At 72.4% G+C, this 55,958-nt stretch carries 53 protein-coding genes and 2 tRNA genes (1 of these 55 running past the window's edge); 37 read left to right on the top strand and 18 right to left on the bottom strand.

Annotated features, from left to right (window positions below):
• Positions 1-441 carry the 3' portion of a hypothetical protein gene (locus KBX06_RS00275; protein WP_210832073.1) on the top strand. It extends 279 nt beyond the left edge of the window, so the window shows 441 of its 720 coding nt (coding positions 280-720); its start codon lies off the left edge, out of view; its stop codon occupies positions 439-441.
• 149 nt (positions 442-590) lie between these two features.
• Positions 591-1,178 carry a YbjN domain-containing protein gene (locus tag KBX06_RS00270; RefSeq protein ID WP_210832071.1) on the top strand — a complete coding sequence of 196 codons (588 nt, stop codon included), beginning with the start codon at positions 591-593 and terminating at the stop codon, positions 1,176-1,178.
• A 172-nt stretch (positions 1,179-1,350) separates the two neighbouring features.
• Here KBX06_RS00270 and KBX06_RS00265 read toward each other — a convergent pair whose 3' ends face one another.
• The 3 genes from KBX06_RS00265 to KBX06_RS00255 all read right to left on the bottom strand — a co-directional run bounded on the left by KBX06_RS00265 (position 1,351) and on the right by KBX06_RS00255 (position 4,558).
• Positions 1,351-1,740, bottom strand: coding sequence for a globin (locus KBX06_RS00265; protein ID WP_210832069.1), 390 nt, complete (start codon positions 1,738-1,740; stop codon positions 1,351-1,353).
• Between the two features lie 97 nt (positions 1,741-1,837).
• The gene (locus KBX06_RS00260) at positions 1,838-3,247 is read right to left on the bottom strand and encodes an MFS transporter (RefSeq protein WP_210832068.1); all 1,410 of its coding nucleotides are present in this window, start codon (positions 3,245-3,247) and stop codon (positions 1,838-1,840) included.
• 276 nt (positions 3,248-3,523) lie between these two features.
• The gene (locus KBX06_RS00255; protein WP_210832901.1) at positions 3,524-4,558 is read right to left on the bottom strand and encodes a mechanosensitive ion channel family protein; all 1,035 of its coding nucleotides are present in this window, start codon (positions 4,556-4,558) and stop codon (positions 3,524-3,526) included.
• Between the two features lie 585 nt (positions 4,559-5,143).
• Here KBX06_RS00255 and KBX06_RS00250 point away from each other — a divergent pair.
• The 3 genes from KBX06_RS00250 to KBX06_RS00240 all read left to right on the top strand — a co-directional run bounded on the left by KBX06_RS00250 (position 5,144) and on the right by KBX06_RS00240 (position 7,667).
• On the top strand, positions 5,144-5,812 hold the full coding sequence (locus KBX06_RS00250) for a papain-like cysteine protease family protein (protein WP_210832066.1): 669 nt from the start codon (positions 5,144-5,146) through the stop codon (positions 5,810-5,812).
• Positions 5,813-5,829: 17 nt separating this feature from the next.
• Complete coding sequence (locus tag KBX06_RS00245) at positions 5,830-6,471, top strand: hypothetical protein (protein WP_210832064.1); 642 nt, start codon at positions 5,830-5,832, stop codon at positions 6,469-6,471.
• A 662-nt stretch (positions 6,472-7,133) separates the two neighbouring features.
• Positions 7,134-7,667 (top strand): HNH endonuclease, encoded by a 534-nt coding sequence (locus KBX06_RS00240; protein WP_210832062.1) that lies wholly within the window; start codon positions 7,134-7,136, stop codon positions 7,665-7,667.
• A gap of 59 nt (positions 7,668-7,726) precedes the next feature.
• Here KBX06_RS00240 and KBX06_RS00235 read toward each other — a convergent pair whose 3' ends face one another.
• The 3 genes from KBX06_RS00235 to KBX06_RS00225 all read right to left on the bottom strand — a co-directional run bounded on the left by KBX06_RS00235 (position 7,727) and on the right by KBX06_RS00225 (position 9,646).
• Positions 7,727-8,578: a class F sortase gene (locus KBX06_RS00235; protein ID WP_210832060.1), complete on the bottom strand. Its 852-nt coding sequence runs from the start codon at positions 8,576-8,578 to the stop codon at positions 7,727-7,729.
• A gap of 12 nt (positions 8,579-8,590) precedes the next feature.
• Positions 8,591-9,064 (bottom strand): hypothetical protein, encoded by a 474-nt coding sequence (locus KBX06_RS00230; protein ID WP_210832900.1) that lies wholly within the window; start codon positions 9,062-9,064, stop codon positions 8,591-8,593.
• A 126-nt stretch (positions 9,065-9,190) separates the two neighbouring features.
• Positions 9,191-9,646, bottom strand: coding sequence for an Lrp/AsnC family transcriptional regulator (locus tag KBX06_RS00225; RefSeq protein WP_210832057.1), 456 nt, complete (start codon positions 9,644-9,646; stop codon positions 9,191-9,193).
• A gap of 181 nt (positions 9,647-9,827) precedes the next feature.
• Here KBX06_RS00225 and KBX06_RS00220 point away from each other — a divergent pair, with 181 nt between their 5' ends.
• The 11 genes from KBX06_RS00220 (at position 9,828) to KBX06_RS00170 (ending at position 20,657) form a co-directional block, all read left to right on the top strand.
• Complete coding sequence (locus tag KBX06_RS00220; protein WP_210832055.1) at positions 9,828-10,727, top strand: tryptophan 2,3-dioxygenase; 900 nt, start codon at positions 9,828-9,830, stop codon at positions 10,725-10,727.
• Between the two features lie 20 nt (positions 10,728-10,747).
• Complete coding sequence (kynU, locus tag KBX06_RS00215; RefSeq protein ID WP_210832053.1) at positions 10,748-12,058, top strand: kynureninase; 1,311 nt, start codon at positions 10,748-10,750, stop codon at positions 12,056-12,058.
• Positions 12,055-13,392, top strand: coding sequence for an NAD(P)/FAD-dependent oxidoreductase (locus KBX06_RS00210; RefSeq protein WP_210832051.1), 1,338 nt, complete (start codon positions 12,055-12,057; stop codon positions 13,390-13,392). The genes kynU and KBX06_RS00210 overlap by 4 nt, the downstream gene beginning before the upstream one ends.
• Positions 13,393-13,415: 23 nt before the next feature.
• Entirely contained in the window at positions 13,416-14,897 is a 1,482-nt protein-coding gene (locus KBX06_RS00205; RefSeq protein ID WP_210832899.1) for a 2-hydroxymuconic semialdehyde dehydrogenase, read from the top strand.
• A 67-nt stretch (positions 14,898-14,964) separates the two neighbouring features.
• Positions 14,965-15,759 carry a 2-keto-4-pentenoate hydratase gene (locus KBX06_RS00200; RefSeq protein ID WP_210832049.1) on the top strand — a complete coding sequence of 265 codons (795 nt, stop codon included), beginning with the start codon at positions 14,965-14,967 and terminating at the stop codon, positions 15,757-15,759.
• Positions 15,760-15,802: 43 nt separating this feature from the next.
• Positions 15,803-16,786, top strand: a complete 984-nt coding sequence (locus tag KBX06_RS00195; RefSeq protein ID WP_307854414.1) for an acetaldehyde dehydrogenase (acetylating) — start codon at positions 15,803-15,805, stop codon at positions 16,784-16,786.
• Complete coding sequence (dmpG, locus tag KBX06_RS00190; protein ID WP_210832046.1) at positions 16,783-17,844, top strand: 4-hydroxy-2-oxovalerate aldolase; 1,062 nt, start codon at positions 16,783-16,785, stop codon at positions 17,842-17,844. Before KBX06_RS00195 ends, dmpG begins: the two co-directional genes overlap by 4 nt.
• Positions 17,841-18,614, top strand: coding sequence for a 2-keto-4-pentenoate hydratase (locus KBX06_RS00185; RefSeq protein WP_210832044.1), 774 nt, complete (start codon positions 17,841-17,843; stop codon positions 18,612-18,614). The genes dmpG and KBX06_RS00185 overlap by 4 nt, the downstream gene beginning before the upstream one ends.
• Positions 18,611-19,111 carry a RidA family protein gene (locus KBX06_RS00180; RefSeq protein ID WP_247684954.1) on the top strand — a complete coding sequence of 167 codons (501 nt, stop codon included), beginning with the start codon at positions 18,611-18,613 and terminating at the stop codon, positions 19,109-19,111. Before KBX06_RS00185 ends, KBX06_RS00180 begins: the two co-directional genes overlap by 4 nt.
• Positions 19,108-19,632: a 3-hydroxyanthranilate 3,4-dioxygenase gene (locus KBX06_RS00175; protein ID WP_210832042.1), complete on the top strand. Its 525-nt coding sequence runs from the start codon at positions 19,108-19,110 to the stop codon at positions 19,630-19,632. Before KBX06_RS00180 ends, KBX06_RS00175 begins: the two co-directional genes overlap by 4 nt.
• Entirely contained in the window at positions 19,632-20,657 is a 1,026-nt protein-coding gene (locus KBX06_RS00170) for an amidohydrolase family protein (RefSeq protein ID WP_210832040.1), read from the top strand. Before KBX06_RS00175 ends, KBX06_RS00170 begins: the two co-directional genes overlap by 1 nt.
• Before the next feature lie 138 nt (positions 20,658-20,795).
• Here KBX06_RS00170 and KBX06_RS00165 read toward each other — a convergent pair whose 3' ends face one another.
• A complete protein-coding gene (locus KBX06_RS00165) occupies positions 20,796-21,734 on the bottom strand; it encodes a dienelactone hydrolase family protein (protein ID WP_374225546.1) in 939 nt (312 codons plus the stop codon).
• Between the two features lie 211 nt (positions 21,735-21,945).
• On the opposite strand from KBX06_RS00165, the gene KBX06_RS00160 reads away from it, so the two are divergent.
• The 3 genes from KBX06_RS00160 to KBX06_RS00150 all read left to right on the top strand — a co-directional run bounded on the left by KBX06_RS00160 (position 21,946) and on the right by KBX06_RS00150 (position 24,155).
• Entirely contained in the window at positions 21,946-23,409 is a 1,464-nt protein-coding gene (locus KBX06_RS00160; RefSeq protein ID WP_210832038.1) for an amidase, read from the top strand.
• Between the two features lie 73 nt (positions 23,410-23,482).
• Positions 23,483-23,767 (top strand): hypothetical protein, encoded by a 285-nt coding sequence (locus KBX06_RS00155; RefSeq protein ID WP_210832895.1) that lies wholly within the window; start codon positions 23,483-23,485, stop codon positions 23,765-23,767.
• A complete protein-coding gene (locus KBX06_RS00150) occupies positions 23,754-24,155 on the top strand; it encodes a DUF5130 family protein (protein WP_210832036.1) in 402 nt (133 codons plus the stop codon). The genes KBX06_RS00155 and KBX06_RS00150 overlap by 14 nt, the downstream gene beginning before the upstream one ends.
• Before the next feature lie 77 nt (positions 24,156-24,232).
• Here KBX06_RS00150 and pepN read toward each other — a convergent pair whose 3' ends face one another.
• The gene (pepN, locus tag KBX06_RS00145; RefSeq protein ID WP_210832033.1) at positions 24,233-26,782 is read right to left on the bottom strand and encodes an aminopeptidase N; all 2,550 of its coding nucleotides are present in this window, start codon (positions 26,780-26,782) and stop codon (positions 24,233-24,235) included.
• A gap of 213 nt (positions 26,783-26,995) precedes the next feature.
• On the opposite strand from pepN, the gene KBX06_RS00140 reads away from it, so the two are divergent.
• The 4 genes from KBX06_RS00140 (at position 26,996) to KBX06_RS00125 (ending at position 30,001) form a co-directional block, all read left to right on the top strand.
• On the top strand, positions 26,996-27,619 hold the full coding sequence (locus KBX06_RS00140) for a DsbA family protein (RefSeq protein WP_210832031.1): 624 nt from the start codon (positions 26,996-26,998) through the stop codon (positions 27,617-27,619).
• A gap of 203 nt (positions 27,620-27,822) precedes the next feature.
• Complete coding sequence (locus KBX06_RS00135) at positions 27,823-28,170, top strand: hypothetical protein (RefSeq protein ID WP_210832973.1); 348 nt, start codon at positions 27,823-27,825, stop codon at positions 28,168-28,170.
• Positions 28,171-28,261: 91 nt separating this feature from the next.
• A complete protein-coding gene (locus KBX06_RS00130; protein ID WP_210832029.1) occupies positions 28,262-29,461 on the top strand; it encodes a DUF1015 family protein in 1,200 nt (399 codons plus the stop codon).
• Between the two features lie 72 nt (positions 29,462-29,533).
• Positions 29,534-30,001: a ribose-5-phosphate isomerase gene (locus KBX06_RS00125; protein WP_210832027.1), complete on the top strand. Its 468-nt coding sequence runs from the start codon at positions 29,534-29,536 to the stop codon at positions 29,999-30,001.
• A 194-nt stretch (positions 30,002-30,195) separates the two neighbouring features.
• On the opposite strand, the gene KBX06_RS00120 is transcribed toward KBX06_RS00125, so the two are convergent.
• Positions 30,196-30,516, bottom strand: coding sequence for a hypothetical protein (locus tag KBX06_RS00120; protein ID WP_210832026.1), 321 nt, complete (start codon positions 30,514-30,516; stop codon positions 30,196-30,198).
• Positions 30,517-30,751: 235 nt separating this feature from the next.
• Between KBX06_RS00120 and KBX06_RS00115 the strand changes: the two genes are divergently transcribed.
• Positions 30,752-31,297 (top strand): hypothetical protein, encoded by a 546-nt coding sequence (locus KBX06_RS00115; RefSeq protein ID WP_210832025.1) that lies wholly within the window; start codon positions 30,752-30,754, stop codon positions 31,295-31,297.
• Between the two features lie 144 nt (positions 31,298-31,441).
• Here the strand turns inward: KBX06_RS00115 and KBX06_RS00110 are convergent, their stop codons facing one another.
• Positions 31,442-31,708, bottom strand: coding sequence for a hypothetical protein (locus tag KBX06_RS00110; protein ID WP_210832024.1), 267 nt, complete (start codon positions 31,706-31,708; stop codon positions 31,442-31,444).
• A gap of 194 nt (positions 31,709-31,902) precedes the next feature.
• Between KBX06_RS00110 and KBX06_RS00105 the strand changes: the two genes are divergently transcribed.
• From KBX06_RS00105 to KBX06_RS00075, 7 genes are all read left to right on the top strand, one after another.
• Positions 31,903-32,700, top strand: coding sequence for a trypsin-like serine protease (locus tag KBX06_RS00105; protein ID WP_210832023.1), 798 nt, complete (start codon positions 31,903-31,905; stop codon positions 32,698-32,700).
• Positions 32,701-33,033: 333 nt separating this feature from the next.
• A complete protein-coding gene (locus KBX06_RS00100; protein WP_210832022.1) occupies positions 33,034-34,602 on the top strand; it encodes a fatty acid--CoA ligase in 1,569 nt (522 codons plus the stop codon).
• A 456-nt stretch (positions 34,603-35,058) separates the two neighbouring features.
• Positions 35,059-38,184 (top strand): amino acid adenylation domain-containing protein, encoded by a 3,126-nt coding sequence (locus KBX06_RS00095; RefSeq protein WP_210832021.1) that lies wholly within the window; start codon positions 35,059-35,061, stop codon positions 38,182-38,184.
• 44 nt (positions 38,185-38,228) lie between these two features.
• Complete coding sequence (locus KBX06_RS00090; protein WP_210832020.1) at positions 38,229-39,212, top strand: aldo/keto reductase; 984 nt, start codon at positions 38,229-38,231, stop codon at positions 39,210-39,212.
• 58 nt (positions 39,213-39,270) lie between these two features.
• Positions 39,271-40,008, top strand: coding sequence for a hypothetical protein (locus KBX06_RS00085; RefSeq protein WP_210832019.1), 738 nt, complete (start codon positions 39,271-39,273; stop codon positions 40,006-40,008).
• Positions 40,005-40,862 carry a family 3 encapsulin nanocompartment shell protein gene (locus tag KBX06_RS00080; protein ID WP_210832018.1) on the top strand — a complete coding sequence of 286 codons (858 nt, stop codon included), beginning with the start codon at positions 40,005-40,007 and terminating at the stop codon, positions 40,860-40,862. Before KBX06_RS00085 ends, KBX06_RS00080 begins: the two co-directional genes overlap by 4 nt.
• A gap of 12 nt (positions 40,863-40,874) precedes the next feature.
• Positions 40,875-42,044, top strand: coding sequence for an MFS transporter (locus tag KBX06_RS00075; protein ID WP_210832017.1), 1,170 nt, complete (start codon positions 40,875-40,877; stop codon positions 42,042-42,044).
• Between the two features lie 85 nt (positions 42,045-42,129).
• Here the strand turns inward: KBX06_RS00075 and KBX06_RS00070 are convergent, their stop codons facing one another.
• From KBX06_RS00070 to KBX06_RS00045, 6 genes are all read right to left on the bottom strand, one after another.
• A complete protein-coding gene (locus KBX06_RS00070) occupies positions 42,130-43,227 on the bottom strand; it encodes an FAD-binding oxidoreductase (RefSeq protein ID WP_210832016.1) in 1,098 nt (365 codons plus the stop codon).
• Positions 43,228-43,415: 188 nt separating this feature from the next.
• Entirely contained in the window at positions 43,416-44,639 is a 1,224-nt protein-coding gene (locus tag KBX06_RS00065; protein WP_210832015.1) for a S8 family peptidase, read from the bottom strand.
• Positions 44,640-44,755: 116 nt separating this feature from the next.
• A complete protein-coding gene (locus tag KBX06_RS00060) occupies positions 44,756-47,605 on the bottom strand; it encodes an Hsp70 family protein (protein ID WP_210832013.1) in 2,850 nt (949 codons plus the stop codon).
• Between the two features lie 183 nt (positions 47,606-47,788).
• The gene (locus KBX06_RS00055; RefSeq protein WP_210832012.1) at positions 47,789-48,208 is read right to left on the bottom strand and encodes an ASCH domain-containing protein; all 420 of its coding nucleotides are present in this window, start codon (positions 48,206-48,208) and stop codon (positions 47,789-47,791) included.
• Positions 48,209-48,457: 249 nt separating this feature from the next.
• Positions 48,458-48,901: a hypothetical protein gene (locus KBX06_RS00050; RefSeq protein WP_210832011.1), complete on the bottom strand. Its 444-nt coding sequence runs from the start codon at positions 48,899-48,901 to the stop codon at positions 48,458-48,460.
• 386 nt (positions 48,902-49,287) lie between these two features.
• Positions 49,288-49,361: transfer RNA gene (locus KBX06_RS00045), tRNA-Gly, on the bottom strand.
• A gap of 180 nt (positions 49,362-49,541) precedes the next feature.
• On the opposite strand from KBX06_RS00045, the gene KBX06_RS00040 reads away from it, so the two are divergent.
• The 6 genes from KBX06_RS00040 to KBX06_RS00015 all read left to right on the top strand — a co-directional run bounded on the left by KBX06_RS00040 (position 49,542) and on the right by KBX06_RS00015 (position 55,037).
• Positions 49,542-49,615, top strand: a tRNA-Pro gene (locus tag KBX06_RS00040).
• A gap of 136 nt (positions 49,616-49,751) precedes the next feature.
• Positions 49,752-51,092 carry a trigger factor gene (tig, locus tag KBX06_RS00035; RefSeq protein ID WP_210832010.1) on the top strand — a complete coding sequence of 447 codons (1,341 nt, stop codon included), beginning with the start codon at positions 49,752-49,754 and terminating at the stop codon, positions 51,090-51,092.
• A 169-nt stretch (positions 51,093-51,261) separates the two neighbouring features.
• Positions 51,262-51,903: an ATP-dependent Clp protease proteolytic subunit gene (locus tag KBX06_RS00030; protein ID WP_210832009.1), complete on the top strand. Its 642-nt coding sequence runs from the start codon at positions 51,262-51,264 to the stop codon at positions 51,901-51,903.
• A 10-nt stretch (positions 51,904-51,913) separates the two neighbouring features.
• A complete protein-coding gene (locus KBX06_RS00025) occupies positions 51,914-52,576 on the top strand; it encodes an ATP-dependent Clp protease proteolytic subunit (RefSeq protein ID WP_210832008.1) in 663 nt (220 codons plus the stop codon).
• A gap of 217 nt (positions 52,577-52,793) precedes the next feature.
• A complete protein-coding gene (gene clpX / locus KBX06_RS00020) occupies positions 52,794-54,089 on the top strand; it encodes an ATP-dependent Clp protease ATP-binding subunit ClpX (protein ID WP_210832007.1) in 1,296 nt (431 codons plus the stop codon).
• A 150-nt stretch (positions 54,090-54,239) separates the two neighbouring features.
• Entirely contained in the window at positions 54,240-55,037 is a 798-nt protein-coding gene (locus KBX06_RS00015) for a carbon-nitrogen hydrolase family protein (RefSeq protein WP_210832005.1), read from the top strand.
• 3 nt (positions 55,038-55,040) lie between these two features.
• Here the strand turns inward: KBX06_RS00015 and KBX06_RS00010 are convergent, their stop codons facing one another.
• Positions 55,041-55,268 (bottom strand): hypothetical protein, encoded by a 228-nt coding sequence (locus tag KBX06_RS00010; protein WP_210832002.1) that lies wholly within the window; start codon positions 55,266-55,268, stop codon positions 55,041-55,043.
• Between the two features lie 48 nt (positions 55,269-55,316).
• Positions 55,317-55,682 carry a hypothetical protein gene (locus KBX06_RS00005; RefSeq protein ID WP_210832000.1) on the bottom strand — a complete coding sequence of 122 codons (366 nt, stop codon included), beginning with the start codon at positions 55,680-55,682 and terminating at the stop codon, positions 55,317-55,319.
• Positions 55,683-55,958 lie beyond the last annotated feature (276 nt).

The raw sequence follows: 55,958 nt of genomic DNA, 5'->3' as shown, positions 1-55,958 counted from the left end.
GGCGGTGTGGCCCTGCCGACGCGGAAGGACGAGCGCTGGCGCTGGCCGCTGCCGCCCCCGGCGAGCCTCCGGGTGGAGACGCTGCCGGGCGGGGAGCTGCGGCGGATAGCGGCGGCGGCGGCGGGAGCCCTGCGCGACGCCAGCACCCACGGCGTCGGCGGCCGGGCCGTCGGGCAGCGGGCGCTGCGCGACGCGCTGCTCGACCACGTGCCGGTTGTCGTCACGCCGGACGACCCGCCCGGCGAGCCGGTGGAGGTGACCCAGCGGATGGTCCAGGGATTGGTCCGGATGGGGTTCCTGGGGTCGGCCGAGGGGTCCGCCGATCGGGGCGACGCGGGCGACGTCCAGGTGCGGACGGCGGGCCGATGGGTCGGACTGGTGGGACCGTACGGAGCGGCATGGTCGCAGAAGGCCACGGACCTTGCCGTGAGGCCGGTCTGAATTCATCCGTTCGGATGACGTGTGGTCATTCTTCTGTCCTGGTGCTGCCGTTGGGGGGGTGCTTCAACCCGGCTGTCCGGGTACCGTCCATCCTCGGATCCAACGCACCGTAGGCGAGTGGATCCGCTGGGGAGTGAGGTGCGCGAGCGATGCCGTGGTGGTCATGGCGCCCCGGTCCCGCCAACGGCGGCGGCGACCCGGAAAGGCGGAGCGGGATCACAGTGGAGAGCACCGTCCGGGTCGGACCGCCGACCCCGCGTCAGCCGGAGGACATCTGCCCGCCGACGGAGCGCGCCGTGATCGCGGACGTGCCCGCCACGGTCGAGCCGGTCACCCTGCGCCGTGTCTGTGACGCACTCGACAGGCTCGACGTGCGCTACCTGGCCGACGGCGACGGCAACCTGCTGGCCATGTGGGAGCGGCACGCCGTGCTGGTCACACTGGAGGGTCCGGAGGACGAGATCCTGGTGATGCGGGCCCGTCCACACGCGACGGTGCCGCCGGACTGGGCCGACCGTGCCTACCGGGTGGTCAACGAGTGGAACCACACCCGCCGCTTCTGCAAGGCCTACATCGGCGACCCGACCGAGCGCGGCCAACTGCCGATCTACGCGGAGTTGCAGGTGCCCTTCGGCGCCGGGGCGCACGACGCGCTGCTGGTCGAGATGCTCGACTGCGGCGCGGCGGTCGCCACCAGCTTCGTGGACTGGCTGCACGACGAGGGCGCCCTGCTCTGAGCCCGCCCGGGGCCCGCTGGGCGGCGATCCGGCGCCCGGTGGCGCCCGACGCGGACCGACGCGCCCGACGCGGACCGACGCGCCCGCCGGGGGCGCGCCGCCGTCGCGCTGGTCACTGTCTCCGCGGACGAGCCCCGGCCACCTGACGGCTGGTCCGGTCGGGCCGACCGGGTCAGGCCGGTCCCGCCGGGTCCTCCATCGCGTTGACCATGAAGTAGGCGGCCCGCTCCAGGTAGTCCCAGAGCGCGGTGGCGATCTGCGGCGGCAGGTCGAGACTCTCGACGGCGCGGCGCATGTGCAGCAGCCACGCGTCCCGCTCGGCGGCACCGATCCGGTACGGCGCGTGGCGCATCCGCAGCCGCGGATGCCCCCGTTGCGCCGAGTACGTGTTGGGGCCGCCCCAGTACTGCATGAGGAACAGGGCCAAGCGGTCCGCGGCCGGGCCCAGATCCTCCTCGGGGTACATGGGACGCAGCAGCGGGTCGGCGGCGACCCCGGCGTAGAACTCGTCCACCAGCTTGCGGAAGGTGGGCTCGCCGCCCACCGCTTCGAAGAGGGTCATCGACGCACCGGGACGGTCGGACTCACCTGCGGCATTCACCGTTCCATCCTGCCAGGTGCCGCGTCGGGCGACCGGGAGGTGCCGGCTGTGGGCCGAGTCACCGTGTGCCGCTGCTGTCCCGCCTCGCCGGGGTGACGGCCCAGCGGTCCATCGACCCGTCGGACGGTTCCTCGCCGGGCCGTCCCGGCATGCCGGGGTCGGACGCGGCGTCCGCCTGCCGGAGAGCGGCAGAGCCCGCCCGCTCGGCCGCCTCGATGGCCGCGTCGATCGTCGACCGGCTCGGCCAACGCAGGGCGGCGAGCGTCATCAGCAGCACCCCGGCCGCGCTCCACACCCCGACCACGACCGGGATGGAGAACCGCTCGGCCAGCAACCCGGTGACCAGGACGGCCAAGCCCTGGATGACCTGGACGCCGGTCGCCATCACACCGAAGGCACGGGCCCGGAAGCCGGCGGGCAGGGCCCGGACGAAGAGACCGTTGGCCACCGGCAGCATGCCGGCGACGGCGAAGCCGCAGGCCGCGGCGAGCAGCGCCACCACCAGTGGCGGCGGGTCGAGCAGGGCGGGCACGAGGGCCAGCGGGGAGAGCACCGCCAACGGCCGCATCAGGCGCAGCCGGCGGTCCGGCCCGAACGCCCGGCTGACGATCAGGCCGCCGAGGATGAAGCCGACGGGGTTCGCCGCCATGATGATGGCCTGGGCGGCGCCGGCGTCCAGCTGACTGGCGTGCTCGTTCGCCCAGGCGGCGGCGAGGCCCTCCGGCACCACCGAGAAGAGCATGGCGGCGAAGACCAGCACGGCGATGGCCCGCAGCACCGGGGTGCCGAACACGATCTGGAAGCCCTGCGCGGTCTCCCGCAGCAGGTGACTGCGGTGCGCGGCGGTCATCGCCGGCGGTCGGTCGGCCACGCCGAAGCGGACCAGCGCGGCCGACAGGGCGAAGGTCGCCGCGTTCACCAGGAGCGCGGCGGTCGGGTCGAACGCCGCGATGGCCGCACCCGCCAGGTAGCCGACGACCTGGGCGGCCTGGCCGACGCTGCTGATCATCGACAGCCCGACCACCAGGCGGTCCCCGGTGAGGACCAGGGGGATCAGCGCCGACTTGGCGGCCTGGCTCGGTGGATTGGCCAGCGTGGTGGCGAAGAGCAGGGCCAGGATCACCGGGACCGGCATGCCGGGGATGGCGATGCACACCATCAGCAGCATCCGGACGAGGTCGCAGATCACCATGACCTGCCGGTAGCGGTGCCGCTCCGCGAGCGTGGCGAGCAGGGGACCACCGACGAGCCAGGGCAGGTAGCTCACCGCGAAGGCGGCGGCGGAGAGCGCGACGGAACGGGTGGCCTCGTAGACCAGCAGGGTGACGGCGGCCTTGGCGATGTAGTCGCCGATCCAGGAGAGAGCGCTTGCGGTGAAGACGGCGCCGTACTCGCGGTTGGCGAACACCTCACGGAAGGTTGCCGGCCCTTCCGGGGATGGCCGCTCGTCGGGCACCGTCGCCTCCATCGTTCCCCTGAGCGGGCCACTCGTGATGGACGGCCCGGGAACCGTCGTCGGATCTACGGATCAGCGAGGACGTGATCACGCTCCGGGGGAGCGCGTGCACCGGATTTTGCCCGATCGTCCGACGACTGGCTAGGGCGAAGGGGTTGATCGTCGCATCCCCGACTGAACGAACGGACGATACCCGAGGGGCCGCCCGGCTCGCGACCCCCGCCGCCCGGCGTGCGGACGCCTCAGGTGGCGCCCCCCGGTGCGGTGCCGCCGGGGCGTGGAACCGGCTCAGGTGGCGCCGCCCTGCCCGGTCTCGCCGGGGGTGCGCACCGGCATGCCGGGATAGAACCGGGCGGCGGCGATCTTCGCGGTGATGCCGGAGTTCTCCAACGCCTCGGCGAGGCGGCGACGCAGCTCCCGGCCGACGGCGAACTGCCCGTTCGCGGTTGTCTTGACCACCGTACGGATGACCGCGCCGTCGACCGTCATCTGCTCGACGCCCAGCACCTCCGGGGCCTCGACGATCTCCGGTGCCAGGTCGGGGTCGATCGCCACCGAGGCGGCGGCGGTCCGCAGCACGGCCGTGGCCTCCTCCGTGCCGGCGAAGCCGATCGGCAGGTCGACCACCACCAGGGCCCAACCCTGGCTCTTGTTACCCACCCGGACAATCTCGCCGTTGCGGATGTACCAGAGCACGCCCCGCCCGTCGCGGACGGTGGTGACCCGCAGCCCGACCGACTCCACCACGCCGGTCGCCTCGCCGAGGTCGACGGTGTCGCCGACGCCGTACTGGTCCTCGATCAGCATGAACAGGCCGGCGATCAGGTCCTTGACCAGGCTCTGCGCGCCGAAGCCGAGGGCGACGCCCGCGATGCCGGCGCTGGCCAGCAGCGGGGCCAGGTCGAAGCTGAACTCCTTGAGGATCATCAGCAGCGCGATGCCGAAGATGAACGCGGTGCTCAGGCTGCGCAGCACGGAACCGATCGCCTCGGCCCGCTGCCGGCGGCGCTCCGGGACGAACTCGCCCGGCTCGACCGAGGCGGTGGGGATCCGCTCGCGAAGCGGGCGCAGCATGGTCGGCACGCCCGCGTCGGTGGTGGTGCGCACCAGCCGGCGGATCGTGCGGTGCACCAGCCACCGGGCGGCGACCGCCAGCAGCAGGATCAGTGCGATCCGCAGTGGCTTGAGCAGGATCCAGTAGCTGCCCTCGGCGAACCACACCGAGCCGGTCATGTCGTAGACGCTCTTGCAGAGGGCGTCGTCCAGGCAGGTCGGCGACGGAGCCGGGTCCGGCGCCTCGACGGCGGGCAGAGCGGGCGGCATCAGGCTGGCAGCGGTCACGCAGTCTTCGTACCGCACCCGGTGGCGCTGGATCCCGCCGACCCTCCGGCGCCGGCCTCTAGCTGCGGAGACAGTTGCGGTTGTCGGATCGCGGGCCGTCGAGGGCCGTCGAGATCGCCTGCCTCCCCAACATGATCCACCGTGGAAACGCATCGAGTTACGAGACGTCCCTCAAGCGCCACCTCAATAAGTTTGAGTACCTCACTCTCGGTTGGCGCCCACTTCGGTGCCAGCCACCATCCCCGCAGAAAGTGCACAAAGTTAACGCCGCTGCAAGGATTCTCGCCAAGGGCCTTGTCGGAGGCGGTCGCAGGTAGGCCGTGGACCTGCGGAGCCCTTCACGGGAACTGTGACAGAACCACTTCTACTTGACGCTCGACGTTGTATCGGATCTAGGACAACCACCCGACGAACTGTCCGGTGTGGGCTTCGCCCGCAAGTCGTCTACTGTCTGCGACGTATTGACTACCCTCTTTCCGGGTCTTACGGTCAGAGTCCTGAAACCCCGGCGACGGCACAACTGGCGCAGCGAAGGGACGGCGTATGCCAGAGCTAGACACGGACGTGATGGTCAAGTTCATCGGCCCCTATTCGTCTTGGATGCAATTCCAACAGAAGACCAACTGGTGCTGGAACGCGACGACGGTCAGCGTGGCAAACTACTACGCCGCCGCAGAGCGCTTTACCCAGTGCCAGCTCGCCACCCCGGTGATGGACCAGATCTTTGCTGACTGGCACGCACAACACCCTGATCAGCCGACGTACGACTGTTGTGCGCCTGGCGGTGGCCCCTGGGATTGCAACCACGGCCACTGGCCGGACGAGGCGGCGCTGCAAGTGGCCGGGCACGACGTTCCGGTTCCCGCCGGTGAAGATCCCAACAATTTCTCCCGTGACACCAACACCATCACCTGGGGTGAGCTCAGAAGGTTCAAGGCGTTGACGAAGGAACAGGTCAAGGCGGAGATAGACGCCGGACGCCCGATCGTGATGAACATCGGCTGGCGCGGTGGGCTCAGCGGCCACATCGTCAACATCTGGGGATACAGCTACCGGGCGGGCAGCAACGAACTGGTGCACGTATTCGTGCATGACCCCTGGGAGGGCACGGGAGGGCAGCACGACGGCTTGGAGGAAACCCCCATCCTCTGGGTCGAATGGGATACGCTTTTCGGCGGGTATCCAGGCGGCGTGAACGGCACATGGAACCGAACTTTCAAGACGCGGAGAAACTAGCCTAAGAGAGGTTCGCAATGCCGTTGAACATTCCTGAGCCGCCGGGTCGGATCCGGGAGGAAACACGCTCCAAGCTCGGCCGCGTCGCCAGGGCCGGCGGGGGTGGCCCGAAACTGCTGGGCGAGGTCGCCCCGGAGGACGTGGAGGTGTCCACCCCGCACCAGGTGTTCGTCCTGGCACCCGACGATATCGAGGCCGACGGCGGTCTGGAGCGGGCGCAGCCGGTGGGGTGGCGCTTCCTGCTGGAGTCCGGCGGCAACGTGATCGCCGGCGCCGAAGTCTCCGAGACGCCGGAACGTACCTTCCCGCCGAGTTTCTACAGAAGCTCATCGGTGGGAGCCACTGCCACCGCGATCAAAGCCGCGCGGGCCCTGCCGCAGCTCGAAGCCGCCGGGTTCGACCTGCGACTCCTGCGGATCCCGGAGCTCTACCAGATGGCCCTGTGGCTGCACTCACCCCACACCGACCTGCTCATACCGCTGGCACCCTCCCCAATCGGCAACGAAGGCAAGATCACACCGCCATCCGTGTTCTTCCGGGAACTCACCGCCGCGGCCCGCGAATACCGGGCCCGCCGAGTTCCCAGCCCGGGAGACGGCCCACGAACGCCACAGCCGCCGGCAGGGAGAGACAGGAACCCGGGACTACCGGGCCGTTAGCTGGAGCGTGTGTGTTCAGACTTTCTCTGCCTGGTCGACGGCGGGCCGCTTGCGGCCCGCCGTCGTGCCACGCCGGGTCGCGCGTCCGGCCTGGCGGCCGGTCACGCTCCGGTACACGGCGCACGGCGCAGCAGGGGCCGCTGTGGCGGGGTCCGCCGGGGCAGGGTCCGCGACACGGGAGCCAACTAGACGCTCACGCGCGGTAGCTCGGCCGTTCGGCGGCGCTGCCGGCTGCTGCGGATGGTGAGGATGACGGTGGCGGTGGCGATGGGCACGCCGCCTGGTCGGCCGAACCGCCGCCGTGGTGCGGCACGCGTGTCCGGGCCGAGGTCTGCACCGGGGGGGCAGCAGTGGCGCCGGAGCACCGACCCTCGCTGCCCTGCAAGACCATCGGGCGCGGTCCGGCGCAACTGAACCCAGGAGCGGGTGTGGAACGTCGACAGCGGTTGAGGCCATCTTGCTGCCCCTGACGCCGGACCTGTCGGGATTCGAGGCGATCAATAGGTCGCTTCCAGCATTAGTACGTGCAATCCGGGGGCCGATCAGGGACGATGGGCGCACGGACGTCGGTGATCCGGCCGGCGTCGGCCGTGGTGGGTCGCCGTGCCCGGTCCCGGTCGGCGGTGGCGAGCAGGAGCCGCTGAACCGGAAGGGTGAACGCGATGCCTGACATACGACCCACGGTGGGCTCCGGTGCGCTGGTCCTCAACGCCACCTACGAGCCGCTGTGCGTCGTGTCGGTGCGTCGTGCCGCGATTCTCGTGCTCTCCGCCAAGGCGGTCTGCGTCGCCGACGGCGACGGCATCCTGCACAGTGCCCGCGACGCGCTGCCGGTGCCGTCGGTCGTCCGGCTCACCCGCTTCGTACGCGTGCCCTACCGCACCCACGTCGGGCTCTCCCGCCGCGGCATCTTCGCCCGGGACGGCTGGCGTTGCGCCTACTGCCGGGGCCCCGCCGAGACCATCGACCACGTCTTCCCGCGCAGCCGGGGCGGCCGGCACGCCTGGGAGAACGTCGTGGCGGCCTGCGCCCGGTGCAACCACACCAAGGGCGACAAGACGCCGGCCGAGCTGGGCTGGCGGCTGCACGCGCTGCCGGCGGCCCCGAAGGGCACCGCCTGGCGGGTGCTCGGCCATCGGGCGCCGGATCCCCGCTGGGCCGACTGGCTCGACCTGCGCGAGCCCGAGGCTGCCTGACCGTCGGCCACGCCTGCCGCAACGCGGCGGGCCGCAACGAACCCCGGCGGCCCGGCCGGTCACGGCGTGCGCGCCCGGACCAGGGACGCGAAGACCACCACGTTGTCGGCGTACCCGGTCTCGCCGCCCACCCAGCGCCCGCCGCAGGTGATCAGGCGCAGCCGGGGGCGGCTGAAGTCCCCGTAGACCTCGTCGACCGGCAGCCGGTCCTTGTCGAAGCGCTCGACGGAGTCGACCTCGAAGACCGCCACCGAGCGGTCCTGGCGGGCCACCTCGATCCGGTCGCCGTCCCGCAGGTCGCGCAGCCTCTGGAAGACCGCCGGCCCGGTGCTGGTGTCGACGTGCCCGACGATCACCGAGGGACCGTACTGCCCCGGGGTCGGGCCCCGGTCGTACCAGCCGGCCTCCTGGGCGCGGGCGGCGTCGGGCACCGCGATGCTGCCGTCCGGGGCGATGCCGACGCCGTGCACGGGCGCCCGGACGTCGATCGGGTCGATGGCGATGCCGACGGGTCGGCTGGCGGACAGCACCGGGAACTTCTTCGGTGCGGGCCGCAGCCCCGCGAGGAACCGCTCCGGCAGCACGCTCACGCCGGTGATCCGCTCCACGCCGAGCATCGTGATGATCAGCGCCATCAGCGTTCCGATCACCAGGACCGGCAGGCCCGGCCCCCGGCCGGGGGCCACCCGTCGCCCGCCGGCCGGAATCCGGCGGTGCCGGGGTCGGGCGGGCAGCGGCCCGGCGGCCGGGTCGGTGGTGGCGACGCTCGCCGACACCGTTTCCCCGGCCACCCGGCGCAGCCGTCGGGCCGTCGCGGCCGCCGCCCGGCGGGACGCCCGCAGCGCCCGCCGGGTGGTCGCCCGGACCCGCCCCGGATCGGATCGCCTGGTACGCCTCTGGGAGCCGGCCATGGCGACGGCGGGTCAGGAACCGGTCCCGGTCCGGCGGCGGTTGCCGAGGAAGCCGAAGCCCACGGCGAGCGCCACCACCGCGAGGCCGCCGACCATCAGGATCGAACCGGTGCCCGAGGCGCCGGCGGTGCCGCCGCCCCCGGTGGCCGGGCCCTTGCTGGGCTGCTCCATGTTCAGCACCGTGAGCCTGGTGGTCGCGGTCTTCCCGTTGTCGCAGCGCAGGTCGACCGGATAGTCGCCGGGCTCCTTGCTGCCCGGGATGGTGACCTGACCGGTCAGGAAGCCGTTGTCGGGCCGCAGCATCACCCGCCCGAAGGCGTCGGAGTGCACGTCGGCCTGGCGGTCGTTCGCGTCGTGGCAGCCGGCCCGGATGCTGACCCGGGTGCCGGCCTGCGCGCTGTTGGGCACCACCTCGACGAAGGTTTCCTCTCCCGCCCACGCGGGCGCGACGGTCGTCAGGACGAACGCCCCGACCAGGCCCAACACGGTCAGGGCACGTTGGAACGCTGTGAGCACCGGCATGATCCCCCCTTCCGGTGACGAGCACCGGAATTCCTCCCCCGGGCAACAGGGCCTGCTTTCCCGCTGGCCGGGGGGCAAACCCGGGGTTGCTCAGCGGTGCCGGTCGGCGGGGGGCAGCGGGGTCACGGGCTGCCACTGGAGCGGAGTGGAGAGCACCATCGTGCTGGACGGCTGGCCGTACGGGGCGAGCCGGTCGATGACCGCCTCGAAGTCCCCGATCGAACCGGCGGCCACCTTGAGCATGCTGCACGCGTCGCCGGTGATGCGGTGGATCTCCAGGATCTCGGGCCAGTGCGCCACGTCGGGGTCGTGCAGGATGCACCGCGATCCGTAGCAGGACATCCGGATCAGCGCGACCACGGTGCGGCCGGCCCGGGTCAGGTCGACGTGGGCGTGGTAGCCGGTGATCACCCCCGACTCCTCCAGCCGGCGCACCCGTTCGGCCACGGCCGGCGGCGACAGGTGCACCCGACGGGAGAGTTCGCTGAAGGAGAGGCGCGCGTCGGCCTGCAGTTCCCGCAGCAGCGCCCAGTCCATGTCGTCCATGCGGCGACCTTACTTCCTCAAACCCGAATCCGACTCATGCCTTTCGCGCCGCAGGTCAGACGGGGCGTGCGCCGTTGATCCGGCATTCCAATCGGGGGTTCCGCCGAGAGATCATGGCGGACATCCCCAGCACGGCCGACCGTCGGTCGTCCGGGTGACGCAGAACAGAGGGAGGCCACCGGTGGAGCAGACGGAGCTGCGGGCACCCGCCCAGGCGGCGGTGCGCCCGGCGACCCCGCGGCAGCGCGCCGCCCGCGCCGCCCGCAACGGCGGCGAACCGACGCTGGAGTTCGCCGAGCGGGTGCCGTACGACGCGTACGTGCACGCCAGCACGCTGCACCGGTTGCAGCAGCCGCTGAGCGACGACCCCGGCGAGATGTCCTTCCTGATGGTCAGCCAGATCATGGAGCTGTACTTCGGGCTGACCTGTCACGAGCTGCGCGAGACACAGCGGCTGCTGCGGGCCGACCGGGTGTGGGACGCGCTGGCCCCGCTGCGCCGCGCCGCGCTGCACCTGGAGGGGCTGAACGCGGCCTGGAAGGGGCTGCGCTGGATGACCCCGGCCGACTTCAACCGGTTCCGCAACCTGCTGGGCGAGGGGTCCGGCTTCCAGTCGGCGATGTACCGCCACCTGGAGTTCCTGCTCGGCCTCCGCGACGAGACGCTGATCCGTCCGTTCCGCCGGCAGACCGACGTGCACGCCGAGCTGCGGGCCACCCTGGCGGCGCCGAGCCTCTGGGACGACGTGCTCGCCCTGCTGGCCCGGCACGGCCACGAGCTGCCGACCGGCCTGCTCGACCGGGAGTTCGCCGCCGAGCACCAGCCGCACGCGGACGTGGAGGCGGCCTGGGTGCGGATCTACGCCGAGCCGGGCCCGGAGAACCACCTGCGGATGCTGGGCGAGGCCCTGACCGAGGTGGCCGAGCAGTTCGGCGACTGGCGGCAGCACCACGTCAAGGCGGTGCAGCGCACAATGGGCGCCAAGGTCGGCAGCGGCGGCTCCGCCGGACTGGCGTGGTTGCAGCGCAGCATGGCCCGGGTGGTCTTCCCCGAGCTGTGGTCGGCCCGGACAGCGATGTGACCCGAGAGCGAGACAACCCCATGGACACCCACACACCTGAGTCGTTCGGGCTCGCCGCCGGCGAAACCGAGGCGCGTCGCCTCGACGCCGCCGATCCCGGGCACCGCCACCTGTTCCACGTACCGCCGGCCGACGGCGGACGGCACCCCGAGGCCGCCTACCTGGCCGGCAACTCCCTCGGCCTGCAACCCCGGGCCACCCACGCCGAACTCGTCGCCGACCTGGACGCGTGGAGCCGGCTCGGCGTCGAGGGCCACGTGGAGGGCGGGCGCCCCTGGCTGCCGTACCACGAACTGCTGACGGCGCCGGCCGCGCGACTGGTCGGCGCCACCCCGGCGGAGGTCGTGGTGATGAACTCCCTGACGGTCAACCTGCACCTGCTGATGGTCAGCTTCTACCGGCCGGCCGGGGCGCGGAGGAGGATCGTCATCGAGGACAGCACCTTCCCGTCGGACAGCTACGCCGTGCGCAGCCAGGCCCGCTTCCACGGCCTGGACCCGGACACCACGGTCGTCCGGCTGCGTCCGCGCGACGGCGAGGACAACCTGCGCACCGAGGACGTGACCGCCTACCTGGCCGCCGAGGGCGACACGGTGGCGCTGGTGCTGCTCGGCGGGGTCAACTACCTCACCGGCGAGCTGATGGACATCCCGACGATCACCGCCGCCGGCCGCGCGGCCGGAGCCGTGGTCGGCTGGGACCTGGCGCACGCCGCCGGCAACGTCCCGCTCGCGCTGCACGACTGGGACGTCGACTTCGCCGCCTGGTGCTCCTACAAGTACCTGAACTCCGGTCCCGGCGCGCTCGCCGGGGTCTTCGTGCACGAGCGGCACCTCGGCGACCCGGACCTGCCCCGCTTCGAGGGCTGGTGGAGCACCGAGGCGGCCACCCGTTTCGAGATGACCCCGGTCTCCCGGCCGCCGGCCACCGTCGAGGCCTGGCAGATCTCCAACCCGCCGATCTTCGCGATGGGCCCGGTGCGGACCTCGCTGGAACTCTTCGACGCCGTCGGGATGCCCGCGCTGCGCGAGCGCAGCCTCCGGCTCACCGGGTACCTGGCGGGGCTGCTCGACGAGGTGACCGCGAACCGTCCGCTGGCGGTGGTCACCCCGCGCGAGCCGGAGCGGCGCGGCTGCCAACTCTCCGTACGCATCGGCGCGGGCAGCGCGGCCGAGCTCGCCAAGCGGCTGCGGCACGAGCACGGGGTGATCGCCGACGCCCGTGAGCCGGACATCATCCGGTTCGCCCCGGTGCCGCTCTATTCCACGTTCCACGACTGCTGGCGGGCGGCCGAGGCGCTGGCAGCCACGGTGGAGGAGAACGACTCATGACGGCAGAGCGGAACGAGATCGCGGTGGTCGGCGCGGGCCTGGCCGGCTGCCTGCTGGCCTGCTTCCTGGCCCGGCGGGGCTACCCGGTGGCGCTCTACGAGCGGCGGTCCGACCCGCGTACCGGCACGGTGGAGCGGGGACGCTCGATCAACCTGGCGCTCTCCGAGCGTGGCCTGGACGCGCTGCGCCGGATCGGCCTGGACGAGCAGGTGCTGGCCGACGGGCTGCCGATGCGCGGCCGGATGATCCACCCCGTGGACGGCGAGGCGCAGTTCCAGTCGTACAGCGCCTCCGGCGACCGGGCGATCAACTCGATCAGCCGGGGCGCGCTGAACAACGCCCTGCTGGACGCGGCCACCGCCCTGCCCGGGGTGCGGGTCGCCTTCGACCACCGGCTCGTCGGGCTCGATCCGGCCAGCGGCGGCATGACCTTCGAGACCCCGCAGGGCACGGTCGCGGCCACCGCGTCGGTCGTCCTCGGCGCCGACGGCGCCGGCTCGGCGGTGCGCGGGCAGCTGCTGGCGTACGGGCTGCTGACCGAGAGCGTCGACTTCCTCGACTACGGCTACAAGGAGCTGACGATCCCGCCGCTGGGCGGGGAGTTCGCCCTCGACCCGGACGCGCTGCACATCTGGCCGCGCGGCACCTCGATGATGATCGCGCTGCCGAACCCGGACCGCTCGTTCACCTGCACCCTCTTCTGGCCCACCCACGGCACCGCCAGCTTCGCCTCGCTGGGCAGCCCGGCGGCCATCGAGCGGCACTTCGCCGAGCACTACCCGGACCTGCCGCCGCTGGCCGCGGGCCTCGTCGACGACTACCAGCACAACCCGGTGGGCGTGCTCGGCACCGTCCGCTGCTCCCCGTGGCAGGCGTACGGGAAGGTCGGCCTGCTCGGCGACGCGGCGCACGCCATCGTCCCGTTCTACGGTCAGGGCGCCAACTGCGCCTTCGAGGACGTGGTCGAGCTGGACCGCTGCCTGGACGAGTGCGCCGACGACTGGGCGGAGGCGCTGCCGCTGTTCCAGCAGCGACGGCAGGAGAACGCCGAGGCGATCGCGCAGATGGCGTTGGCGAACTTCGTGGAGATGCGGGACAAGGTGGCCTCGCCGCTGTTCCAGGCCGGCCGAAAGGTCGAGCACGCGCTGGAGCGGGTGCTGCCGGGTCGGTACGTCTCCCGGTACGAGCTGGTGTCCTTCTCGACCACCCCGTACGCGCAGGTGCGTCGCCGGGTCCGCCGGCAGCACCGGGTGCTCGGGGCGGTGGCCGCCGGGGTGACGGCGTTGCTGGCCGGGGCGGTCGGCCTCACGATCAGCAGAGGGAGGCGTCGATGACGGTGACCTGGGATCCCCGGCTGATGGCCGGGCGGGCGCCCGGCGGTCCGGGCCTGCTGCGCAACTTCGTCGGTGGTGAGTTCGTCGGGGGTGGGCGGCGGTTCGTCAAGCGCAGTCCGGTGACGGGTGAGCCGGTGTTCGAGGTCGCGGAGGCGGATCGGGGGTGTGTGGACGATGCGGTGGCGGCGGCGCGGGCGGCGTTGGGTGGGCCGTGGGGTGGGATGGGGGAGCGGGAGCGCGCGGAGGTGCTGCGTCGGGTGGCCGACGAGTTGGAGCGTCGTTTCGACGACCTGGTGACCGCTGAGGTGGCGGATACGGGTAAGTCGATTTCGCAGGCGCGGACGTTGGATGTTCCGCGTGGTGCGGCGAATTTCCGTGCGTTCGCGGAGATCGTGGCGACGGCGTCGACGGAGTCGTTCACGACGGTCACGCCGTCGGGTGGGCGGGCGTTGAACTACGCGGTGCGTAAGCCGGTGGGTGTGGTGGCGGTGATCGTGCCGTGGAATCTGCCGTTGTTGCTGTTGACGTGGAAGGTCGCTCCGGCGTTGGCGTGCGGTAACGCGGTGGTGGTGAAGCCGAGTGAGGAGACGCCGGCGTCGGCGACGTTGTTGGCGGAGGTGATGGCCGCCGCGGGCGTGCCGGATGGGGTGTTCAACCTGGTGCACGGCTTCGGTCCGGACTCGGCGGGGGAGTTTCTGACCCGGCATCCGGGGGTGGACGCGATCACCTTCACCGGCGAGTCGGCGACCGGCAGCGCCATCATGCGGGCGGCTGCCGATGGGGTGAAGCCGGTGTCGTTCGAGTTGGGCGGTAAGAACGCCGGTCTGGTGTTCGCCGATGCCGATCTGGATGCGGCGGTGGCCGGCTCGGTGCGGTCGAGTTTCACCAACGGTGGGCAGGTGTGTCTGTGCACGGAGCGGATCTTTGTGCAGCGGCCGGTGTTCGAGGAGTTCACGGCGCGGCTTGCGCGGGAGGCTGCTGGTCTGCGGTTCGGGTGGCCTGCGGACGAGGCGACGGTGAACATGCCGTTGATTTCGCGTCAGCATCGGGACAAGGTGCTCGGCTACTACGACCTGGCCCGGACCGAGGGTGCGCAGGTGTTGGCCGGGGGTGGGGTGCCGGCGTTCGGTGATGGGCGTGATGGTGGGGCGTATGTGCAGCCGACGGTGTTGACGGGGTTGGGCCCGCAGGCTCGCACCAACACTGAGGAGATCTTCGGGCCGGTGGTGCATGTGGCGCCGTTCGATGATGAGGATGAGGCGTTCGCGTTGGCGAATGGTACGGAGTACGGGTTGGCGGCGGCGGTGTGGACGCGGGATGTGGGGCGGGCGCATCGGGCGGGGGCGCGGTTGGATGCGGGGATCGTGTGGGTGAACACGTGGTTCCTGCGGGATCTGCGTACGCCGTTCGGTGGGGTGAAGGCGTCGGGTATCGGGCGTGAGGGTGGCGTGCACTCCCTCGATTTCTATTCCGAACTCACCAACGTGTGTGTGGACCTGACATGAGCGGACGTGACGAGCACATCGGTGTCGCGGAGTGTCGTGGCGGCGGCGAGTGGAGCGAGGAGCCGGCATGAGCATTGACTACGAGGCGGCGGCCCGGGAACTGGTCGACGCGCGGGAGAACGGCAAGCCCTGCCCGCCGCTGCGCGGGCGGCTGCTGCCGGAGAGCGACGTCGACACGGCGTACCAGGTGCAGCAGCTCCAGGTCCGGCGGTGGCTGGACGCCGGTCACCGGCGGGTGGGCGCGAAGGTCGGGTTGACCTCGCGGGCGGTGCAGGAGAGCTTCGGCGTCTTCCAGCCGGACTTCGGTGTGCTGCTGGACGACATGGCGGTGCCCGACGGGGCTGAGGTGCCGACGGGCCGGCTGCTCCAACCCCGCGTGGAGGCGGAGGTCGCCTTCGTGCTGGGCGCGGATCTGCCCGACGAGCGGATCACCACCGCGGACGCGATCCGGGCGGTCGACCACGTGCTGCCGGCGATCGAGATCGTGGATTCGCGGGTGGCGGGGTGGGACATCTCCATCGTGGACACGGTGGCCGACAACGCCTCCAGCGGTCTCTTCGTGCTCGGCACCGCGCCGCGTCGGTTGGCCGACGTGGACCTGCGGTTGTGCGGGATGGTCCTCGAACATGCCGGTGAGCCCGTGTCGGTGGGGGCGGGCGCGGCCTGCCTCGGCAACCCGCTGCACGCCCTGGAGTGGCTGGCGCAGACGATGGCCCGCTCGGGGGACCCGCTGCGCGCGGGCGACGTGGTGCTGTCCGGGGCGCTCGGTCCGATGGTGCCGGTGACGGCGGGTGCGGCGTACGAGGCGCGGATTTCCGGCCTGGGTTCGGTGCGCGTGTGTTTTGCGGGGGAGGGGTCGTGAGTGGGTTGGCGGGCCTTGTGGTGGTGCGTGGGGAGGGCTCGTCGTGAGTGTCGGGGTTGCGGTGATCGGGTCGGGCAACATCGGCACCGATTTGATGATCAAGGTGTTGCGGCTGAGTGACAGTCTGCGGATGGTGGCGATGGTGGGCATCGATCCGGACTCGGATGGTCTGGCGCGGGCGCGGCGGTTGGGTGTGGCGACCACGGCCGAGGGTGTGGACGGTCTCGTCGGGATGCCGGAGTTCGCGGATGTGGAGTTGGTGTTCGATGCCACGTCGGCGGGTGCGCACCGGCGCAACGATGCGGTGTTGGCGGCGCATGGTCGGCTGGTGGTGGATCTGACGCCGGCGGCGATCGGCCCGTATGCGGTGCCGCCGGTGAACCTGGATGAGCATCTGGGTGAGCGCAACGTGAACATGGTGACGTGTGGTGGGCAGGCGACGGTGCCGGTCGTGGCGGCGGTGGGTCGGGTGACGCCGGTGGTGTACGGGGAGATCGTGGCGTCGATCGCGTCGCGGTCGGCGGGTCCGGGGACGCGGGCGAACATCGACGAGTTCACCGAGACGACGGCGCGGGCGATCGAGGTCGTCGGCGGCGCGCGGCGGGGTAAGGCGATCATCGTGTTGAACCCGGCGGACCCGCCGCTGTTGATGCGCGACACCGTCTACTGCCTGTGCCCGGATGCCGACGCCGACCAAGCCGCGATCGCCGGATCGGTGGCGCAGATGGTGGCGGCGGTGCGGGAGTACGTGCCGGGGTACCGGTTGAAGCAGGACGTGCAGTTCGACCGGGTCGACACGTATGTGCCGTCGTTGGGGCGGCATCTGCGCGGGTTGCAGGTGTCGGTGTTCCTGGAGGTCTCCGGTGCGGGGCATTATCTGCCGGCGTACGCGGGGAATCTGGACATAATGACGTCGGCGGCGCTGCGTACGGCGGAGCGGCTGGTAGGGCTTCGATCGGCGGCGGGGCGCCGTGACGGCGCTGGTGGCGACGGTGCGGGTCGGGGCGTCGTGGGGGTGACCGGGTGACTGATCTGTACATCCAGGACGTGACGTTGCGCGATGGTATGCACGCTGTCGCGCACCGCTACACGGTGGATCAGGTCCGCACGATCGCGGCGGCGTTGGATGCGGCTGGGGTGGCCGCGATCGAGGTCGCGCACGGTGACGGGCTGGCGGGTTCGAGTGTGAACTACGGCCATGGTGCGGCCAGTGACGCCGAGTGGATCGCGGCGGCGGCCGAGGTGATGACGAACGCGAAGCTGACGACTCTGCTGTTGCCGGGGATCGGCACGATCGCCGACTTGAAGGCGGCGAAGGCGCTTGGCGTGTCGAGTGTGCGCATCGCGACGCACTGCACGGAGGCCGATATTTCGGCGCAGCACATCGCGTGGGCGCGGGAGAACGGCATGGACGTGTCGGGGTTCCTGATGATGTCGCACATGAACGACCCGGCCGGGTTGGCGGGGCAGGCGAAGTTGATGGAGTCGTACGGGGCGCACTGCGTCTACGTCACCGACTCCGGCGGTCGGCTGCTCATGTCGGACGTGGCCGAACGGGTGGACGCGTACCGGCAGGTGTTGGCGCCGGAGACGCAGATCGGTATCCACGCCCACCACAACCTGTCGCTGGGTGTGGCCAACAGTGTGGTCGCGGTGGAGCACGGCCGCGTCGCCGGTGACGCCGCCGTAGGCGCCCAGGCGAGCCATGGGCGCACGGTGCGGGTGGACGCGTCACTGGCGGGGCAGGGTGCCGGGGCGGGTAACGCGCCGTTGGAGGTGTTCGTGGCCGTGGCGGAGTTGCACGGGTGGGAGCACGGTTGTGACGTGTTCGCGTTGATGGACGCCGCGGACGACATCGTGCGCCCGTTGCAGGACCGGCCGGTGCAGGTCGACCGGGAGACCCTGTCGCTGGGTTACGCGGGGGTGTATTCGAGTTTCCTGCGGCATGCGGAGCGGGCCTCGGACAGGTACGGGGTGGACGTGCGCTCGATCCTGGTCGAGTTGGGTCGCCGTCGGATGGTCGGCGGTCAGGAGGACATGATCGTGGACGTGGCACTGGACCTCGCCGGCAAGGAGAAGTCATGATCGGGCCGGACACCGCGGGTATCGCCGAGCGGTTGGGCGTGGCGGCGGACACCGCCACCGCGATCGCGCAGTTGGCGGCGGAGACGGGGCTGGACGTGGCTGCGGCGTACGCGGTGCAGACCGCGTTGGTCCAGCGTCGCCTCGACCGGGGCGAGCGCCTGGTCGGGTTGAAGATGGGCCTGACCAGCAGGGCGAAGATGGCGCAGGTCGGCGTGGACGAGGTGATCTGGGGCCGGCTCACCGACACGATGCGCGTGCCCGACGGCGGCAGCGTCGACGTCGCCAGCTTCATCCACCCTCGGGTGGAGCCGGAGATGGCGTTCCTGCTGGACCGCCTGCCCGAGCCGGGCGAGCCGGTGGGTGACTTCACCGACGCCGTCCGGGCGGTCGCCCCGGCGATCGAGGTGATCGACTCGCGGTACGCGAACTTCAGCTTCTCGCTGCCGGACGTGATCGCCGACAACACCTCCGCCGCCGCGTTCGTCGTCGGCGCGTGGTCGCCGGTGCCGGACGGCCTGGAGAACCTGGGTGTGCTGTTGGAGATCGACGGGCGTGTCGCGCAGGTCGGCTCGACCGCGGCGATCCTCGGCGATCCCCGCCGTGCGTTGGACGAGGGCATCCGCCTCGCGGGGCGTCATGGCGTGCGGCTGCGTGAGGGCTGGGTGTTCCTCGCCGGCGCCGCCACCGCCGCCGTCCCCCTGAAGCCCGGCGCCCACGTGCGCGCCGTGGTCGAGAAGCTCGGCACCGCCTCCCTGCGAGCCACGGCATGACCACGAACCACGACACGACAGCAGGCCACGACACGACAGCGGGCCACGACACGACAGCCGGCCACGGCGGGAGCGCGCAGGCGCACGTCGTCGAGGGCAAGGCCGTGCCCCGTGGGGCGTTCCCGCACGTCAAGGTCGCCGGCGGGTTCGTCTTCGTCTCCGGCACCTCCAGCCGCCGGCCGGACAACACCTTCGCCGGTGTGCAGGTCGACGAGTTCGGCACCACGAACCTCGACATCCGTGCCCAGACCAGGGCCGTGATCGACAACATCGGCGACCTGCTGCGCTCCGTCGGCGCCGACCTGAGCGACCTCGTGCAGGTCACCACCTACCTGGTCAACATGAACGACTTCGGCGGCTACAACCAGGTCTGGGCCGAGCACTTCGACGCCACCGGCCCCACCCGCACCACCGTCGCCGTGCACCAGCTACCCCACCCGCACCTGCTCATCGAAATACAGGCCGTGGCCCTTCTTCCGTCAGGAGGTCAGTCGTGAGTGAGATCGCGGAGCCGTTCAGCTTCCCGGGCTGGATCGCGGACAACCAGCATCTGCTCAAGCCGCCGGTCGGCAACAAGGAGATGTTCCCGGGCGGGGACGACTTCATCGTGATGGTGGTGGGCGGGCCCAACCAGCGCACCGACTTCCACGTCGACCCGTACGAGGAGTTCTTCTACCAGGTCAAGGGCAACATGCACATCAACCTGATGCTCCCGGAGGGGCCGCGTACGGTGCACGTGCGCGAGGGGCAGATGTGGATGCTGCCGCGCGACACCCCGCACTCGCCGCAGCGGCCCGAGGCCGGCTCGATCGGGGTGGTCGTGGAGCGGGTCCGCGAGGAGGGCACGCTGGAAAAGTTCCAGTGGTACTGCGCGGAGTGCGGGCACAAGGTGCACGAGGTGGAGTTGCAGGTCAGGGACATCGCCGCCGACCTGCCCCCGGTCTTCGCGGCGTTCTACGCCGACGAGGCCGCGCGAACCTGCGCGAACTGCGGCGCGCTGCACCCGGGCAGGGGCTGATGCGCGATCCCGGGCAGGCGCGGCCTCCGGTGGTCGACGTGCACACGCACGTCGTACCGAAGGGGTGGCCGGACCTCGGCGCGGCGTGCGGCGGGTCCGGCTGGCCCTGGCTGCGGGTCGACTCCGAACGGGCCGCCATGATCATGGTGGGGGAGACGGAGTTCCGCCCCGTCGGGGCGGAGTGCTGGGACGCGCCGACCAGGCTCGGCGACATGGCCGCCGACGGCGTGGACGTGCAGGTCGTCTCGCCCACCCCGGTCTTCTTCAGCTACGACCGTCCCGCCGACCAGGCGGTGAAGGTCGCGCGGATCTTCAACGACCTGACCCTGGAGGTCACCGCCGCCGGCGGCGACCGGCTGGTGCCGTTCTGCCAGGTGCCGTTGCAGGACCCGGAGGCGGCCTGCACCGAGCTGGACCGTTGCCTCGCGGCCGGGCACGCCGGGGTGGAGATCGGCAACCACGTCGGGGACCGCGACCTCGACGACGCCGGGATCGTGGAGTTCCTGACGCACTGCGCCGAGGTGGGCGCCCCGGTCTTCGTGCATCCGTGGGACATGCCGGGCGGCCCCCGGCTGGACCGGTGGATGGCCCGCTGGCTCGCCGGGATGCCGGCCGAGACGCACCTGTCGGTGCTGGCGCTGATCCTCGGCGGTGTCTTCGACCGGGTGCCCGACACGCTGCGGATCTGCTTCGCGCACGGCGGCGGCAGCTTCCCGTTCTGGCTGGGCCGGGCCGACAACGCCTGGCACCGCCGGGGCGACCTGGTACGCGGTGCCTCCACCGCCCCGCCCAGCTCGTACGTCGACCGGTTCTGCGTCGACTCGGTGGTCTTCTCCGCACCCGCGCTGCGGCTGCTGGTCGACACGATGGGCGCCGAGCGGGTGCTCGTCGGCAGCGACTACCCGTACCCGCTGGGGGAGCGGCCGGTCGGCCGGGTGGTGCGCGAGGCGGACTTCCTCACCGGGGAGCAGCGTGGTCTGCTGCTCGGCGGCAACGCGCTGCGGTTCCTCGGCACCCGTACCTGAGGCCCGCTGCGGCGCGCGGCAGGGCTGCGGCGGCTCAGCCGGGACCCGCCGGCCGGCGGCGCTCCGGGTGCGGCTCGCGGGGGTGGATCCGGAGCCGTCGCGGCCCCCAGTGCGCGCGACGGCTCCGGAGCGTGCGGTTCAGGAGTGCGGGCAGGTGTCCCGGTACTCCTCGATCGTTGAGCCCCGGGGGGCCGGGCAGAGGAACTGCTCGTAGCGGGTGTCGTCGTCGACGAACCGCTTGAGCCAGGAGATGCTGTACTTCGCCACCGTGACGTTCGACGAGGTGGGCGCGGAGTGGCTGGCCGCGTTCAGCTCCAGGTACGCCTTGTCGAGGGTGGTCGGCATGCTGGTGTAGAACGGCTCAGAGTGCGACGAGACGGGGGCGACGGTGTCGTTCTCGGCCCCGATGACCAGGGTCGGTACGCGCACCGACGACCAGCTCTTCTGGGTGTGCCAGCCGGTCAGCGGGATCGCCGCCTGCAACGCGGGCCTGGTGCTGGCCGCCGACAGGCTGCCCCCGCCGCCCATCGAGTGCCCCATCACCGCGAGCCGGTCGCGGTCGATGCGGGTGCGTACGGTGCTGGTGTTGGTCAGGTAGTCCAGGGCGGCCAGCAGTTGGGTGCCCCGGCTGACCGGCTGGTCCCACACCGAACGGGTGTCGATGGTGATGACGACGAAGCCCTGCGAGGCCAGGCGGGGGCCGAGCCACGCGACCGAGGTCTGGCGAGCGGTGAAGCCGGGTGAGATGGCGACCGCGCCGAAGGTGCCCTCGGCGGTGCTGGTCGGGTAGTAGATCGTTCCGCCGCCGAAGCCGCTGACGCTGCTGGCGGAGACGGTGGTCTGCGCGGTGGCGAACGGACCGCGGGTGGCCTCGATGCTGGCCACGGTGGGAGCGGGGCCCCGCTCGTACGGGTTGGCGGCGAGCGGCGCGGCCCGAGACACGTCCTGGGCACCGGCCGGTGCGGCGGGAGTGGCGGTCAGGCTCGCGCCGACCAGGACGAGGGCCAGCAGCGGCCGGGTGGCGCGCGCCGACCAGCGACGGCCGGGGACGGGGTGCAGAGCAGGTACAGGTTGCACGGCGACGCTCCCTGCGGGGGTGGGGGTCGGTGGCGTGACTGCGGGGCCACCGGTGGACAGTGATCGCCATCGATCGATGTCCATCCTCCGTCCCGGGCGCCGGTGGGCGGTCATCCCTAAGTGGTCATGTCAGGGGGATATGGCGCGCGGCGCACGCACCGGCCGGTCGTGTCGTGCGGCGGAGCGGGGGACGGGCGGGCAGGATGAGGGGATGGCCGAGCCGCACGACCTGACCGCGCTGGAGCAGGCCGCCGCCGTCGCCGGCGGCGAACTGTCCAGCCTGGAGCTGGTCGAGCACCACCTGACCCGGATCGACGCGCTCGGCGACACCGTCGGCGCGTTCGTCACGGTCACCGGCGATCGGGCCCGCGCGGCGGCCCGCGCCGCCGATGCCGTCCCCGCCGACGAGCGCGGCCCGTTGCACGGCGTGCCGACCGCGATCAAGGACCTCACCCTCACCGCCGGGGTGCGCACCACCTTCGGTTCGGCGGCGTTCGCCGACTTCGTGCCGCCGGTGGACGCCGACGTGGTCCGGTTCATGGCGACGGCCGGGCTGGTGAGCCTTGGTAAGACCACCACCTCCGAGCTGGGCTGTTCGCTCTACTCGGAGGGGCTGGTCGCGCCGCCGGCCCGCAATCCGTGGGACCTGGCGTACACCGCCGGTGGCTCCAGCGGAGGGGCGGCGGCGGCCGTCGCCGCCGGGCTGGTGCCGGTCGCCCAGGGCTCCGACGGCGGCGGCTCGCTGCGCATCCCCGCGTCGCTGTGCGGCCTGGTCGGCTACAAGCCGAGCCGGGGCCTGGTCTCCGGCGGGCCGGTCGGCTCCGGCGCCTTCGGCCTGCCGACCAACGGGCCGATCGGGCGTACGGTCGCCGACGTGGCGGCGCTGCTCGACGTGCTGGCCCGGCCGGTGCCCGGCGAGCCCTACCTGGCGCCCGCCGCGCCCGCCGGCGGCTGGCTCGGCGCGGCCCGGGCGGCCGACCCGGGGCGGCTGCGGGTCGGGCGGTTCACCGCCCCGATGCTCGCCGACGAGCCGGTGCACCCCGACTGCCTCGCCGCCGTGGAACGGGCCGCGGCGCTGCTCACCGCCGCCGGCCACGAGGTGGTCGACGTCCCCGCGCCCCTCGGGCCCGCCGTGTGGCCACTGTTCGAGATCGTCTGGTACGTGCTCGCGCTCGCGCCCGTGCCGCCCGGGCAGGAGAGCGCACTGCTGCCGCTGACCCGCCACCTGCGCGCCCGGGGCGCGGAGATCTCCGCCGGCACCCTCACCGCCACGCTCGGCGAACTCCAGGCGCAGGTACGCCTCGGCGTGCGCCGCACCGCCGGCTGCGACCTGCTGCTCTGCCCCACCCTCGCCGCGCCGCAGGCGCCGCTGGGCTGGTTCGCCGCAGGCGGCGACCCGGCCGAGGACTTCGACCGGCAACGCCGGTTCTCGCCGTACTGCGCCGTCTTCAACGTCACGGGCGATCCGTCCGTGTCGCTGCCGGTGGGCGTCACCGCCGAGGGGCTGCCGGTGGGGGTCCTGCTGACCGGCCGGTACGGCGACGACGCGAGGTTGATCGCCACCGCTGCGCAACTGGAGCACTCCAGTGGCGGATGGGATCGCCACCCCGCAATCTGGCGGGCCGTGGGCTCCGCTAACGTGAATGGCAGCGGTGTCGGGCGGTCGGCGCCATGATCGTCCACCCGACCCGGATCCTTGAGGTCTCTTCTTCCGCCTGGGGGCGTTGGGATTGTCTGTAACCGAGACGTTGCTGGTCTTCGTCGGCATCCCGGCGGCCGCGGTGCTGGTGATCGCCGGTCTGGCGTACGCCGGTAGCCGTGGCGGCGGTGGCGGCGCAAAGCGCTACCGACCGGGCCGGCCCTTCGACTTCACTCCGGTCTGGTTCCTGGGCCGGCCGGAGCAGCTGGCCGACTCGGCCGGCACCGCCCTGGCAGCGGGCGCGCAGGCGCCGGCGCTGACCAGCCACAAGCTCGAGCGGGCCGGCGTCGAGCCGCCGGCCGGTGGAACCGGAGGCGCAAGTGACCGTTGGTGAGAAGCAGGCGGGAAACCCGCCCGAGGTGCTGGACGGGCCGTTCTCGACCCGCCAGCTGCTGCGCATCGACGAGGCCCTGCGCCTGGCCGACCAGGGCACCGGCCTGGTCTTCTCGGTCTTCGTCGGCGGCCTCGACGAGCCGATCCGGGAGCACGCCGAGCGACTGCACCGCCAGCTCGCCGAGCCCGACCTGTCGGTCCTGATCGCGGTGTCGCCCAACCAGCGGCAGCTGGAGATCGTCACCGGTCGGCAGGCCCGCAAGCGCATCCCCGACACGTACGCCCGGCTCGCCGCGCTCTCCATGGTGGCGGCGTTCGGCGGCGGCGACCTGGCCGGCGGCATCATCAACGGCCTCGACCAGCTCGCCAGCCACGCCGGCAAGGGCTGACCGACCCGAGCCCACCCGCACCTGACGGTGAAGCCCGGCCCGCACAGCGGGCCGGGCTTCACCGTGTGACGCGTACGTCAGGCGCTGCGGGCGTCCCGCTCGCGGGCCCGCAGGGCGCGCACGACGCCGTCGCGGCCCTCCGCCACCAGCCGCCGCAGCGACGCCGGGTGGCCGTCGCCGGCCAGCCACTCGTCGGTGGCCGCCACGGTGTCGTCGTCCACCAGGAACGCCGGGTACGCCAGCTGCGCGAACTCCTGCGCCGGCTCGCTGTCCCGGCTGCCCCACACCTGGGCCACCGTGGCGAAGTACTTCTCCCGGTAGGGCGCCGCCAGCTCGATCTGCGCCGGGTGGGTGAGGCCCTGCAACAGGGCCCGGTTACGCCAGTTCGGCAGCGGCTCCGGGCCGGTCAGCTGGGCCCACACGGCGGCCTTGTTCTCCGCCGTCGGCACCAGCGCGTGCGCGTACGCGGCCTCCCGCTCGCCACTGGACGTGCGGTCCCCGGCCAGCTCGGCCTCGATGTCGGCGGGACCGGCCGCGCCGTTGGCGACCAGCGCGTCCAGCACGGCCCAGCGCAGCTCGGTGTCGATGGACAGGCCGGCCGGGACGTCGGCGCCGGCCAGCCAGCCACGCAGGATGGCCAGGTCCTCGGCCGAGCGGGCCGCCGTGGCGTACGCGCGGGCCCAGGTCAGCTGGAAGCCGCTACCCGGCTCCGCCGCCGCCAGCGTCGTCCGCGCGGTGCGGGCCAGCTCCGCCCAGCCGGTCGGCGCCCAAACCGGGTCGACGTAGAAGGTGAGCGTCGACTTGGTCTGCCGCAGGGCGGCGTTGACCAGGTTGATGTCGGTCTCCGCGGGCAGCCCCGCCAGCACCAGCGCCACGTAGTCGCGGGCGGCCAGCTCGGCGTCGCGGGTCATGTCCCACGCGGCGGTCCAGCACAGCGCGCGGGCCAGCGACGACTCGAAGCCGGCGATGTGCTGCACCACGGTGGCCATCGACCGCTCGTCGAGGCGCAGCTTCGTGTAGGTGAGGTCGTCGTCGTTGAGCAGCAGCACGTCGGCGGCGGGCACGCCGCGCAGCGCGGGCAGCTCGGTGCGCTCGCCGGCGACGTCGACCTCGTAGCGCTCGCGGCGGACCAGCCGGCCGTCGGTCAGGTCGTAGAGGCCCACCCCGATCCGGTGGGTACGCAGCGTCGGGTGCCCGACCGGCGCCTCCTGGCGCACGGACACCTGCTCGTACGTGCCGTCCGCACCGATCGTCAGCTCCGGCCGCAGGGTGTTGACCTGCGCCGTCTCCAGCCACTGGGCGGCGAACTTGCGCAGTTCCCGGCCGGAGGCCGCCTCCAGCTCGGAGAGCAGGTCGTCGAAGGTGGCGTTGCCCCAGGCGTGCTTGGCGAAGTAGGCCCGCAGCCCGGCCAGGAACGGCTCCTCGCCGACGTACGCGACCAGCTGCTTGAGCACGCTCGCGCCCTTGGCGTAGGTGATGCCGTCGAAGTTGACCTCGACCGCCTCCAGGTCCGGCATCTCGCAGTAGACCGGGTGGGTGGAGGAGAGCTGGTCCTGGCGGTAGCCCCAGTTCTTCCGGATGGACAGGAACGTCGTCCAGGCCTCGGTGAAGCGGGTGGCGTGGGTGTTGCACCAGTGGCTGGCCCACTCGGCGAACGACTCGTTGAGCCACAGGTCGTTCCACCAGCGCATGGTGACCAGGTCACCGAACCACATGTGCGCCAGCTCGTGCAGGATCGTGTTGGCCCGCTGCTCGTACTCGTAGTCGGTGACCTGTGAGCGGAAGAGGTAGTGCGCCTCGGCGTGCGTGACGCAGCCGAAGTTCTCCATCGCGCCGGCGTTGAAGTCGGGCACCCACAGCTGGTCGTACTTGGGCAGCGGGTAGCGCACGCCGAACTGCTCGTGGAAGAAGTCGAAGCCCTGCTTGGTGACCAGGAAGAGGTCGTCCGAGTCGAGGTGCGGCGCCATCGAGGCCCGGCAGAACGCGCCCAGGTCGATGCCGTCGTGGCTGTCGCGCACCTCGTGGTACGGCCCGGCGCAGAGGGCGGTGATGTAGGTGCTCATCCGCACCGAGGTGGCGAGGTGGACCGTCTTCAGCCCGTCGCCCGCCGCCTCCTCCCGCTGCACGGGCATGTTGGAGACCACCTTCCAGTGCTCCGGGACGGTGGCGTGCCAGGTGTAGACGCTCTTCAGGTCGGGCTGGTCGAAGCAGGCGAAGACCCGCTGGGCGTCGGCCGTCTCGAACTGGCTGTAGAGGTAGGTCTCGCCGTCGACCGGGTCGACGGCGCGGTGCAGGCCCTGCCCGCTGTTCGAGTACGCGAAGTCCGCCTCGACGACCAGCGTGTTGTCGCTGTCCAGTCCCGACAGGGTCAGGCCCTTCTCGGCCGACCAGTCGCCCAGGTCCACCGGGGCGCCGTTCAGCGTGGCGGAACGCACGGAGTCGGCGGCCAGCTCGATGAAGGTGCTCGCGCCGGGTTCCGCGCAGCGGAACCGGACCTCGGTCCGCGAGTGGAAGGTGCGAGCCTCGGCCGCCCGTACGGCGGACGAGAGGTCCAGACTGATGTCGTATCCGGTCACGTCGAGCAGGCGGGCCCGCTCCGTGGCCTCGACCTGCGTCAGGTTGCGCACTCCCGGCACTTTTCGTCTCCATCCCGTCTCGCCGCACGCCCTGTTGGCGCCGTCATCGGCCGCTCGTGACGGCCGGATTCGAGTCTTCCATGCAGGAACACCCCGTGGTGGGCGAGGTCACGCTCTCATTCCGCTGTCGGTCGATACCCGCGGGGGTGAGGATCGCAACAGGCGCCGGGAGGCCGGCGCACCCCCGTTCGAAGGGAACCAGCCGTGAGTGACCGTGCCGCCGTCGACATGTGGTTCGACCCCCTCTGCCCGTGGGCGTGGATCACCTCCCGCTGGCTGTTGGAGGTGGAGCAGGTCCGGGACGTGGACGTCCGGTTCCGGGTGATGAGCCTGTCGGTGCTCAACGAGGGCCGGGAGCTGCCCGAGCAGTACCAGGAGCTGATGCGGGCCGGCTGGGGTCCGGTGCGGGTCTGCGTCGCGGTGGAGCAGCGGCACGGCCCGGACGCCGTCCGGAAGCTCTACACCGCGATGGGCACCCGGATCCACCTCGGGCAGGAGAAGCTCACGCGGGAGCTGTTCGTGGCCGCGCTGACCGACGTCGGGCTCGACCCGGCGCTGGCCGACGCCGCCGAGGGCACCGGCCACGACGAGGCGCTGCGCGCCAGCCACGAGGCCGGCATGCGTCCGGTCGGCACCGACGTCGGCACCCCGGTGATCCACGCGCCCGGTGCCGACGGCGGCACGGTCGCCTTCTTCGGCCCGGTGGTCACCCCGGCACCGAGGGGCGAGGCCGCCGGCCGGCTCTGGGACGGCGTACTGCTGGTCGCCGGCACCCCGGGCTTCTACGAGCTGAAGCGCTCCCGCGACCTCGACCCGATGTTCGACTGATCCGCCCTCCCGGATCGCAGGGCTCGCGCCTCCCGCTGATCGAGGGGCTCGCGTCGGGTTTCCGGCGCGGGCCCCCGCCCCGCCCGGGGACGAGGCGGGGAGGGAGTGCGGGGCGTCACCGCGACGGTGGCGGGATCGTTGGCCCCGGTGTCCGCCGCAGCGACCCGCAGGGCCGCACCCCGCAGCTCGTGGAGGCAGTTCCGATGGCCAAGCACCGTGTGCCCGGTGACGTTCCGTCGACCCGGGAGGGGGTGACCGAGCGCCCGGACGCGGCGTACTGGTCGGTCGACGACTTCCGCTGGCCGACGGTCCGTCCCGACCTTCCCGCCCACCTGGTGGACCTGCTCGCCCCGCCGATCGTGGTCGGCGTCGCCCGCGTGCCGGCCACCTCCCGGCTCACCCCGCCGGCGGAGCACCGGCCGGTCGTGCCGTCGTCGTCGGCGGGACCGCGGAGGATCGTCCCCGCCGGGCCGGGCCGGCGACCGCCGGTCGGCCCCGCGCCGGACGGCCGGCACCGTCGGGTGGCGGGACGGCCCGACCGCACCGCCTGAACCCGGCGCCCGCCCGGTGGCCCTTTCATCTGGTGGACCCCGCGCGGGTCCCGCGTCGGTGGGACACGCGCCGCCGGTAGCGTCTTCGCACATGACGGTCGTGCATCCGATCGCCCGGGCCTGGATCACCACTGGCGGCACCGGCGCGCAGAACTACGACGAGTTCGCAGACGACGCGGAGATCACCGCGATCATCGAGGCGAACCCGCACAGTGCCCTCGGCATCGAGATGCCGCACCGGGCGCCGGAGAGCCTGGGGAGGTCCTTCCTCGACGCCCTGCCGGACGCGGTGACCCGGCTCGCCGAGGCCAAGGCCGACGGCAGCTACACCCCGGCGGAGCAGGTCGTGGTCCTCTACCGGATCAGCGCGCCGGGGGAGGAGAACGCGTACGGGATCTTCGCCATGGTCGACACCGACCAGATCTCCACCCGCGCCGACGAGCCCGGTCTGGTCATCCGCAACGAGGACGTCTTCATCGCCAAGGTGCGCGAGCGGGTGGCCCTCGCCGAGGCGCTGGGGCACCTGCTGTCGCCCGTACTCCTGCTCCAGACCGGGCGCGGTGACGAGCTGCACGCCGCCCTCGCGGCGGCGACCGACGTGGCCGGGGCGCCGGCGGCGACCGACACCGACCAGGCCGGGCGCACGCACGCCATCTGGCTGCTCGGGCCGGGCCCGCGCCAGGACGAGCTGACGGCCCTGGCGGGCGGCGGCGAGCTGGTCGTGGCCGACGGCAACCACCGCAGCCTGGCCGCGCAGACCGGCGGGCTGCCGCGCTTCCTGTCGGTGGTCACGACCCCGGCGTCGGTGGCGATCCAGCCCTACAACCGGCTGGTCAGCGAGTTGACCACCACCGCCGACGACCTGCTCGCCCGGCTGCGCGCCGCCGGCGCGGAGATCAGCCCGATCGACGGCCCGGTCGAGGTCCCGGCGACCGGCGGCACCGTCCACCTTCGCCTCACCGGCCGGGGGTACGCGGTCACCCTGCCGCACGTCGGCGACAACCGGCTGGAGAACCTGGACCACGCCCTGGTCGAGCGGCTGCTGCTGCGTGACGCGCTCGGGCTCGACCCGGGCGACAAGCGGATCACCTACGTCGGCGGCGACTATCCGGCGAGCTGGTTGACCGGCGAGGTCGACGCGGGGCGGGCCGAGCTGGCGGTGCTGGTCGCCCCGGTGACGGTGGACGACTTCGTCGCCGTGAACCTGGCGCGGGAGAAGATGCCGCGCAAGAGCACCTGGTTCACCCCGAAGGCGCGCGGCGGCTTGGTGGTCGCCGAGCTGTCCCGCTGACCCTGTGACGAATCCGCCTCCGGGGCGCCGCCCGCGCGTCGCCCCGGAGGGGCGCCTGACAGACTGCGCGGTATGCGCGTCTACCTGGGATCCGACCACGCCGGCTTCGAGTTGAAGGTGCACCTGGTCAACCACCTGACCAAGGAGGGGTACGACGTGGTCGACGTCGGCCCGCACGCCTACGACCCGGACGACGACTACCCGGCCTTCTGCCTGCACACCGGGGACCGGGTGGTGGCTGACGACGGCAGCCTCGGGGTGGTCATCGGCGGTTCGGGCAACGGCGAGCAGATCGCCGCGAACAAGGTGGCCGGCGTCCGGGCGGCCCTCGCCTGGAGCATCGACACCGCCCAGCTGGCCCGCGAGCACAACGACGCGAACGTCGTCGCGGTCGGCGCCCGCCAGCACACGCTGGACGAGGCGACCGCCATCGTCGAGGCGTTCCTGACCACCCCGTTCTCGGGCAACGAGCGGCACGCCCGCCGGATCGCCCAGGTGGCCCACTACGAGGGCACCCGCCAGCTCCCCGCGCTGCCCTGACCGCCCCAGCGCTCGCGGAGCTGCGCCGACCTGACCGCCCCAGCGCTCGCGGAGCTGCCCCGACCGCCCGGCTCTGCGGCCCTGACCGCCCGACCGGCCGTCCTGGCGGCGGGGTGACGTCCGCACCTGCCGGGGTGGTGTGGTTCCCGGACGGACAGCGACCCCGGCAGGGCCCTTCCCGCCAGGATCCGGGGTCAGCGGCGGGGAAGGTCCTCGCGGGGCGTCCAGTTGCGGCGGATGATCACGACGCGTTCCTCGGCCGCGGCCAGGTCCTCGTCGGTGGGGCGGGCCGCGTCGCGGGCCCGCATCGCAGCGGTCACGCTCACCTGGGAGGTGCCGGGGCCGACGAGACCACGCAGCCCGCGATCGCCCTCGTCACCCGGGCCGCCCCGGCGGGCACGCGGTGGCTCGGGGGCGTCGTGCACCCCGGCGGTCGTCGCGTTCGGGCCCTCGGCCCCGCCCGTGTCACCGCTCGGGTGCCGTAGCCGACGCCGGCGGCGCTCCGTGTCCCCCATCAGCCGACCGTACCGCCCCGGCCCGGTCGGCGCCGGCTCGTGTGTCCCCCGTCTGCCGAGCGACCCGGTCGGGCGCGGCAGGCCCGCGCAGACGCGGTGCTGGCGTGTCGGCCCCGCCGGGGCGGACGGATCGGCTCCCACGTCCGGGTGCGGCCTCGGCGACCGGTTTGCCGGCTGGCTACCCTCGGAACGGACGGCGGCCGGTGGTCGCCGTCGGGTCCAGGGGAGGGACGAGATGGTCGACCAGACGCAGCCGTGGGCCGAGCGGACCGTCGAGGTGCCGCCGCAGCCCGGTGTCGGGGTGCCGCCGCAGCGCGACGCGTTCCAGCGGGGGGTGGCCTCGGTCGGGCAGTCCCGTACGTCGCGTACCGAGCCGTTTCCCGTCGTCGAGCACGAGCCGACGGGCACGGGGTGGCCGCACGCGTCGGCCCCGCGCCGGCCGCTGAGCTGGCACGTCGAGCAGTTGAAGCGCGGCGGCGAGTGGAGTGCCGCCGGGGCGCTCTTCGCCTTCGTCTGCTGGGGGATCTGGGCCATCTCGGGCGGCGGGAACCTGGGCGGCCCGTTCCTGATCTTCCTGCTGAGCCTGCTGGTGGCCGCCGGCCTCTTCGCGTTGGCCCGGTTGCTCGGCCGCGTGGTGCTGGAGCGGCAGCTCGGCCGGGTACGTCGCAGCGCGCGCGGGGCGCATCTGGTGACGGCGGTCTTCCTGACCGGTCTCGGGATCGCCTATCTCCAGCAGACCGAGTGGGTCGTGTCGGCCTGGAACTGGATCACCAACAACTGACCGTACGCCCGGGCGGGTCGGTCTGTGCCGCCCGCCCGCGCGTCCGGTCGCGGGGTCTCGCGACCTCCGGTCGTTCCACCAGGTCGCGGCTGCTTACCCGGCCGGGCGCGGTTCATCCGTGCCCGGCCGGGGCCGATCCGCAGGTCAGTGCTTCCCGCCATGGCCCTCCGCGTCCGCCTTCGGGGAGGCCACCCGGGCCGCCGGGTCCTCGACGCCGCGCTCTCCGCCGTCGGGGGCCGCCACTCCGTCGTAGTTGTAGACCGTGCCGTCCTCGCCGTGCTGCTTCGTGGTCCGGATGTAGCGGTGCATCATCCCGTCGATCTCCACCTCCACGAGGGCGTCTCCGCCCGTGTCGATGGTGCTGCCGTCGCGGGGCCCGCCAACGAGGTGTGCCTTCGTGTTCGTGTCCATGTGGAGGCCCTACCCGGACGGTCCCGGTGCAAAACGGGCGGGGTCCGGCCGGGCGGGTCGGCTCCTGTCCGGCCGCGGTATGACCGACGCGGGATGGGGTTGGCCATTGCCAGTCATCGATACATATCCATAGGCTCCCGCCATCGGTTTCCGGCGCACCGCCTCGGCGCGCCGCGAGGGTTCGGGAGGCTCCCATGGTCCGTTGGCGCACACTCGTCGGCCGGTTGGCCGCCGCGTTGGTGGCGGTCACCGCCGGCTCGCTCGTCGTGGCCGCTCCGGCCGCCGCCAAGCCCGGGCCCGACGTGACCCCGTACGTCGTGGGCGGCACGCTGGCCGCGCAGGGGGAGTTCCCCTTCATGGTGCGGCTCTCCATGGGCTGCGGCGGTTCGCTCTACAGCCCGCGCCTGGTGCTGACGGCCGCGCACTGCGTCGGCAGGACCGGTACGAACACCAGCATCACCGCCACCCTCGGCGTGGTGGACCTCCAGTCGTCGAGCCGGATCCAGGTGCGCTCGAACTACGTCTACCGGGCACCCGGCTACAACGGCAACGGCAAGGACTGGGCCCTCATCCGGCTGGCCACGCCCGTCACCACGCTCCCGACGCTGAAGATCGCCACCAGCACCGCGTACGACAACGGCACCTTCACGGTCGCCGGCTGGGGTGCCACCCGCGAGGGCGGCGCGCAGCAGCGCTACCTGCGCAAGGCCACCGTGCCGTTCGTCAGTGACTCGACCTGCAACTCCTACTACGGCGGCCAGATCATCGCGAGCGAGGAGATCTGCGCCGGCTACGCCAGCGGTGGCATCGACACCTGCCAGGGGGACTCGGGCGGCCCGATGTTCCGCCGCGACGCGAGCAACGCCTGGATCCAGGTCGGCATCGTGAGCTGGGGCAACGGCTGCGCCCGGCCCTCCTACCCCGGCGTCTACACCCAGGTGAGCACCTTCGCCCCGGCGATCGCCTCCGCGGCGGCCAGCCTCGGCGGCTGAACGAACCGCCCTCGGGGGCCCGACCGGCTCGTCCGGTCGGGCCCCGCGCGCGTGTGCTCCGGCTGGCCCCGCCTGTGCGCCCGCCCGCTCGCCGGGCGTGCTGCTGGAACATGCTCGCCCGGGCCCGCGGGGGCGGTTCTTCCCCTGTTACCGGGCGATGGACGCGCGCTGATTACGTTCAGTTCGCGCTCGTGCACCAAGCGCGAGCGGCGATGACGACATCGCCGAGGGCTGAGGTGCTGCTGATTGGCCCTGGTCGATCCGTCCGGCGTGCGTCTCGCGGCCGACGTGGCGTGCGTCGCCCCCGCCCGTACGCCCACTGAGGAGGACCCGGTGACCGTTCAGTTGCGCACGCTCGTCGACGTGGCGCGCAGGCACGCGGCCCAGCAGCCGGACGCCGTCGCGATCGTCTGCGAGGGTCGGCGCGTCGATTACGTCACCCTGCACCGCGTCAGCAACCAGGTGGCGCGCGGCCTCCAGGCGGCGGGGTTGCGCCCAGGTGACCGCATCGCCTGGCTGGGCAGGGAGTCCGAGCACTTCTACGACCTATTCTTCGGGGCGGCGAAGGCCGGCGTGGTGCTGGTGCCGATCAACTGGCGGTTGGCCGCCGGCGAGGTCGAGCACATCCTGCGCGACTCGGGTGCCGCCCTGCTGTTCGTCGACGCCGACTCGGCTGCGGTGGCCGACAAGCTGGCGCCGGAGCTGCCGATGCTCAAGCAGGTGGTCGCGCTGGACTCCGGCGGCGTGGCCCGGGCCGGCTTCGCGGCCTGGGTGTCGGCCCAGCCCGACGCGAACGTGCTGACCAAGGTCACCCCCGACACGCCGCTGGCCCAGATGTACACCAGCGGGACGACGGGCCTGCCGAAGGGCGTCGTCCTCGCGCACCGCAGCTTCTTCTGTGTCCGTGACGGGCTCGCCTCGGCGGCCCTGGACTGGCTCGACCTGCGTGCGGGCGACGTCAGCCTGCTCTGCAACGGCGGCTTCCACATCGGCGGCCTGTCGTGGGCGGCGATGGGTTTCGCCTCGGGCGCCACGAACGTGGTGATGCGCGAGTTCACCACCGCCGGCGCGGTGGAGCTGATCAGGACGCTGCGCGTCACCACCATCCTCGCGGTGCCCTCGATGCTGCGGCTGCTACTCGCGGAGCCCGGCGTCACCAAGGCGGACTTCGCCTCCCTGCGGAAGATCGTCTATGGCAGCGCGCCCATCTCGGCCGCGCTGCTGGCCCGCTGCGTCGAGGGCTTCGGCTGCGAGTTCGCCCAGATCTACGGCCTGACCGAGACCGGCAACTCCGCCGTCTGCCTGCCTCCGGCCGACCACACGCCGGACAGCGGCAGGATGCGGTCGGCGGGGTTGCCGTACCCGGGCTTCGAGGTCAAGGTCGCCGACGACAAGGGCAACCCGCTGCCAACGGGCGAGGTGGGCGAGGTCTGGCTGCGTTCCCCGGGCGTGATGGTGGAGTACTGGAACCTGCCGGAGGCCACCGCGAGGACGCTGGTCGACGGGTGGGTCGTGACCGGCGACGCGGGCGTGCTGGACGAGGACGGCTACCTGTTCATCCGCGACCGGATCAAGGACATGATCATCGTGGCGGGGGAGAACGTCTACCCGGCGGAGGTCGAGAACGTGATCGGCCGTCATCCGCTGGTCGCCGAGTCGGCGGTCGTCGGGGTGCCGGACGAGCGCTGGGGCGAGGCGGTGTACGCGTTCGTGGTGCCGGTGGAGGGTCAGCAGCTCACCGAGCGCGACCTGGCGTTGCACCTGCGCGGGCAGTTGGCCGGCTTCAAGCAGCCGTTGCACTACGAGTTCATCGATCGGGTGCCGCGCAACCCCAGTGGGAAGATCCTGCGCCGCGAGCTGCGGGAGCGGTTCTGGCAGGGCCACGAGCGCAGGGTGAGCTGATCGCGACGACGGTGGCGGCCAGGGCGAGGTGGCGGCGTACGGCCTCGGCCGGTCCAGGGGTCCGGGCATCGCCGGCTACCGCCCGTCATCGTCCCTGCTCGTCCGCATGGCGGGGACGGTCCGGCCCCGTCGGCCCGCCTCCGCACGCGGCCGCCGGTCCAGCGTGGAATGTCCGCGTACACCTTTGTGCGGGCGAAGGATCACCTGGTGGGAGGCGTGTCCGCCGGACGGGCGGCGCGCAGGGGGCGCCCGGAGTCGCGGTCGCCACTTGCTAGTGACGGGAGTCGATGTAGCAGAAAGTTGCATATTCCCTCCCCTCGATCGGCCCTCTAATGTCCTTGACCAGCAGCCAGGGCATCGACCGGTGACGATAACTTCCCTTGCTGTGCGTCGGGTCGGATTCGTCCCGTCCATGGCGTGACGACAGGCCGGGCGGGCTCGGGGACAGGAGGCGTGATGAGGGCGGGCGACACCGGAACCACGGCAGCGGTTCCCGTCATCGACGGGCCCACCTGCCGGTGCACCGCCACCCGTGCGGCGGCTGCCGCCGGGTCGCGCGGCGACGGGCCCTTCCAGGCGGTGCCCCGCATGGTCGAGGACCGCGTCGACCGGCACCCGCACCGCCGGGCGGTGTCGTTCCGGGGCCGCTCGCTGACCTACCGGGAACTCGACGAGCTGGCCAACGGCGTCGCCGCCATGCTCGCCGGGCGAGGCGTCCGGCGGGGCGACGTGGTGCCCGTCCTGCTCGCCGACGGACTCGAACTGCCCGTCGTCGACCTGGCGTTGATGAAGCTCGGCGCGGCCTTCGTACCCGTCGATCCCGGCTGGCCGGCGGACCGGCTGCACGCCTCGCTGCGGGTGGTCCGGCCCCGGCTCGCGGTGGTACGCGGCACCGGCCCGCGTCCCGACACCGGCGATGTCCCCTGCCTGCCCGTCGACCTCGACGAGATCGTCCCGACCCGTCGCCGGCCCGGCGTGCCGATCGGCCCGGCCGACCTGATCTACGGCATCTTCACCTCCGGCACCACCGGCACGCCGAAGTGCGCGCTGAACCGGCACGACGGGATCGCCAACCGGCTGCGCTTCATGACCCGCCACTTCGCCGCGACGGGTGCCGAGGTGGTGCTCCAGAACAGCCGGCACACCTTCGACTCGTCGGTGTGGCAGATGTTCTGGCCGCTGACCACCGGCGGCCGCACGGTCGTGCCGGTCGAGGGCGGGTTCCTCGACGTCGAGCGGACCGTCCGGACCATCGCCGACGAGACCGTCACGATGACCGACTTCGTGCCGAGCGTGCTCGGCGCGCTCGTCTCGGTCCTGGACCGGGACCCGGCCGCCCGCCGCGCCGTCGCGTCGCTGCGCGACGTGATCGTCGGCGGCGAGGAGATCGACCCGTGGGCGGTGCACCGGCTGGTCGAGATGGTGCCGGGGGTCGCGGTCACCAACGGCTACGGCCCCACCGAGGCGTCGATCGGCATGATCTTCCACACCGTCGCCCACTCCGACGGCGACGTCATCCCCATCGGCCGGCCCATCGACAACTGCCACGCCGCAGTGGTGGACGCCGAACTGCGCCCCCTGCCGCCCGGCGAGACCGGCGAGATCGTCATCGGCGGCGTGTGCCTCGGCGAGGGGTACCTCGCCGACCCCGCCCGCACCGCCGAGGTGTTCGTGCCCAACCCGCTGCCCGGCATCCCGGGCCCACGGCTCTACCGCACCGGCGACCTCGGCCGCGTCGCCGCCGACGGCCGGCTGCACTTCGCCGGCCGGCGTGACCACCAGCTCAAGGTCAACGGCGTGCGGATCGAGGCCGGCGAGATCGAGACCGCCGCCACCCGGCTGCCCGGCGTACGGCAGGCGAAGGTCCTGCTGGCCCGCGAGCACCGGGGCAGATCGCTGGCCCTCTTCCTCGCCGCCGACCCCGAGGTGACCGAGCCGCTGGTGCGGGCGCACCTGCGGCGGCTGCTGCCCCGCACCCACGTGCCCCGGCACGTCGTCGTGCGCGACGCGCTGCCGTTGACCGGCAACGGCAAGGTCGACCGGCGGGCGCTGGAGGCCTGGCTGGACCGTACGTTCGCCGACCGGACGCGCCCGTCGGCCGCACCCGCCGAGGCGCGGACGCTGCCCGAGCGGGTGCTGGGGGTGTTCCGGACGGTCCTCGGCCGGCCCGACCTCGACCCCGACACCGACTTCCTCGACGCCGGGGGCGACTCGTTGCAGGCCCTCGACGTGGTCAACGCCCTCGGCACGGACCAGAGCCTCCGCGTCGGCGTGCAGGACCTGTTCACCCACCGCAGCGCCAGCCGGCTCGCCCGGGCGCTCGAGGTGCGGCTGCGCGCGGCCGACCCCGCCGAGACCGAGGACGAGCTGGTGGAGCGGGACGCGAAGGTCCCGGCCGACCTGCCCGTACGCCCCGTCGGTCGGCGCCGGGCGCCGCGTACCGTCCTGGTCACCGGCGCCACCGGCTTCGTCGGCGCGCGACTGGTGCACGAGCTGCTCGCCACCACCGACGTCCGGGTGCTGTGCCTGGCCCGGGCGGCCGACGACGCCGAGGCCACCGCCCGCGTCGTCCGCGCGCTGGCGGAGCGGGGCCTGTGGCGGCCCGGGCACGGCCTGCGCCTGCACGGGTACGCGGCCGACCTCGGCCGCCCGGCGCTCGGCCTGACATCCGAGGCATGGGACCGGCTGGCCCACGACTGCGACCTCGTGCTGCACGCCGGGGCGCTGGTCAACTTCCTGTTCGACTACCGGGCCCACCGCGCCGCGAACGTCCTCGGCTCCGCCGAGCTGCTCCGGCTGTGCTTGACCGGCCGGCCGAAGCCACTGCACCACGTCTCCACCCTCGGCGTCCTCGACAGCGAGGCCGCCCGCCACGCGGAGCCGCTGCCCGAGACGTACGACCCGGCCCTCGCCGTCCCGCCGACCAGTGGCTACAGCCGGTCGAAGTGGGTGGCGGAGCGGTACCTCGACGCCGCCCGGCGGCGGGGCGCGACCGTCACGGTGCTGCGCCTCGGCGAGGTGATGCCCGCGGCCGACGACGGGCATCCCAACCCCCGGGCCCTGACCCATCTGCTGCTGGCGGCCTGCCACCGGCTACGGATGCGGCCCGACGCGCCGGTGCGCTCCGACTGGACGCCGGTGGACTGGGCCGCCCGGCGGATCGTCGCCACGGTGGTCGACCCGCGCCAGTGGGGCGGCACGCTGCACGTCCTGCACCCGGTGAGCGTCGACTTCACCGACCTGCCGCTGGCCGGCGCGGACGCCCTGCCCCGGGTGAGCTGCGGGCGGTTCCTGGCGGGGCTGCGCGAGGCGGCGGGCGAGGGCGACCGCGACGCCGCCGTGCTGCTGGCCCTCTTCCCGCCCGACGCGGGCGCCGACGAGGAGCGGCTGCGCGCGGTCTTCGCGACGCTGCTCACCGACAACCCCCGGCTGTTCCGGCGCGACGGCTGCGCCGAGCTGGAACGGCGCCGGGGCTTCACCGACCACCGGCTCGGGCCGTCCGTCGGCGCCTACCGCGCCTGGCTGGGCGAGCACGTGCGGCGGGCGGCCGACCGGCTGCTGCTGCCGGCGGGACCAGGGTGAACGGCCGCGCGCGACGCGGTGACCGGCACGGATGAGGGAGTGGAATGCGATACCGCAGGATGGGTCGGCTCGGCTGGCAGGTCAGCGAGGTCGGGTACGGGATGTGGGGCATCGGCGGGGGGCCCGGCGGCTTCACCGGCTGGGACTACGACACCGCGCCGGCCTGCCTGGACGAGGCGGTGGAACGGGGCTGCAACTTCTTCGACACCGCCTGGGTCTACGGGCGGGGCGTCAGTGAGCAGCTCCTCGGCGGGCTGGTGCGCCGGCACCCGGACCGCCGGCTCCACCTGGCCACCAAGATCCCGCCGAAGAACCGGGAGTGGCCGCCCGGCCCGCAGGACACCCTGGACGACGTCTTCCCGGCCGAGCACATCCGCGAGTTCACCCACCGCAGCCTCGAGAACCTCGGCGTGGACCGGATCGACCTGCTCCAGTTCCACGTCTGGGAGGACCGGTGGGCCGCCGACGGCCGCTGGCAGGAGGCCGTCGCGGACCTCAAGCGGGAGGGCGTGGTCGACGGGGTGGGGATCAGCGTCAACCGCTGGGAGCCGACGAACTGCCACGCCGCCCTCGACACCGGCCTGATCGACGTCGTGCAGGTCATCTACAACGTCTTCGACCAGGCGCCGGAGGACGAGCTGTTCCCGCGCGCCCAGCGTGACGACATCGCGATCATCGCCCGGGTCCCGTTCGACGAGGGGACGCTGACCGGCACGTTGACCGCCGACAGCACCTGGCCGGAGGAGGACTGGCGCAGCACGTACTTCGGGCCGGAGAACCTGCTGCCCAGCGTGGAGCGCGCCGAGCGGCTGGCCGCCGACGTGCCGGCGGGGATGTCCATGCCGGAACTGGCGCTGCGCTTCATCCTGCACCACCCGGCGGTCAGCACGGTGATCCCCGGCATGCGCCGCGTCGAGCACGTGCGCGCCAACCTGGCCGTCAGCGACGGCGTACCGCTGGACGCCGGGCTGCTGGACACGCTGCGCGGCCACCGGTGGGACCGCAAGCCCACGGCGTGGTCGCAGTGAGCGCCGCCCGCCGCGGGGCCGCGCTCAGGCGGCGGGAGACGCGGTACGGGGGGCCGGCATGCCGGTGATCGCCATGTGGGCGCATCCCCGGGCGCTCTCCACCGCGTTCCTGCGCATGATGATCGCCCGCGGTGACGTCACCGTCGTGCACGAACCCCTGGTCACCCTCGTCGACGAGGGGCACGTCGAGCTGCCCGACGCCGACGGCGGCACCGTCACCGTGACCGACGCGCCCGAGGTCCTCGCCCACCTGACGGCGCTGGGCCGGAACCGGACCGTCTTCGTCAAGGACACCCTGGAGTACCGCTACCGGCACCTGTTCGACGATCCCGGGGCGATCGCGGACGTCGCGCACACCTTCATCGTCCGGGACCCGGCCCGCACGATCAGCTCGCACTACGCGATCAAGCCGACGGTGACCTGCCCGGAGATCGGCTACGAGCACCAGTGGGAGCTGTTCGACCTGGTCAGCCGGACCGCGCGCCGGCCGCCCGTGGTGATCCGGGCCGAGGACCTGCTGCGGCACCCCGGGGAGACGGTGGCCGCCTGGTGCGCCGCCGTGGGGCTGCCGTTCCGGCCGGAGGCGCTCAACTGGGCGCCCGGCGAGCGCGCCGAGTGGCGGCGCACCCGCAAGTGGCACCTCGACGTCGAACGCACCTCGGGCTTCGCACCGGTCGAGAAGTCCTTCGAGGTGACCGTCGCGAACAACGACACCCTGCGGTCGTACCACGACCACCACCAGCCCTTCTACCAGCGGCTGATCCGGCACGCCATCTGCATCGGGGAGGACTCATGACCACCACCGCCGCGCCGCCCGTGACCGCCTCGGCGACCCTGTCGCCCGGTGAGCTGTTCGCCCGCGCGTACGCCGACGATCCCGCCGGCGCCGAGGTGCGCTTCGACTACACCATCACGGACGCCTTCCAGCCGACCAAGGAACGGCCCCGGGTGACCGTCCGCAACCTGTTCCGCAAGCGGTCGGTCGGCATGGACCCGGTCCGGTTCTGGTGCGAGGGCCGGCCCGACGCGGGCGAGGCCGCGGCGGTGCACGAGTCGGGCCTGCGCCGGGAGGCCGCGTTCCGGTTCGGCACCGCCTCCGCCGGGGTGCACCCGATCCGCGCCTGGGTACGCATCCCCGAGGAGCTCGCCGACGACCCGGAGGCGCTGGCCGTCTTCATCGACTACCGGCTGCTGGTCCGCCTCGCCACGGCCGAGAACCAGGCGCTGACCATCGGCGAGGGCGGCCTGCTGCGGCACCCGGAGATCGGGCGGCTGCCGTACCGGCACGACTGGCTCAGCGGTCTGCTCGCCGCCTGCGACGAGATCGAGCAGACCGGCGCCACCCCGCACGCGATGATCGTCAACCCGAGGGACTACTACACCCACCTGCTCGGGCGGGGCGCCTTCCTGGCCGACCTGACCCGCAACGGCGTGCAGATCAGCCGTACCCGGATGGTGGCGCCGGGCGAGGCGGTGGTGGGCGACTTCGCGATGGCGGCCCGCCTGCTCGACGCCGGGCGCTCGGCGATCCGCGTCGGCACCCCGCCGCCGGGTACCTTCGCCACCGACGGCCCGGCCGTCTGCGCCGAGATCCACGAGGGCCTGGCCGTGCACCTGCCGACCCACTTCTTCCACGTCGTACCGGCCTAGGAGCAGCACCGCATGACCACGACCGGCGGGAAACTCTCGTTCTACCGGCCCATCGTGCCGCTCTTCGCCGCCATCTTCCTGTGCCTGCTCGGCGTGGGCGCGTCCCTGGCCGTGCTGCCGTTCTACGTGCTCGACGAGCTGGACGGCAACCGGGTCGAGGTGGGGGTGGTGATCGCCGCGATCGCGGTCTCCGCCGTGATCGCCCGGCCCGTCGCCGGCCGGATCGGCGACCGGCACGGGTACCGGACGGTGATGCTGGGCGGGGCGGTGGTGTGCGCCGCCGCCGGGGCGGCCTACCTGGTGGCCGGCAACGTCGGCGTGCTGGTGGGTGTCCGGGTCCTGCACGGGGTGGGTGAGGCGGCCGTCTACACCGCCGGCGCGGCCTGGCTGGTGGCGCTCGCGCCGGCCGACCGGCGGGGGCGGGTCGTCGGCCTGTACGGCATCCACATGTGGCTCGGCATCACGCTGGGCGCCCTGCTCGGCGCGGTGCTGCTGCGTACCTCCGGCTATCCCGCGGTGTGGCTGTTCGCGATCGTGGCGGCGGTCGCCGGGGCCGTGCTCGTCGCGGCCCGGCCCGGCCCGCGGCAGGCGAGTGCGGCGGGCCGGGCCGGCATCCTGCCACGCAGCGCGGTGGCCCCCGGCGTCGCGCTCTCCCTGGCCGGGTTCGGCTACGCCGCGCTGGCCGCGTTCGTGGCGCTGCACATGGCCGAGCGGGGCGTCGAGAACGGCATCGCCGCGTTCAACGCGTTCGGCTTCACCTACGTCGGGGTCCGGCTCTTCGTGGGCGGGCTGCCCGACAAGCTCGGCGCCGGCCGGGTGGCCGTCGGCTCGGCCCTGGTGGAGGCGGTGGGGCTGCTCCTCGTCGCGTTCGCGCCGAACCTGCTGGTCGCGGTGCTCGGCGGGCTGGTGATCGGCGCCGGGCTCTCGCTGCTCTTCCCGGCGCTGGCCCTGCTGGTGATCAACCGGACGGACCCGGCCTACCAGGGGGCGGCGCTCGGCGCGTTCACCTCGTTCTGGGACATCGGCCTGGTGGCCGGGGCACCGCTGGCCGGCCTGGTCGCCAGCGTGGCCGGCTACCCGGCGGTCTTCCAGGTGATGCTGGTGGCGGCGTTGGTGTCGGCCGCCATCTCGGCGTTGACGATGCTGCCGCGCCGCTCACTGGTGGACCAGCACCCCGGCTGACCCCGTCGATCGTGAGGTTGGCGGCGGAGTCGATCTCCTCGACGGCCGCCAACCTCATCATCGACGCCGGCCCACGCAGGGCCGGTCAGGGGAAGCGGGCGGGGGAGAGGGCGGTGGGGTCGACCGGTGGCGGGGCGTCGACCGCCAGCGCGGCGAGCAGGGCGCCCGCCGCGGGCGCGGTCTGTACGCCGTAGCCGCCCAGCCCGGCCATCCACAGGAAGCCCGGCGCGTCGGTCGACGGGCCGATCACGGGCACGTCGTCCGGGGCGGCGGTCCGCAGCCCGGCCCAGGGCTGGTGGACGCGGCGGATCTCCAGCGTGGTCGCCGCCTGCACCCGGTCGGCGCCGATCGCCACGTCGAGGTCGTCGGGGCGGGCGTCGCCGGGCGGTACGGGGGTGGTGTCGCACGGGGAGACCAGCAGGCGTCCCGACTCCGGCTTGAAGTAGAAGCTGCCGTCGACGTCGTTGACCATCGGCCAGTCCGCCGCCGGGACGCCGGTCGGCGCGTCCACCAGGAAGGCGGTGCGCCGCAGCGGCGTCAACCCCATCGGTCGTACGCCCGCCGCCGTCGCGACCTCGTCGGCCCAGGCGCCCGCCGCGTTGACGACGACCCGGGCGGTGAGGTCGCCGGTGTCCGTGGTGACCTGCCATCCGTCGCCGCTCCGCCGCAGCCGGCGGACCCGCGCGTCGCACCCGACCCGACCGCCGGCCGCCCGGATGCCGCGCAGGTAGCCCTGGTGCAGCGCGGCGACGTCGAGGTCCTGCACGGCCGGCTTCACCATCGCCCGCCGGCACCACTGCGGCCGCACGACGGGGCAGTGTCGGGGCAGCTCGGCGACGTCGATCTCGCGGGCCGGCGGGTCCACCTCGGCCCCGTCGCGCAGCGCCGCCTCGAAGGCCTCGTCGCTGCCGGGCGGGCAGAGACTCAGCACGCCCCGCGGGGTGAGCAGCGGGTGTTCGGTGAACCCCGGCGGCGGCGCGGTGAGGAAGCCCCGGCTGGCCCGGGTCAGCGCGCGCACCGCCGGCCCGCCGTAGTACTCGGAGAACACCGCGGCCGAGCGGCCGGTGGAGTGCTGGCCGGGAACCTGCTCCATCTCCAGCAGCACCACGGTCCCGTACGCGGCGAGGTGGTGCCCGGCGCTGGCGCCCGCGATGCCTCCGCCGATGACCAGATAGTCGATCATCGATCGAACGGTAGTCGGCGGACCGCGCCGGGACAAGGGTCGACGAGTGTCGATCATCATCGCCGATCGGGACGCCGTCCGGAGGGCGGGCCGCGCGGCCCGCCGGTACGACGGGCCGCGCGGACGGACGCCGGGATCCGCTGCTCGGAGGCCTGGAGGGGCACCGGCGTCCGATGCTCCCGGGTGGGTCAGGGGCCGCAGTAGAGCAGGCGGTTCGGCGTGCCGCTGACCACGCCCGTGACCACGCTGGTCGTCGCCCTGCCGTTCAGGTACGCCGCCACCTGCGCGGGACTCCAGGTGGGGTTGGCCGAGAGCGCGAGCGCGGCGCACCCGGCGACGTGCGCGGCGGCCATGGAGGTGCCGCTGATGGTGGTCACCGCCGTGTCGCTCGTGTGCCAGGTGGACCTGATGTTGGCGCCGGGAGCGAACAGGTCGATGCAGGGGCCGTGGTTGCCGCTCGGCATCCGGGCGTCGGTGCTGGTGGTGCCGGCCACGGTGAGCGCCGCCGCCACCCGCGCGGGCGAGTAGTTGCACGCGCTGCCGTTCGAGCTGCCCGCCGAGACGACGTAGGTCACCCCGGAGGAGATCGAGCGGTTCACCGCGGCGTCCAGTGTCGTGCTGGCGCCGCCGCCGAGCGCCATGAGCGCCACCGCGGGCCGCACCGCGTTCGCGGTGACCCAGTCCACCCCGGCGATCACCTGGGAGATGCTGCCGCTGCCCGAGCAGTTGAGCACCCGTACCGGTCGCAGCCGGACCTCCTTCGCCACCCCGTGCAGGGTGCCGCCGACGGTGCCGGCGAGGTGGGTGCCGTGGCCGTTGCAGTCGTCCGCCGGGCCGCCGTCGACCAGGTCGACGCCGCCGCCGGCCCGGACCCCGAAGTCGCCGTGCGTGCTGCGGATGCCGGTGTCGACGACGTACGCGTGCACGTTGTGCGCGGTGTTCGGGTAGGCGTACCGGCCGTCGAGCGGCAGGCGGCGCTGGTCGATGCGGTCCAGGCCCCACGACGGCGGGTTGGGCTGCACGCCCGGCCCGACGAGGGTCACCACCCGGTCCCGTTCCACGGACGCCACGCTCGGATCGGCGGCGAGCCGGCGGGCCGCCCGCTCCGGCAGGTGCGCCACGAATCCGGTGAGCGCGTGCCCGTAGACGCGGCCGACGGTGGCCCCGTAGCGGTCGGCCAGCCGGTCGGCGGCGTCCGTGACGGCGGCCCGCCGGTCGCCGGCGCGTCCGAGTGCGTCGTCCCTGAGCACCACCACGTATGCGTCGGTCACGGCGTTCGGGGCGTCGGCGTGCAGGATCTCGCCGGTGGCCGGGGCTGCCGCCGCGGGGGTGCCCAGCGCGGCGACGACCGTGGCGACGGCGAGTACGCCCACCGCGCGGGCCCGCCATCGCCGGGTACGGGGAAGTGTCATCTGCCGGTCCTCCTCCTGTCGGCCCCGCGTCGGCTCGTGACCGGACGCGGGGCAGCTGGCCGTTGGAAGGAGGCTATCGGCTATATCGACAGTTCTGAATGGCTGTCGGGTATCGGCTACTCGGCGAAGCGATAGAGCACGAAGCCGTACGGGGACCGGGCCCCGGCGTCCCCGCTCTGCCTGCCGGCGCCGCAGGCGATCACGCTGGTGTTCCACGAGCAGGTGTCGCTGCGGACGTCCTCCAACTGGCCCAGCTCGTCCACCTCGCCCGAGCCCACCGACATGCCGGCGACGCTGCGGTCGTCCTCGATCGAGCTGGGCGGGTCGGCGAGGAGCAGCAGGTTGCCCGCGTCGAGCCGGACCGCCACCCCGCCGCGCTCGGACAGCACGGCGCGACCGTCGGGGTCGAACAGCGTGCCGGCCGACTTCGGAGACGTCCGCCGGGCGAGCAGGTGCTCGCCGAGCGGCACCAGCACGGTCGCCTTCGGCGCCTTCCAGCGGATCCACTTCTCCTCGGTCGCCGCCACGACCTCGGCGGTGTCGTCGGCACCGCCGGCGACCTCCAGCAGGCACGCCCGCCGCTCGCCGCACGGCACCAGCGACTTCGGCCGGCGCCGGTCGTCCTCCGCGGTGTACAGCACCTTCGGCTGGGCATCGCTCGTCAGGTCGTACGCGAGCAGCTGGAAGCCGGCGTCGTCGCGCGCCACGTAGAGCCGGTCCTCGTGCGCCACCACCAGGTCGTCGTGGTCGGCCACCCCGGCGCGGGCGCGGACCACCCGGCCGCTGCCCATGTCGATCAGCCGGACGGACCGGTCCGCGCCCACCTGCACGATCCGGCTGACGTCGCCGCGCCACGCGTCACGCGGGGAGCCGTCGAGGAAGGCCGGGCCGCCCAGCGCCTTGTCGGTGGTGACGAGGTGGACGCTGGTGCGGGTGTTGTCGTACCCGTCGCGCGGGCTGGGCTGCGCCCAGATCTCCCCGCCGTCGCGCAGGCGCAGCCCGACCAGCCGCTTTCCGGTGCGGTCCACCTGCACCGCGACGCCGTCGCCGAAGATGACGTCGTCGTCGCCCAGGATCGGCCGGCGCCACCGCTGGTCGCCCGAGGAGCCGTCGAGCAGCACGAGGTCCCGGGGGGTGTCGTCGCCGATGGCGTCGGCGAAGACCGCGACCGCGCCGGGCAGGGCGACGATCCGCTTCCACCGGTCGGCGGACACCGCCGTCTGCTTCCGCCACTTCACCGCGCCGGTGCCGGCGTCCACCGCCACCACCTCCAGCCGCCCGTCGCCGAGCGGATACCCGAGGTACGCCCGGCCGCCGAGAACCGCGGTGAACATGTTCGCCGGTCGTTCCGTGCCGGCGGGCACCCGGGCGAGCTGGTCGACGGTCCGGAACTCCAGGGCCGGGTAGCGGTCCCGGGTCAGGTACAGCACCGCCGCCGTCGCCACGCCGGCGAGCGCGAGGACGGCGGCGAGCGAGACCCAGAGCGCCCGGCGTCGGGGGAGTGCCGGCGCACTCCCACCGCCGGGCGACGGCGACACCGGCGTCCCGGAGGCGGGTACGCCCGGGAACGCCCCGACGGGACCGCCCGGGGTTACGCCCGGTGCCGCGTAGGGTGCCGGGCTCCCTTGGCCGCCGAGCATGGTCGGCGCCAGCCCGGCGGGCAGGGCCGGGGTGACGCCCTCCGGCCCGGCGACGGCGGTCGGCGTGGGGGCCGGGCCGGCGGGATCGGGTCGTGGTGCTCCGGCCGGTGGCGCCGGCAGGGCGGGTGCGGCCGGTCGCGCCGATGCGCCGGCGGGCGCGGCGAAGGCGTCGGCGGCCCGGGCGCGTCGGGGCAGGGGCAGGTCGGTCAGCGCCCCCTCGGCCACCGGCAGCTCCGGCTGCTCCAGCACGGTCGGGGCGACGCCCAACTCGGCGTGCAGCAGCCGGGCCACCATCGGCATCCGGGTGGCGCCGCCGACCAGGAACAGGCCGGAGAGCTGCTGCGGGTCCAGGCCGGCCGCGCCGATCACCTCCAGGGTCACCGCCACCGCCCGGCCCAGCAGTGGCCCGGCCACCCGCTCCAGGTCGGCCCGGGTGAGCGTGACCGCCGCCTCCACCCCCGGCACCGCCACCGGCGCCGCCGGCACCCGCGACAACATCTCCTTGGCGCCCCGGACGTTCTCCCAGAGCTCGTGCCGCTCCCGCCACTGCGTCGCGGACGCCGGGCGGGTCAGCTGCTCCCACCGGGCGGGGTGCGCCTCGGCGACCAGCTCACCGAGGCGACCCAGCAGGGCGGCGTCCACGTCCAGGCCACCGAGGTCGTCGGCGCCGCCCGCGGTGACGACCGTGAACCCGGAGTCGCCCCACGGGTCGGCGCCCTCGTTGCGCAGCACCGCCACGTCGAGCGTCCCGGCACCGAAGTCGAAGACCGCGATCGTCCCGCCCACCGGCACCGGGCGACGCAGCACCTGGGTGTAGTAGCGGGCCGCGGCCACCGGCTCCCGCAGCAGCCGGGTGCCCGGCGGCGTCGGACCGGCGAGCGTGTGCTCGGCCGCCGACGGCCAGCCGGCCGCCGCCAGGGCGTCGGCCAGCACCTGACGCCGGGTCGCGTCCCAGGTCGCCGGGCAGGTGAGCACCGCCGGAGGCAGGAACCCGACCGCCTCGACGGCAGCCCGGGCCACCGCGTGCAGCGTCGCGGCCAGCAGTTCGGCCGGCGGGTACCGGCGGTCACCCAACACGACGGCGGGCTCGTCGATGCGCCGCTTCGGGTTGGGCTCGTACCGGCCCGGATCGGTGCGGGCCAGCCGCTGGGCGTCCCGGCCGGCGTGCAGCAGCCCGTCCGGGTCGGCGTACACGCCGGAGGGGATGATCGGGTGCCCGTCCACGAGCAGCGGGCGGGTGTGCCCGTCGGGCCGGCGCAGCACGGCGACGGTGTGGGACGTGCCGAGGTCGACGCCGAGGGCGTACCCCTCGTGCTGGCCTGCCATCTGCCGTTACCTCCGCGGGACGAGGGGATGCCCGGCCCCGCATGGTACGCAGCAGCCGCACCAGCGCCGATCGCGCCCTGACGCGCGGCTCAGCCGGTGCGGGCTGGTCAGCCCACGATCAGGTCCAGATCTGGTCGGGTTCCCCTTCGCCGCACGCCCGGTCGTCGCGTACCGGGCAGGCGCTCAGACCTTGTGCACCAGCCGGAAGCGCTGAAGCAGCACCTGGGTGTCGTCGTCGACGGTGAAGCCCGGGTCGCCCAGTTCCGCGCGCACCTCCGCGCTGTGCCAGAACGTCTCGTGCCCGGCCCGCCACTGCGCCACGGACTCGTACCCCTCGCCCTCGTCGAGGGCGTGTCGCAGGTCGACGTCGCCGAGGCGCACCACCCGCACGTCGGTCGTCTCGATCACCGCGACCCGCCGGCCTGCCGAATCGACGACCGCCGATCGCTGTCCGACCTCGGGCAGCGGCTCGTCCGCCCGCTCGTAGCCGAGCACGAGGCTGGACGTCGAGGTCTTCGCGCCGGACAGGATCGCGGCTACCAGGCTGTCCCGCAGCGGCCCCGGAAACGCGAACTCCGCAAGCGGAGGACCATCAAGTTCCACGTCGAGAGGGTACCCCCGGCGCTCCGGTCGTCTCCCGATCGTCGCGGCCACTCTCCGACTCTCGCCGGCGACGGCGGACCGCTTGCCAGTCGGCCCGGCCCTGTGACGACAACGGCCCAGGTGCGGCGAGAACGCCGGTGACCTGGGCCGGAAGCTGTGGAGCAGACGACGGGATCGAATCCGCACCGTCAGGTTGGGAAGCGCCTCTCAGGCGCTACCCATGCATCTGTCGAACGAGGACTCTCGATGCTAACTACCTTTGATGTACGCGATCGTGGGTTTGTCGGAGTTGTACCGAACGAAATGGTCGGTATTGCTGAAGGTGTTGCACCGGTAGCTGTCGCCTTCCTGGTCCGAGAAGTAGTAGTCGTAGTGCTCCTCGTTGGAAAACTCCAGCCGGTAGGCATAGCCGCCGACGTCGTCCCCCGGCATGTCAGCATTGGAGTGCAGCTTGTACCTCGAGATGGCCGTCGTGGCCTTGAAGCTGGACTCGGTGGTTATCCAGTCGTTTCCACCAACGGGCCAGTTGCAGCTGATGCCGAAGTCGCTCTTCCCCATGGGTGCAGCCGATCCGCCCTGGTCCGCGTCGGGTTCGCCGAGGTAGCCCACCTCGTACTTCTTTCCCTTTGCGCTGGTGAACTCCTTCCAGACGATGGCATCCTCGTTGACTTTGACGGCAACCTTCTTCGCCATTTCCCACCTTTTTCGACAGGGGCGGTTGCTGCTCCGCCTCGACATGCCCTGGCGTGCGATCAATGGCCACGATAGGTGAGTGATCGGCAAAGCGGCCTGAGTTTGCTCACTACCGCCTCGGCCTGACGGCGTTTCGGTACGATGTCGCGGTGCCGTACCGCCGATTGTGACCGCTGTCGACCGCTGGAGGGCCGGCTACCTGCACGCGGCTGGCATGGCTGGGCGGTGGCGCGGCTGTCCGGCGTCGTACGGTTGCCGCCGCCGCGGCCCCCGTCCCGAAGGAGCGAGGCTTCCACGGAGTCGAGCGCACGGCACGACGGCAAGACAGCCCAGAACGAGAACCGCCCAGGCTCGGCGACAACGCCGCTGACCTGGGCCGTTACTGCTGGAGCGGGCGACGGGAATCGAACCCGCACCGTCAGTTTGGAAGACTGAAGCTCTGCCATTGAGCTACGCCCGCGTGCGCCCTGCCACCGCAGGGCGCGCCGACAGCGTACCGAATGACCCGCGTGCTCCGCGCGGCCGTGTCCCCCGGCGGGTGGTGCCGGAGCGACGGATGTCCGGTTGGTCCCCCTTCGGCGCGTTGAGGGACGCCCCGGGACTTCCGGCGGGCCGCGACCGCATAGACTGCTCGTCGCCACGGGGTGTGGCGCAGCTTGGTAGCGCACTCGCTTTGGGAGCGAGGGGCCGTGGGTTCAAATCCCGCCACCCCGACTGTCGTCCGCGGCCGGCCGCCGGGGTCGCCCTCCGTGCGGTCCCCGGGCGCTGCCGGTGCGTCCGGCCGGCTCGCCTACACTCGATGGGCTTATCACGCCCAGACTAAAACCGAGATCCGTCAAGGAGTACGCCTGTGAAGAGCACCGTCGAGACTCTGAGCCCGACGCGCGTGCGGCTCGCCATCGAGGTGCCGTTCGTCGAGCTCGAGCCGAGCCTCAGGAAGGCGTACCGGGAGATCGGGCAGCAGGTCCAGGTGCCCGGCTTCCGCAAGGGCAAGATTCCTGCGGCCGTGATCGACCAGCGGGTCGGCCGGGGCACCGTCCTCAACGAGGCGGTGCAGGAGGCCATCCCGCAGAACATCCTGGCCGCCGTCCGCGAGCACGACCTGAAGACGCTCGGCCGCCCCGAGGTCGAGATCACCGAGTTCAACGACGGTGACTCGCTGAACTTCACCGCCGAGGTCGACGTCCGCCCGGAGATCACCCTGCCGGACCCGGCCACCATCGAGGTGACCGTCGACGAGCTCCAGATCGACGACAGTGAGATCGACGAGCAGGTGAAGGGCCTGCGCGAGCGGTTCGCCACCCTGAAGACCGTCGAGCGGGCCGCCCAGGAGGGCGACTACGTCCAGATCGACCTGAACGCGACCGTCGACGGCGAGGACGTGCCGGGCGGCTCCGCCAGCAACATCTCCCACGAGGTCGGCAGCAAGCAGCTCCTTCCGGGCCTGGACGAGGCCGTCGTCGGTCTGGCTGCCGGCGAGAGCACCAGCTTCACCACCCAGCTCGTCGGCGGCGACTTCGCCGGCCGCGACGCCGACGTGGCGGTGACCGTCCGTACGGTCAAGGAGAAGGAGCTGCCGGAGCTCAACGACGAGTTCGCGCAGATGGCGAGCGAGTTCGACACCATCGAGGAGCTGCGCGGCGACCTGCGCGAGCGGGTCACCCGGGGCAAGCGGGTCGAGCAGATCTACGCCGCCCGTGACAAGGCCCTGGAGCAGATGGTGGCCGCCGCCGAGGTGCCGGCGCCGGAGGGCATCGTCCGCGAGGAGGTCGAGAGCCGCAAGCAGGCGATGGTCGACCAGCTCGAGCGGATCGGCGCCTCGCTCGAGGAGTACCTCGCGGCCGAGGAGAAGACCGAGGAGCAGATCGACGCCGAGCTGACCGAGGCGGCGACCGAGGGCGTGAAGGTCCAGCTGCTGCTGGACACCCTCGCCGACGCCGAGGACGTGCAGGTCTCCGACGACGAGTTCGGTCACGAGATCGTGCACCGGGCCCAGCGCGCCGGGATGGCGCCGCAGCAGTACTACGACCAGCTGGTCCGCTCGGGCGCGGCCGGCGCCGTCTTCGGTGACGTGCGGCGGGGCAAGGCCCTGGCCTCGGTCATGGAGCGCATCAAGATCAAGGATTCGGCGGGCAACGAGGTCACCCTCGACGCGCTGCGCGCCGAGAACGAGGCCGAGCACGAGCACTGATCGTCGGGGGAGGCCGCCGTCCGCCGCCTGCGGTGGACGGCGGCCGATTCCCTTTTCGGGTACGCCTCGGCGGTGCTGCGCTGATAGCGAACACTGCCCGGACCGACGCTCTGCCATCCGGCTGAGCGGTTAGTGTCGGGTAGGACGGTACGGAGAGCGAAGGGCTGCCATGACCGACATGCACATCCAAGCGAAGTCGCTCCGGGGGATCGATGCCCGCGGTGGCGACACCATTGGCAACCTCGACGACTCGGTCTACAACCGGTTGCTCAAGGAACGCATCATCTTCCTGGGCAGCGAGGTGACCGACCAGGTCGCCAACCGCATCTGCGCGCAGCTCCTGCTGCTCGCCGCGGAGGACCCGGACCGCGACATCAACCTCTGGATCAACTCGCCGGGCGGTTCGGTCTACTCCGGCATGGCGATCTACGACACCATGCAGTTCATCGACAACGACGTCTCGACCGTGGCGATGGGCATGGCGGCGTCCATGGGTCAGCTGCTGCTCTGCGCCGGCACGAAGGGCAAGCGCTACGCCCTGCCGCACGCGCGGATCATGATGCACCAGCCCTCCGGCGGTCTGGGCGGCACCGCGTCCGACATCGCCATCCAGGCGGAGCAGATGCTCTACACCAAGCGGATGTTCCAGGAGCGGGTCGCGCACCACACCGGCCAGAGCCAGGCGCAGATCGAGGCGGATTCCGACCGCGACCGCTGGTTCACCGCCCAGGAGGCCCTGGACTACGGCTTCATCGACAAGGTGATCATCGGGGCCGCCCAGGTTCCGGATGGCGCCGGGACCCTGAGCTGAGGAGCTGACGATGACCGACCTGAGCCTGCCGCCCCAGTTCGCGGCCGTGCACAACCGCTACGTCCTGCCGTCGTTCGTCGAGCGCACGTCGTACGGGGTGAAGGAGTCCAACCCCTACAACAAGCTCTTCGAGGACCGGATCATCTTCCTCGGCGTCCAGGTCGACGACGCGTCGGCCAACGACGTGATGGCGCAGCTGCTGACGCTCGAGGGCACCGACCCCGACCGCGACATCATCATGTACATCAATTCGCCCGGTGGCTCGTTCACCGCCATGACGGCGATCTACGACACCATGCAGTACGTCCGGCCCGACATTCAGACGGTCTGCCTCGGCCAGGCCGCCAGCGCGGCCGCCGTGCTGCTGGCCGCCGGCACCCCGGGCAAGCGGATGGCGCTGCCGAACTCGCGGATCATCATCCACCAGCCGGCCACCGAGGGCGGCTACGGGCAGGGCTCGGACATCGAGATCCAGGCCCGGGAGATCCTGCGGATGCGGACGCAGCTCGAGGAGATGCTCTCCCGGCACTGCAACCGGCCGATCGAGAAGGTTCGCAAGGACATCGACCGCGACAAGATCATGACGGCCGAGGAGTCCAAGGAGTACGGGCTGGTGGACACCATCCTCACCAGCCGCAAGAAGGGCCTGCTGGCGGCCAACGCCGCCAGCTGAGAAGCTCGGGTCGCGGGCGGCCGGGAGTTGGCTCCCGGCCGACCGCCTGACACACCCGTTTTGGGGGTCGGAGAAACCCCCGCCAGCGGGTAACGTCGGGTCTGTGCGGCTCCACCGGTCCGCCGGCGGGGTGAACGAGCGGGGTGAACGAGGCGGGCGCTTCCACGTCCGCAGGCGAGGGCCGGGGCTCCGGTCGACGAGTGCAGGGAGAACGTAGGTGGCACGGATCGGTGACGGCGGCGACCTACTTAAATGCTCGTTCTGCGGGAAGTCGCAGAAGCAGGTCAAGAAGCTCATCGCGGGCCCAGGGGTCTACATCTGCGACGAGTGCATCGATCTCTGCAACGAGATCATCGAGGAGGAACTGGCCGAGTCCGGCGAGGTGAAGTGGGAAGAGCTTCCCAAGCCGATGGAGATCTGCCAGTTCCTCGACACCTACGTCGTCGGGCAGGACCAGGCCAAGAAGGCGCTCGCCGTCGCGGTCTACAACCACTACAAGCGGATCCAGGCCGAGGCGGCCGGCGCACCGGGCTCCGGCACTGACGCCGTCGAGCTGGCCAAGTCCAACATCCTGCTGCTCGGCCCCACCGGCTGCGGCAAGACCCACCTGGCGCAGACCCTGGCCCGGATGCTGAACGTGCCGTTCGCCATCGCCGACGCCACCGCGCTCACGGAGGCCGGCTACGTCGGCGAGGACGTGGAGAACATCCTCCTCAAGCTGATCCAGGCCGCCGACTACGACATCAAGCGCGCCGAGACCGGCATCATCTACATCGACGAGGTCGACAAGATCGCCCGTAAGTCGGAGAACCCGTCGATCACGCGGGACGTCTCCGGCGAGGGCGTCCAGCAGGCGCTGCTGAAGATGCTGGAAGGCACGGTGGCCAACGTGCCGCCGCAGGGCGGGCGCAAGCACCCCCACCAGGAGTTCATCCAGATCGACACCACCAACGTGCTGTTCATCTGCGGTGGTGCCTTCGCCGGGCTCGACCAGATCATCGAGGCCCGCACCGGTCACGGCGGCACCGGCTTCGGCGCCCGGCTCCGGTCGGTCTCCGAGCGGTCGACCGACGACATCTTCAGCCAGGTCATGCCGGAGGACATGCTGAAGTTCGGGCTGATCCCCGAGTTCATCGGCCGGCTTCCGGTGATCACCAACGTGCGCAGCCTCGACCGCACCGCACTGGTGCGCATCCTCACCGAGCCGCGCAACGCCCTGGTCCGGCAGTACCAGCGCCTCTTCGAGCTCGACGGTGTCGAGTTGGAGTTCGAGCCGCCGGCCCTGGAGGCGATCGCCGACCAGGCGATGCTGCGCGGCACCGGCGCCCGCGGCCTGCGCGCGATCATGGAAGAGGTTCTGCTTTCCGTGATGTACGAGGTGCCGAGCAACCCCGACGCCGCCCGGGTGCTGATCACCCGCGAGGTCGTGCTCGAGAACGTCAACCCGACGATCGTGCCGCGCGAGTTCACCGGCCGGCGCGCCCGGCGGGACCGCGAGGAGAAGTCGGCCTGATCCACCGCCGCCGCGCCCGTCCGCTCAGGTCGGGCGCGGCGTCGTGTCCGCACCCGGCTCGGCCGTCGTCGGCGGCTCCGCGCACCCCGGAAGCCCCACCGACACCTTTCGGCGCTGTCGCCAGGCGCGCTCCGGCCGTACGCTGATCCCATGCGCGTCGCCGTCTGCCAGCTCAACTCCGGGGAAGACCGTAAGGCGAACCTCGCAGCCGCGGAGGCCCTGCTGGAACGCGCGGCGGCAGCCGGCGCGGACCTCGCGCTCCTCCCGGAGTTCGTCGACTACCTCGGGCCCGACGCGAATCTGCCCGAACCGGAGCCGGTCGACGGCGAGGTGGGCCAGTTCTTCGCCGGCATCGCCCGGCGGCTCGGCATCTGGTTGATCGCCGGGTCGATCCACGAGCGCGGGCCGGATCCGGCCCGCACCTGGAACACGTCCCTGGTCTTCGACCGCTCCGGCACGCTCGCCGCCAGCTATCGAAAGATCCACCTGTACGACGTGGAGATCCCCGGCCGGGTCTCCTACCTCGAGTCGGCCACCGTGGCTCCGGGCGACCAGCCGGTGGTCGTCGACGTCGAGGGCCTCCGCGTCGGGCTCTCGATCTGCTACGACCTCCGCTTTCCGGAGTTGTACCGGCAACTCGTCGTCGACGGCGGCGCCCAGCTGCTCGTGGTGCCGGCGGCCTTCATGGTCCACACGGGACGGGATCACTGGGAGGTGCTGCTGCGCGCGCGGGCGATCGAGAACCAGTGCTTCGTCGCCGCGGCGGGGCAGACCGGCGACCACCAGCCGAACCGGACCTGTTACGGGCGCAGCATGGTGGTCGACCCGTGGGGGACGGTGCTCACCCAGGTGCCCGACGGGCCGGGCCTGGCCGTCACCGATCTCGACTTCGACCGGCTGCGGACCATCCGCGCCGAGCTGCCCAGCCTGGCGAACCGTCGCCTCTGACGCTCAGCCCTGCAGCAGTACGCCCACCACGGCGAAGCCGGCGATCGCGGCGGCCGTCACCAGTAGTGCCGTCGTCATCCGCGACCGTCCCCGCCGCGCCAGCCGTGCCACCGAGACCACGACGACGAAGAGCACGAAGGCACCGATGACCACCTGCCAGAACGGCAGCAGCAGTCCCGTCAGCGCATCCTCGGCGAGCACGGTCACCCGGGTACGCGGGAGGTCAGCCATGACAGACACTCTGGCACGCCGGGGCCGCCTCCGGACCCCGCGCGCTCATCACGATCGGGCGACCGCCGGCGGGCGTCGCCCAGCCGGCAGCGACGGACGCCGATTTGCCTTCTGCGGCAGGGCGGCGTAACTTTCTCTCTGCACGCGGAAGGCCGGGCAGCCGGCCGACAACGGCACCAGGCTCGTGGCGGAGACGCCGAGCGAGGCTGGGGATCCGGGCAGTGCGAGAACACTCTGATACGGGGTTGCGATCGCGAGGCTGACCGGGTAGATTCTTGAAGCCGGCAGGAGCCGGGCGGGTCGCCACGGAGTGGTGATCGGCCGGTCTGCCACTTCCCACGACAGCAACGACCGCCGCAACTCGGCGTGCGTAATCGTGGAGCCGGAAAGCTCTTCCTTGATCACCTCGGACACGAGGTTGATGCGGGAAGGTGAGCCGAGTAAGGTAGGGAAGTTGCCCCAAGCGGGTTCCCACGATGTGGGACACCTGAGTGGTGTGTGGTTGTTCTTTGAGAACTCAACAGGGTGCTTGATAAGCCAGTGCCAATTATGATTTATACCCTGGACTGGTCAGGCTTCGGTTTGGCTGGTCTTGGATTCCTTTGGCAACACTTTTTGTTGTCGGGACAGTTTTTCAACAAGTTTTTGTTGGAGAGTTTGATCCTGGCTCAGGACGAACGCTGGCGGCGT

The sequence above is a fragment of the Micromonospora sp. C31 genome (genome assembly GCF_018070575.1).
Classification (GTDB): Bacteria; Actinomycetota; Actinomycetes; order Mycobacteriales; family Micromonosporaceae; genus Micromonospora.
This window is presented reverse-complemented; position numbering and strand designations above follow the sequence as displayed.

Excerpts from the sequence above, each read along its gene's own strand:
- KBX06_RS00095 (WP_210832021.1), top strand. The coding sequence starts at position 35,059 with ATGAGGGCGGGCGACACCGGAACCACGGCAGCGGTTCCCGTCATCGAC.
- KBX06_RS00210 (WP_210832051.1), top strand. The coding sequence starts at position 12,055 with ATGACGGCAGAGCGGAACGAGATCGCGGTGGTCGGCGCGGGCCTGGCC.
- KBX06_RS00085 (WP_210832019.1), top strand. The coding sequence starts at position 39,271 with ATGCCGGTGATCGCCATGTGGGCGCATCCCCGGGCGCTCTCCACCGCG.
- kynU (WP_210832053.1), top strand. The coding sequence starts at position 10,748 with ATGGACACCCACACACCTGAGTCGTTCGGGCTCGCCGCCGGCGAAACC.
- KBX06_RS00200 (WP_210832049.1), top strand. The coding sequence starts at position 14,965 with ATGAGCATTGACTACGAGGCGGCGGCCCGGGAACTGGTCGACGCGCGG.
- KBX06_RS00075 (WP_210832017.1), top strand. The coding sequence starts at position 40,875 with ATGACCACGACCGGCGGGAAACTCTCGTTCTACCGGCCCATCGTGCCG.
- KBX06_RS00130 (WP_210832029.1), top strand. The coding sequence starts at position 28,262 with ATGACGGTCGTGCATCCGATCGCCCGGGCCTGGATCACCACTGGCGGC.
- KBX06_RS00015 (WP_210832005.1), top strand. The coding sequence starts at position 54,240 with ATGCGCGTCGCCGTCTGCCAGCTCAACTCCGGGGAAGACCGTAAGGCG.
- KBX06_RS00185 (WP_210832044.1), top strand. The coding sequence starts at position 17,841 with ATGATCGGGCCGGACACCGCGGGTATCGCCGAGCGGTTGGGCGTGGCG.
- KBX06_RS00125 (WP_210832027.1), top strand. The coding sequence starts at position 29,534 with ATGCGCGTCTACCTGGGATCCGACCACGCCGGCTTCGAGTTGAAGGTG.
- KBX06_RS00135 (WP_210832973.1), top strand. The coding sequence starts at position 27,823 with ATGGCCAAGCACCGTGTGCCCGGTGACGTTCCGTCGACCCGGGAGGGG.
- KBX06_RS00270 (WP_210832071.1), top strand. The coding sequence starts at position 591 with ATGCCGTGGTGGTCATGGCGCCCCGGTCCCGCCAACGGCGGCGGCGAC.
- KBX06_RS00080 (WP_210832018.1), top strand. The coding sequence starts at position 40,005 with ATGACCACCACCGCCGCGCCGCCCGTGACCGCCTCGGCGACCCTGTCG.
- KBX06_RS00245 (WP_210832064.1), top strand. The coding sequence starts at position 5,830 with ATGCCGTTGAACATTCCTGAGCCGCCGGGTCGGATCCGGGAGGAAACA.
- KBX06_RS00050 (WP_210832011.1), bottom strand. The coding sequence starts at position 48,901 with ATGGCGAAGAAGGTTGCCGTCAAAGTCAACGAGGATGCCATCGTCTGG.
- KBX06_RS00235 (WP_210832060.1), bottom strand. The coding sequence starts at position 8,578 with ATGGCCGGCTCCCAGAGGCGTACCAGGCGATCCGATCCGGGGCGGGTC.
- KBX06_RS00250 (WP_210832066.1), top strand. The coding sequence starts at position 5,144 with ATGGTCAAGTTCATCGGCCCCTATTCGTCTTGGATGCAATTCCAACAG.
- KBX06_RS00265 (WP_210832069.1), bottom strand. The coding sequence starts at position 1,740 with ATGACCCTCTTCGAAGCGGTGGGCGGCGAGCCCACCTTCCGCAAGCTG.
- KBX06_RS00115 (WP_210832025.1), top strand. The coding sequence starts at position 30,752 with ATGGTCGACCAGACGCAGCCGTGGGCCGAGCGGACCGTCGAGGTGCCG.
- KBX06_RS00255 (WP_210832901.1), bottom strand. The coding sequence starts at position 4,558 with ATGCCGCCCGCTCTGCCCGCCGTCGAGGCGCCGGACCCGGCTCCGTCG.
- KBX06_RS00110 (WP_210832024.1), bottom strand. The coding sequence starts at position 31,708 with ATGGACACGAACACGAAGGCACACCTCGTTGGCGGGCCCCGCGACGGC.
- KBX06_RS00105 (WP_210832023.1), top strand. The coding sequence starts at position 31,903 with ATGGTCCGTTGGCGCACACTCGTCGGCCGGTTGGCCGCCGCGTTGGTG.
- KBX06_RS00025 (WP_210832008.1), top strand. The coding sequence starts at position 51,914 with ATGACCGACCTGAGCCTGCCGCCCCAGTTCGCGGCCGTGCACAACCGC.
- KBX06_RS00240 (WP_210832062.1), top strand. The coding sequence starts at position 7,134 with ATGCCTGACATACGACCCACGGTGGGCTCCGGTGCGCTGGTCCTCAAC.
- KBX06_RS00090 (WP_210832020.1), top strand. The coding sequence starts at position 38,229 with ATGCGATACCGCAGGATGGGTCGGCTCGGCTGGCAGGTCAGCGAGGTC.
- KBX06_RS00010 (WP_210832002.1), bottom strand. The coding sequence starts at position 55,268 with ATGGCTGACCTCCCGCGTACCCGGGTGACCGTGCTCGCCGAGGATGCG.
- KBX06_RS00160 (WP_210832038.1), top strand. The coding sequence starts at position 21,946 with ATGGCCGAGCCGCACGACCTGACCGCGCTGGAGCAGGCCGCCGCCGTC.
- KBX06_RS00205 (WP_210832899.1), top strand. The coding sequence starts at position 13,416 with ATGGCCGGGCGGGCGCCCGGCGGTCCGGGCCTGCTGCGCAACTTCGTC.
- KBX06_RS00180 (WP_247684954.1), top strand. The coding sequence starts at position 18,611 with ATGACCACGAACCACGACACGACAGCAGGCCACGACACGACAGCGGGC.
- KBX06_RS00170 (WP_210832040.1), top strand. The coding sequence starts at position 19,632 with ATGCGCGATCCCGGGCAGGCGCGGCCTCCGGTGGTCGACGTGCACACG.
- KBX06_RS00065 (WP_210832015.1), bottom strand. The coding sequence starts at position 44,639 with ATGACACTTCCCCGTACCCGGCGATGGCGGGCCCGCGCGGTGGGCGTA.
- KBX06_RS00260 (WP_210832068.1), bottom strand. The coding sequence starts at position 3,247 with ATGGAGGCGACGGTGCCCGACGAGCGGCCATCCCCGGAAGGGCCGGCA.
- KBX06_RS00030 (WP_210832009.1), top strand. The coding sequence starts at position 51,262 with ATGACCGACATGCACATCCAAGCGAAGTCGCTCCGGGGGATCGATGCC.
- KBX06_RS00225 (WP_210832057.1), bottom strand. The coding sequence starts at position 9,646 with ATGGACGACATGGACTGGGCGCTGCTGCGGGAACTGCAGGCCGACGCG.
- KBX06_RS00070 (WP_210832016.1), bottom strand. The coding sequence starts at position 43,227 with ATGATCGACTATCTGGTCATCGGCGGAGGCATCGCGGGCGCCAGCGCC.
- KBX06_RS00120 (WP_210832026.1), bottom strand. The coding sequence starts at position 30,516 with ATGGGGGACACGGAGCGCCGCCGGCGTCGGCTACGGCACCCGAGCGGT.
- KBX06_RS00060 (WP_210832013.1), bottom strand. The coding sequence starts at position 47,605 with ATGGCAGGCCAGCACGAGGGGTACGCCCTCGGCGTCGACCTCGGCACG.